The following is a 57,671-nucleotide window of genomic DNA, read 5'->3' as shown; positions in this document are numbered from 1 at the left end:
ATTCCGATTGTGACCATCGCCGGGATGCAGATTGGTTACTTGCTTGGCGGTTCGGTCATTGTGGAACAGTTGTTTTCCATTCCCGGGCTGGGTCAGTATATCCTCGATGGAATTTATCAGCGCGATTATCCCGTGGTGCAAGGCGGCGTTCTGTTCGTGGCACTGGTTTTCGTTCTGGTCAATTTGCTGGTGGACGTTATTTACACTTGGATCGATCCGCGGATCAAGTATTAAGGCAGGAGGCTTCAGATGAATCCATTTACAAAACGATTTATGCAAAACAAGACGATCGTCGTCTGTGGTATCATCCTGGCATTGATTGCATTGGCCGCCATGTTTGCGCCGCTGATTGCTCCGCACGATCCGACGGAGATGTTTCAGGAAAACCGGTTGGAGAGCAGTTCGAGCAACTTTTTGTTCGGTACAGACCAATTTGGCCGCGATTTGTTAAGCCGAATTATCTACGGCGCAAGGGTCTCGCTGATTGTCGGGATCAGCTCGGTTTTGATCAGCGTGGTGTTTGGCACCATCTTTGGCTTGGTTGCCGGTTATTTCGGCCGCTGGCTGGATAGTGTCATCATGCGGTGCATGGATATTTTGTTTGCGTTTCCGGAAATTTTGCTCGCCTTGGCAATTGTGGCAGCGCTCGGACCTGGTACGTGGAATACGATTTTGGCAATTGGCATTGTCAATATTCCGATTTTTACGCGAACCGTCCGCGGGGCGGTGCTCTCCGTAAAAAATCTTGAGTATGTGGAAAGTGCGCGGGCGATTGGCGCCAAGACTGGTCGCATTTTGTTTTTGGAAATTTTCCCGAATGTAACCGCGCCGTTGCTGGTGCAAGGTTCGCTGGCAATCTCCGGGGCAATCCTGACCGAATCCGCACTCAGTTTTCTCGGACTGGGCATTCAGCCGCCAGACCCGTCATGGGGAGGAATGATTTCCGAGGCAAGGCGTTATATGGAGTTGGCTCCCGGCATGATTGTCTGGCCGAGTGTTGCTATGACTATTACCATTTTGGCATTTAATCTGTTTGGCGATGCGATTCGCGATATTCTCGATCCGCGTCATCGCGGCAAATAGGACGGAGGGGTTGCATGTTTACGATGGGAGCCACACCGGAGACAGTCCGACAAAAAATGAAGGCCAGCTTCCAGGCTGGAATCGCACAGGAGATCTTCCCAGGCGGGATCAGCAGTTTGACGATTGGCGAGGGGGCCCCGATTGTGGTGGCTTGCGGGGTAACGGGCAGTGAAGCGGCGGACGGTCCGGTTGCGGAAGACGTCATCTATGATGTGGCATCATTGACCAAGGTGATGGTGACGCTGCCGCTGATTTTGTTGAGCATACAGGAAGGGCGGTTGTCGCTGAATGACCCCGCAGTCAGATACGTGCCGGAGCTGCGCTGCGCACCGGATGAGGGATGGAAAGAAAAGATCACCATATACCACCTGCTGACCCATACGTCGGGATTGCCGGCATGGCGTCCGTTCTTCCTGTCGGCGAACGGACGGGAAGCGTATCTTCGGAAAATCAGCGCGGAACAGCTGACCGGACCGCCAGGCAAACAGGTTGTTTACAGTGACTTAGGTTTTATGCTGCTCGGTTTTATCGTGGAACGGGTCTGGGAACAGCCGATCGACGAACTGGCTAAACAATTGATCTTTGCTCCGCTCGGCATGAACAGGACGGGGTACCGCCCGTTGGCGCAGCCTTTCGGATCGACAGCCCGGATTGCTCCGACAGAGCGGGCAAACGAGTTTGAACGGCAGATGGCCGAACAGTTTTTGCAAGAAAGGCGGCAAGCAGGGGGGGAGCGTGATACAGCAGAAGCGTTAGCGGCACTGGCTGCTTTCCCCTGGCGCCAAGGAATCATTCGGGGAACGGTGCACGATTGCAATGCCTGGTACGGACTGGACGGGGTCAGCGGCCATGCCGGACTTTTCTCCACGATAACGGATATGCAACGGTACATGACCTTCTGGAGCGATGCCGGGGGCCGTTTTCTCGATCCGGTAATGCGCATGTTTGCCGTTCGCTGCCAAACCGGTGCGCTGAGTCCGTGCCGGGCGATTGGCTGGGAAGCTTCGCCGACCGGGGGGACAAGTGAACAAATTTTAGCCGGCTCCTCCGGCGGTGATTTACTGTCACCGCTTGCTTTCGGCCACACCGGGTTTACGGGAACCTCGATTTGGGTCGATCCGCTGCGGCATACAACCTTGATCACGTTAACCAACCGGGTGTATCCGACTGTAAGTCAGGAGATGGGCCGATGGCGCAAAGCGCATCACAATCAAATACTCGCGCTCGTCTGGCCCACGCGTTGAGAGAAACTGGGGGATAGGGGGAACAAACAGTGGCGTCATTGCTGGAAATCAATCAGTTGAAAACTTCAATCAAGCACGCAAAAGGACAGTTGACGATCGTAGACGGCATCAGCCTTGTGCTCGACAAGGGCGAAACGCTGGGAGTTGTCGGCGAGTCCGGTTGCGGAAAGAGCGTGACCAGCTTGTCGATTATGCGGTTGCTGGGAAAGAACGCAGCGCTTGAAGGAGAGATTCGCTTTAACAATCGCAATCTGCTTTCCCTCTCGGAAAAAGAAATGCAAAAAGTGCGTGGAAACGAGATTGCCATGATCTTTCAGGAGCCGATGACCTCCTTAAACCCACTGCATTATATTGGCAAGCAAATTGCCGAACCGTTGATTCGCCATATGTCGCTCGGCAAGCGGGAGGCCAAGGAACGGGTTATAGCGCTCCTGAAGCTGGTGGGGATTCCGCGGGCGGAAGAGATTTACCATGAATATCCGCATCAATTGTCAGGCGGTATGCGGCAGCGGGTGATGATTGCCATGGCCATGGCCTGCAATCCCAAGCTGTTGATCGCCGATGAACCGACCACCGCATTGGATGTGACCATTCAGGCGCAAATTCTCGAATTGATGAAAAAAGTCAACAAGGAGTCCGGAACGGCTCTGTTATTGATTACCCATGATTTGGGGGTTGTGGCCGAGATGTGCGACCGGGTTGTCGTGATGTATGCCGGGCAGATCGTGGAGGAAGCCGATGTCCGCAGCTTGTTTCAACAGCCCCGGCATCCTTACACAGTTGGGCTGATGGCGTCGATTCCGGAAGTAACGTCCAGTCAGGAGCGACTTTCCTCGATTCCCGGAACGGTTCCGTTGTTGCACGAAATGCCATCGGGCTGCCGCTTTGCCCCGCGTTGTGCACAGGCGATGGAGATTTGTCGGCAGCAAAAACCGGAGCTCATCTCCGTAACCGAACGGCATAAATGTCGTTGCTGGCTGTACGCAGAGGGGGAATAGTCATGACAGAGCCATTGTTGGAAGTCAAAGGCTTGCGAAAACTGTTCCCGGGAACAGGCGGCCCTTTGGGCAAAAAAGGATTCGTCCGGGCAGTAGATGGTGTGGATCTGACGATTTATCCCGGGGAGACGGTCAGTATTGTCGGGGAATCGGGGTGTGGCAAATCGACAACGGGACGCTGCATCTTGCGGCTGATTGAACCGACGGAAGGGGAAATTTTGTTTCAAGGGAAAGACTTGACGAAGCTGAATCAAGCCGAATTGCGCGGTATGCGCCGCGATATGCAGCTTGTGTTTCAAGACCCGTTTGCCTCCCTCAACCCGCGCAAAACAATCCGGCAAATTTTACTGGACCCGCTGCAGATTCATGGAATCGGCACGGCTGCGGAGCGGCGGAAACAGGTAGAGGAGATGATTGAGATCGTCGGCTTGACGAAACAGCATCTCGATCGCTATCCGCACGAATTTTCCGGCGGACAGCGGCAGCGGATCGGCATTGCCCGCGCGCTCATCTTGCGACCCAAGCTGATCATTGCCGATGAACCCGTCTCGGCTCTCGATGTCTCGATCCAGGCACAAGTATTGAATTTGCTGCAAGATTTGCAGAAAGAATTTCAACTGACTTACCTGTTTATCTCCCACGATCTGAGTGTCGTTCGCCACATCTCGGATCGGGTTGCCGTCATGTATTTGGGGAAAGTGGTGGAGGTGGCAGAGAAAAACAAGCTGTATGAAGCTCCGCAACATCCGTACACCAAGGCTTTGCTGTCCGCCGTCCCCGTGCCCAACCCCGATTACCGCAAGCAGCGGATTATCCTGGAAGGAGACTTGCCGAGTCCGGCCAATCCGCCGACAGGCTGTACTTTCCATCCGCGTTGTCCGTCTTGCATGGACATTTGCCAGACGGCAGCACCGCGTCTGCAGGAGAAGGAAGCAGGGCATTTGGTTAGCTGTCATTTAGAATAGATCAGCGACAAGGAAAGAGGGCATGCTTGTGAACGGAGGACTCGTTCGTCTAAAAGAAGTTCTCTTCAAATTGAAGCCGGCTGAACGAAAAGTGGCTGATTACATTTTGGCGCATCCCCAGAAGGTCGTTCAGCTCTCCGTCCATAAACTGGCGGAAAACAGCGGTGTCTCGGAAGCAACGATTATAAGAATGACGCGGGCGTTGCAGATGAGCGGTTATCAGGAGCTGAAACTGAGAATTGCCGGTGACCTGACGAGAAACGAATCGGATCATTCGTACCAGGAGATTGCCATCGGCAGTTCGGTGGAATCGATCATTCAGGCCGTCAGCAACAATAACCAGCAGTCGATCAGCGATACGGTGTCTGTGCTGAGCGCGGCGGAAATCAAGCGGGCGGCCGCCGCGCTTTCCCGAGCCCGGAAAATCGATGTGTACGGAGTAGGCGCATCAGCGGTGATCGGTTATGATGTAAAGCAAAAATTTTCCCGCATAAACTGGTGGTGTGAAGCGCACAGCGACTTCCATGCCCAATTGACCTCGGCGGTAACGCTGACAGAGCAAGATGTGGCCTTTGGCATCTCCTATTCGGGAGAAACGGAGGATATTATCCAATCATTGACAGAGGCAAAGCGGCAGGGGGCGACGATTATGACGTTAACCAAATTTGGCCGCTCATCCGTGGCTGACTTGGCCGATATCGCCCTCTATACCAGTTCGGTGGAACAAAGCATTCGCAGCGGGGCGATGGCGTCGCGTATCGCGCAGTTAAACGTGATTGACATTTTGTTTGTGACAATCGCCAGCCAGCTGCATGATCAGGTAATCCCCCGGCTGGAAAAATCGCGGATTGCGGTCAGCAGGACAAAACGGAATCGTGAAAAATAAATCGGCGGCATTAGGAGCGGTCAGATAGGGATTTATAATTCCTGAAAAATTTGGCATAGTCGTTGAAATTCGGCTATGCCGTTTTTCGTTTATTTTGGTAAGTCGATAGCGCCAATGCAGTTATAGAAAATTTGAATCCGCTGGGTTCTGCGGCCATCTACCTTTTCAGCCTTGAATACTATAATTTTGTCAATGAACTCTCGTATAATCTCTGCATCCAATTCTGTAATTTCTGTGTACTTTTTAACTAGTGCCAAAAAGCGGTCGGTATTGATGGACTGTTCATTTGCTGTATCAATGGTATGTTTTAATTCAGTTATCTTTTCTTCCAGAGCCTTCTGCTCGGCTTCATATTCAGCTGACATCTTGTAAAAACGCTCTTCGGGAATTTTGCCCATCACATTATCCTCATATAGCTTTCGAATGATTTTGTCTATGTCAGCAATGCGAGTCTGTGCTTGTTCATACTCCTTTTGACTTTGGCGGAGTTCTTTGGCAAGTTCCTTTTCTGAATTATTCATAACTATACGGATGAATTCCTGTTCATGGTCTTTGGCAAAGGAGGTTACACGTCTTAAGTCTTCTAGCAAAAGCTGTTCCACTACAACATTACGTATCTGATGTGAACTGCACATACCCTTTTTCTTGCGGTAAGTCGCACAAACGAAGTATTCCTTATCGTGTGTCCATCCCTTGCCTCTAACCTGATACAGCTTTGCTCCACAGTCGGCACAAAACATCATGCCAGAAAGCATTCCCATTTCACCTAATCGTGATGGTCTTCGCTTGCCATCTCTAATTTTCTGCACTGTTTCCCAAGTACCCTCATCAATAATTGCTTCATGGGTATTTTTGAAAACCAGCCAATCTTCTGGATTGTTCAATATCTTGACTTTGCTCTTATATGACTTTTTAGAAGTCTTGACATTTACCGTGTGACCTAAATATTCCATTTTAGCCAGAATATCTGCTACGGTACGAGCCGACCAAGCATATGGGTTTTCAGGCGGTCTTGCTGGAGTGTTAATACCCATTTTGCGAAGATGAACCGTAGGTGTATCAATGCATCGCTTTTCAAGTTGCTTTGCTATCTGCGTAGGTCCAAAGCCAGCCATGCACAGTCGGAAAATATCTCTGACCACCTCGGCGGCTTTCTCATCTATAATCCAGTGCAACTTATCCTCAGGGTCTTTAATATAACCGTAAGGCGGATTGGTGCAGAGCGGCTTACCGGACTGTCCCTTGGATTTGAACACAGCACGGATTTTCTTGCTAGTATCCTTAGCATACCATTCATTAATAATGTTAAGAAACGGTGTAAAGTCACTGTCTGCTTGGTTTGCACTATCAATACCGTTGTTAATAGCAATGAATCGTACATCTGCTTCAGGAAACATAATCTCTGTGTAATAGCCTACTTTGAGGTAATCCCTGCCGAAGCGGGACATATCCTTGATAATAATCGTTCCGATTCTACCGGACTCTACATCTGCAATCATGCGGTTAAAGTCTGGTCTATCAAAAGTTGTACCGCTGACCCCATCATCCACATAAAATTCGATGTTGCGAAAACCGTTGTCCTCAGCATACTTTTTTAGAATTGCCTTCTGGTTTACTATACTATTACTGTCTCCTGCAAGCTCATCATCACGGGAAAGCCTGCAGTAAAGAGCAGTAATTTTCGCTTCTTCAAATGCTAATGTTGATTTACGTATAGTGCTAAATGTTGACTGTCTATTCATTTTTATCCTCCATTTCCGACAGTCTTCAAGCGGTTTAGCACTATGTATATTACCGTACTACCTTGAAGAAGTCGAGTTGATTTCCGTGGGTTTATATGAACTATCTGATAACTTTGAAAGGTTTTTTGCGTTGACCGTAATCAGCCGTTTCAACTTGGAATATGCACTTTCCTTTGCTGAATCACTTACTCGTGATTCCACCACATAGACCGTACCTCCGATATCGGATTTGGTTGTGCGGCTGTTACTTTGGTTTTCCATATCGTGACCTCCTGTCCGAAAGTTTTGAAGGAATGGCACTGAGCCGAATTGATGACCCAGTGCCTAATCCATTATTTAAGCTTTTATTTGTAATATTTTCAGAGCATCCGGTTGAATTAGCTTCCCATCCAATCTCTCGTAAGCAGAAAAGCCAATTTGCCCCTGCAATGCATATAACTCACTTAATTTCTTTATTGTTATTGGTTGACGCTCAATCAGCCAGTAGTATGATAAATCTCCAATTACAATGCTTTTTGCTCCTGCTGATACTGTAGGCATATATGGAGAGGTAACTACAGGCTTTCCGAAGATGGTGTTATCTGAAGAATTCCACAGATAACTGCCGCTTGTATCCTTAAGGGTTCTAAGAAGCATAGCTGTATTATCGTGCATGATAAACACAGCGTTATTTCGGTATTCAGCTTTTAATGAAAAATACAGAGAGATGATCTCATCAAACGAGATGGTAGCACTATCTGCTGTAGTTACATCTGCGTCTGCCGTAAGGATACCTGTTGGCTGAGTTGTGCCATTTCCATTAAACAATGCATTTTCCTCAGCCCTGCCAAAACGCTTCGCAAAATCACCCATCAGATATTTTTCAAGATTAAAGTTCATATCAGTGACGAATGAGCGGTTTAGCTTGACAAGAGATGCCAGCTTGTATGATTTCACCAGAAACTGTGTAAATGTATCGGCACTTTCAGGGATTGGATCTCCGTCTTCAATCCAATCTGCTGTACCCGTTGATGATACCGCTTGAATTTTACCTTCTGCAGAAGATAGATTGATAACAGTAGCAAATCTGCGGAATATATTCTCCTTTGCCAAAGCAGTGTTAAAGCCTTCTCTGAACTCATCTGGTGCGACATAGGCTCCTGCATTATCAAAGCCCTCGCTTAGATTTTGATTATTTTCTTCTTTTCCTTTCATAACATTCCAAAACGCTCTATTATAAGTTGTTGATGTTGCCATAATCGTTTACCTCCTAAATTTTATTAAATGTGGGGTATATACCCCGTTTGAAACCGCGTTTTTTTACGCGTTGCCCCACGCCCGTTGTCCAGATGAAAAGGTGTGGAGATTTGACCTCCCCTAGGGGTAGGTATTAACACATGGAGTTGTATCCAGTGGTTTAGTGGTTTTAAGCTTTGTAGCAAGATGTAGCAGGTAAAAACTAAACTCTCTATACAAGAGCGATTTTTTATATAACCTGTTTTTCTTGCTACAAGCTGCTACACTATGTTTAAATAAGAAGAAATTCTTCTTCAGTCAGCTTATATCCGATAAGCATTGTGGTCATTCCACCACCAGAACGTGGTCGTTTCCGTTCTACACGAGCGATAGCTGTTAAGGCTTGTTTGAAGTTTCTTGCATTCTCCGAATAACATCCATTGGCACTGCACCAACGCTGATACCGGGCATACACTTCAGATGTCCGCACCTCACTGTTAGGACTTTCCTCCAAGGCATCCTCGAAAAATAATGCTATTTTATCGCTGTCACGCTTATAAGCCTCTGTTGCTGTCTTAACGGAATCAGGTAAAATCAAGCCCTCCTTCTTTAACAACTGATAGCCTTCAATTAGCCAGTTGAGGATAGCACTCTGATTTTTCGCTTTGGCGAATTCACGTTTTAAGTTTTTATCCTGCTCGCTTTCATCAAAGTGTCGTTCAAAAGGGATAATCACCACTCTGCCACTGGAAAACAGCGTCATATCCGTAATAACGGGCAGATAATTGGTGTTGATATACAGCTTAAACTTTGGCGAAAAGTCAAAAGAATTCTCATGTAGAAACCTTGCGTTGATGGTGTCACCACCCGTCATGCTTTTTACCTGTGCAGCATTTAGGACAAGTCCTCTGCTAGGTTCGGAGATATTCACAAAGCGTACTCCTGCAAGCCGGGCAATATCTTCACTTGGACTTGAACTGTTATTGTTCTTTTTCAGACTGATAGTCTCTGGCCTTGCGGTACAGCCATAACTGCCTAATACCTTAAGAATGCTCTCACATAGCGTACCTTTACCATTTCGAGTTGTAGCACCGTAGAGAACAAACAGGCATTCATACCGAGTGTCTCCGCTGATACTGTAGCCAAAGGCTTTTTGGAGGAATTTTGCCTTTTCCTCATCTCCGCTCATAATCTCATGTATGAATCTATTCCATCGCTCGCTTTTTGCTTCTGGGTCATATTTAACGCCAGATATCTTTGTGAGTCTGTCCTCGCTGTTGTGGGGACGAAAATCCATAGACATTAAAAACAATGTTCCATTGGCACAATTGAGCATAAGCGGGTCTTGGTCAAATTCAGCCATTGATATGGGATATACGCTCTGTGCATCCTTAAGCACCGTTTCCCTGTATCTTCTTGACTGCCACTTTCGGCAATAGTCAATGTATGCCTTTCTTTGATGTTCATCCTGAATAGTCAAAGCATAGGTTAGCAGTTGGTTAGCCAATGATTTACACATTTCCATCACTTTGAGATTACCGACATCAGGAATCCAAATGCCATTCTCATAGCAAAACCACATTTTCCTTTCAGGAACATAGCGGGCAAAAGATTTATAATAATCAGCAAACAACCTGCTTGCCCCAATATCCGTCCAAGGGTAGCGATCGTTACTCTCAGGCTTAAAGTCAGCAAGGGAAAATTCTCCAAAATCTTCTGTAGCTGATGAACGCTTACCACCTGGTTTGTATATTTCAGTAGCATTTGCGATAGCTTTTTCTATGGTTATCATTCCATAAGTACTGCCAGACTGTGGTCTATTCCATTTATCCCGCATTAAGCCGCTTTTTCGGAAAAGTCTGTCCATCTGCCCAATATCCCTGCCACACCAAAATGCCAACATACCGCAAAGTGCCAAATCAGCTTCACTGGCAGAAGCATAACCAGATGTATCTCCCTGCCACAATGCTTTGAACCTTTCTCCGTTTGCCGATTTTAATGCCTTCTCAATAACAGACTTGTCAGACAGATAGGATTTACTTTCTGTATCCAGTAGTTGCTTCACAGGGGTAGGACGCAGCATATATTTGTCTAGTATCATCTGTAGTTCATTCGATTTCTCCGGTATATCACCATCTGCAAATACATTGCCCGTTACGGTAACAAAACGATTTGTTGCTCCAGCCACATAGACCTCAACTCCCAGCTTTCTGTTGTTGATATAGTATTTTATTTTGTCAAAGTTAAAGCCTGTGGCCTTAAAGAAAATATGCAACCCTTTCCCAGATGGACTGTGTTCCATATAGCAACCACTAAAAGCCTCTACAATACTTTGGGCAATAGGTTTAAGCTTACCGCTACTATCAAAGCAATCATCTAAGTCGATAACACAAATGTCATTACCTACCAAAAATCCCATACCGTCATAATCACTTATAGTAGCTATCGCCGAACTAAAATCTTTAAAGGTACTCCGCTTATCTGCTTTTGCCCTTTTTCCTGTTACCGGGTTATAGGGAACTTTGGTTTTTCTACCACTTCGTTCTTCATATTTCCAACAGCAAAACTGTGGCTTATCTTTAAGCACCTGTGGCAAGTTCATGTATTTTGTTTTCAGTTACTTCACCTCCTTGCCTTTTATTAATGACCCGAAACGCTACTGTTCCAGAGAGTTTGCCTTGTTTGACACAACATCGTTATCTTTCAAGGAATACGCTCGGAATTATCGTCATGGCATATTCTGCTTGAAATATCTCTTGCATTTCGGGGTATTCAGTTGTCAAGGAGCAGTGAGAGAAAAACTATGCTTTCATTGGGGGATTATTTTTCCTCTCACCTTATAGCCTTGGTAGAACACATTAGTTGAGGATTTTCTAAAAATATTTTCCATCCTCATTCATAAGCGAAGAATTCTATTGATTCGAACCACTAAAATAAAAAAACAGCCTGTCTATTTTCCAGAAAAGACGGCTGTAATGTTTATGCTTTTGCTCAAATTTGAGCGAAAGTGGTATTAAGTTTAAGAAGGCTTAATGTTATAACTTTTCCTTTGGTTTTACAAATAGACTTACAGACATTTTTGTCTAAAAGTATTTATTTGAGCACCATTAATTAAATGCGCAAATAGAAAAATATGATTGAAACAGATTAAAAATAATGTGAGATTAAAAAATTATGCTGTTTATAGCGTGTTTTTGTGATATAATTATTAATATTTGTGGGAGGTGCAAAAAATGGCAATACATTATAACAAGCTATGGAAGCTGCTAATTGATAAGAATATGAAAAAGAAAGATTTGCAACGCCTTTCCGGTGTTAGCTCGGCAACTATCACAAAGCTTGGCAGAAACGAAAATGTAAATACAGAAATACTTCAAAAAATATGCACAGCTTTAGAATGTGACATTTGTGATATTTTAGAGTTTGTACCTGATAAAATTGAGAAAGGCAAGGTGAATGATAACAATGATTAAGGATATTATGAATGCCAATGATAGTGCAACACCGAACAGTCGAGAAATGGCTGTATTAAAAGAAAATTTCCCCTCATGTTTTAAGGCAGATGGGTCCTTTGATATTGAGCGGTTTAAGGAATTTTTAAGTGATAAGATTGCTGTAACGGGAGAGGGTTATGAACTTAAGTTTTTGGGTAAAAACTATGCCCGATTGCTGGCTTCAATTGATACTACAACAGTTGTTGTGCCGGACGAGGAACATAACTCAAAATCAGAAAATATGAACAGTGAAAACATCTACATAAGTGGCGATAATCTTGATGGGTTAAAGCATCTCTTGAAGTCCTATTCACGTCAAGTTAAATGTATTTATATTGATCCTCCTTATAACACTGGAACAGATGGATTTGTGTATAATGACCAGTTCAATTTTACTGTGGAAGAGCTTTCGGAAAAACTAAGTATTAGCGAAGAACAGGCACAACGTATTTTAGACTTAACAAAGCGTGGTTCGGCTTCTCATTCTGCGTGGTTAATGTTTATGTACCCACGTCTTTTACTGGCTAGGGATTTACTTAAGGATGACGGTGTGATTTTTATCTCAATAGATGATAATGAACAAGCAAATCTAAGGCTTATTTGTGATGACGTGTTTGGGGAGGAGAATTTTGAAGGTCACATTCATTGGAGAAGACGACATAATCAACCGAATGATAAAACTAAATTAATAGGAATTGTTGCTGAACACATTCTTGTATACTCTAGAAATTGTCAATACCTTAAAGATGCAGGCGTTGGTAAAGTTGCACTTACAGGAGAATTTTCAAATCCTGATAATGACCCACGTGGTGACTGGGCTTCAAAACCTTGGAAAGCAGGTTCTGATCAATCTGGCACTAGATACACTATTATTACTCCAACTGGGATTGAACTTAATGAAGAATGGATGGGAGACTTTGATACATATACATCTCTTTTAAACGACAATAGAATATATTTTCCACGTGGTGGCGATGGAATGCCTCGAAAGAAATATTTCAAAACTGAAAGGCAGGCAGAGGGGCAATGTGCTACTAATTGGTGGATTCACGAAATTTATGGGAGCAATCAAAAAGCTAGCGATGAATTAACAGAGCTATTTGGATTTAAAAATGCTTTTAGTAATCCCAAACCAACGCAATTAATTGATGCAATAATAAGCTTAGCTAATGTTAAAGACGGTGATATTATTTTGGATTTCTTTAGCGGTTCTGCAACTACGGCACATTCTGCACTCAAATTTTCATTAGGATGTAAGTGTAAATTTATAATGATACAATTGCCTGAAAACCTTGATTATCTTTTTGCAAATGCTTCTAGTAGTGAAAAGGAAAAGTGGAAAAATGTTATAGAGATGTTAGATGAAAATGGGCGTCCTCATACACTTGATCAAATTGGTATAGAACGCATTATCAGGGCAGCAAAAAAGATAAAAGAAGAATTTCCAGACACTAAGGTAGATCTCGGTTTTAGGCACTTTATTCTTGCTGAGCCTGAGCAAAACACTCTAGACAAGCTTGAAAAGTTTGACCCAACTGAAAATAAATTATTTGCTGACAAAGACATTCTTAGTGATTTTGGAAAACCTACCGTCCTTTCAACGTGGCTTGTTAGAGATGGATATGGACTTACAGCAGATGCTGAGGAGTTAAATTTTGCTGGATACAATGGCTATTATATAGGAAAACATCTTTACCTAATTGACCCGGAATTGTCTAATAAGGCGATTGAAGCCATTGTAGTAAAATATGAAACTGACGGTAACTTTAATCCTGAGAACGTGGTGTTATTCGGTTATAGTTTTACATGGACGGAAATGGAAGCTTTAAAAATTAATTTGAAACGGTTGAAGGATACAGAGAAAAACTTGCGTATCAACTTCGATATCCGTTATTGATTGGAGGGTATGTTATGGAACTTATCCTACAACGAGGATTACCACACCAACAAAAAGCTGTAGATGCAATAAGTGCTGCTTTGAATGGGGTACAGATAACTTCTCCTGTACAATTTTATGAAAATCCAAGCATTTCTCTTTCTGATCCTAAACTAGCTGCAAATATTAGAGAAATTCAAAAAAATATACCTTCAGAATATCGAAGCAGTATGCCTATTGGTGACTGCTTGAATATTGATATTAAAATGGAAACTGGTACAGGAAAGACTTACGTTTATACTCATACTATATATGAGCTTCATAAACGTTACGGACTTAATAAGTTTATTATCGCTGTACCTTCACTTGCGATTAAAGCAGGAACCGCACAGTTTTTGCGTGATGAATATGTAAAGCGACATTTTTCCGATGTTTGTGGTTATGGTACAGAAATTGAGGTTGGAGTACTAGAAGCACCAAAAAACAAGAAAAAGGGGCGCTCCTATTTCCCGAGTGTTGTGAGCGACTTTGTAAAAGGTTCTTGCCAGAACACGAAGAAGATTTATGTATTATTAGTTAATATGCAACTACTTGTTGTCCGATCAAATGGTATGCTTAGCCGTGACGACTATGATTATGGAGTAGAAGGTTTTTATAGACCACTTGATGCTATTCGTGCAACAAACCCTGTTGTTATTATTGATGAGCCACATAGATTTTCTCGTGACCAGAAGGCATTTAAGGTTATCGTTGATGAAATAAAACCACAGTGTATTATACGCTTTGGTGCTACCTTCCCTGAAACTACAAGTGGACGTGGAAAAAACAAAATAACCGTAAAAGACTACCAAAACCTGCTCTATGATTTAAATGCCTGTGAATCTTTTAATCAAAATTTGATAAAGGGAGTAACGAAGGAGCATTTTGAACCCGTATCCAAGCGTGAAGAAAAGGTGAAAATCACTTCCATCACAAGCAAGGATTCTGTTACCTTTCAGTATAAAAAGCGTGATGAATCGACTAAAACATTTACTCTTAAAACTGGAGATTCACTATCTATCATTAATGAAGCTTTTGAGGGAATTACGGTTCATGCTATTGGCAAATCAACAGTTGAGTTTTCTAATGGTATTCAAAAGTCAACTGGTGAGGAATTGGATGTGGATATCTATATGACCTCTTATCAAGAGCAGATGATGCGTCTTGCCCTTGAGCGTCATTTTGAAACAGAAAAAACAAACTTCTGTGGTCGCAATTTCAAGATCAAGACATTGGCATTATTTTTTATCGATGATATATCATCATATCGACCAAACGAGGAAGGTAAAACCCCTTATCTATTACAAGCTTTTGAGAGATTGCTTAAGGAACGGATAGAATCGGTGCTATCTACCCTCAGTGAGCATGATACAGAATATCGGGCATATCTGGAAGCAAGTCTTGCAGATATTTCTGCTTGTCATGCAGGCTATTTTTCACAGGACAATAGCGATTCGGATGAAGATATAGCAAAAGAAGTAGAAACCATCCTTCATGGAAAAAAACATCTTCTCTCTTTCAAGAATAAAGACGGTAGCTATAACACTTTACGTTTTCTATTTTCAAAATGGACACTTAAAGAGGGCTGGGATAACCCTAATGTATTTACGATAGCTAAACTTCGTTCTAGCGGAAGTGAAAATAGTAAACTGCAAGAGGTTGGACGAGGTTTACGTCTACCTGTAGATGAGAATGGTAATAGAATCTCCAATGAAGAATTCCAGCTTAATTATATTGTTGACTTCACAGAGGCAGACTTTGCTAAACGATTAATAGACCAAATAAACGGGGAAATTCCACAAGCTTCTTCTATTAGCGAAGAAAGATTGGAACAAGTGGCCAAGAAGCTTGGCATGACTTCTGATGAGCTTTTTGATGCACTATATGATAAACATTACATAGACAGGCGATTAAATATAAAACCCGATACAAGGGACGCTTTCTTTGCAGAATACCCGGACTTTGCTACAGGATTGTCTTCAGGTAAGGTAAAAGACCGAAATGTAGCAAAACCAAAACCTGTAAAAATCCGCAAAGCTGTTTACAGTGAAATACGCAAATTATGGGAAGCAATCAATCAACGATACCTACTTTTCTATGATGATGATCTGGATGCTGATATGGCTAAAGTTGTTTTATCCTTGCTGGAAAAACCCGGTGTTTTTACAGACGTTGTCATGACTAGCTCCAGAGATATCGTTAAGAGCGATGGCTCACAGATGATGATTGTTTCAGATACAGGCGCTCAATATATAGTATCCAAACCTATTCCCTACAATGAATTTCTTAAGAGGATCACAAATGCTACAAACATTCCAATTAAAATATTGCATGAGGCATTGTGTGAGTATGTTAAGAGGAATGGAACTATAAATCCAGAACATATTAATGAAAATTCTGTCAGCATGTTTATCCAACAATTTCATGACTGGAGAAGCAATAATTTGCAAGGTCGATTCCATTATGCAAAAAGCAATACGCCTGTTGGTGCAACAGCACTTACCTATTCAGACGGTTCTCCACGTGAAGATATTGCACAGGGACGTATCGGCACAAAGATAGCTCCGGGAACACCAAGCGAGAAGTATTTATATGATGCTTTCGCTTATGACTCACCGTTGGAACAAAAGAATATTATGTCGGACATCGAAGAAGTCATTGTATATGGAAAAATTCCACGTAGCAGCATTGCCATACCGACTATTACCGGTGGAATGTACAGTCCAGACTTCATGTATGTTGTAAGAAAGGCTTCCGGTGAGAAAGAGCTTAACATTGTAGTCGAAACAAAAGACGTAGAAAATAAATCCGACTTACGTGGTACAGAAAAAGCAAAAATTGATTGTGCTCGTGTTTTCTTTGATATGCTCTCGAAAGATGGATACACTGTTTATTTCCGTGATCAGTTAAACAACAAACAGATGGCTCAGATTATTAAGGAAGTATTGGCAGAGTGATTTGTGTGAATTTCTAGCTGAAAGGAGGTAAATCAATGAAAGCTATGATATTCTTAAACACAGCTTGGATGGAAAGATATGAAGGTTTATTGGGAAATGATAAAGAAATACATGGCGGTGGCTCCTATGTTGAAGAATATGGTTATGGACACGAAATATTCAATTTCAAAAAAATTAGCGGTAAGGTATATGGTTATGCTCAGCCAAGCGGGTATAACAACCTACAAAGATTAGGAGCGAGTGAAGATGATGAATTCATAGATGATGTTTTAGTCATTTTCACTGCAACCCACAAGAATGGCGGAACGTATATAGTTGGATGGTATAAGAATGCCAGGTTTTTTAAAGATTACCAGAACACTAATCTTTCAGAAAGAAAATTTAGAAATGAATATATCGGATATTATGCTGTTGCTAATGCTGACAATGCTACTTTACTGAGTATAGATGAAAGGTTCTCATTCCCGATAATACCAAGAGGAGTAAAAGGCGGAATGGGTCAATCAAATGTTTGGTATGCTGATAGCCCTGAAATGGTGGATTTTAAGAAAGAAGTTCTAAGACATATAGAAAGATATGGAAAAAAGAAAAGTATTCGGCGTCGCCTTCCTATCTTCCACCAAACCGATGCAGAACTAAGAAAGAAAATAGAGAATATCGCTATTAGAGAAGTTACCAGAGAATACTCAGAAAGGGGTTTTACCGTGACTTCTGTAGAAAGCGAAAACTTAGGATGGGATTTGGAAGCAGTTTATAAGAAAATTAAATTAAAAATTGAAGTAAAGGGACTAGCAGGTCAAGAGGTTTCTGTTGAGTTAACTCCAAATGAATTTTCAAAAATGAACAACAATAAGGACTCTTTCAGATTATGTGTTGTTACAAAGTGCCTAGAAAATCCTGTACTTTATGTTTTTTCATATTCCTCTGAAAGGAATGAATGGATAAGCGAAGATGGTCATATACTTTCAATTGACCAGATTATATCCGCAAGGTGCTATACTTAATTCCATAAAATGTCCATATTTCGTATTACCAATAAATACAAAAAGACCAGCCGCTTCAAGCATTCATGCCTGATTGTGACTGGTCTCTTTTTGCTCCGCTTGAAGCTGTTCATTCAAGTTTTTCTTCAATCCCTAAGTGAACGCTTCTTTTGCCGCCGTTTTTCTATGGGAACATGAAGGGCAGGTCAATGTTTAGGAGCGGGACGTCCCAAAAATTTGAGAACGCGCACCGTATTCAGGGGATGTTTCTTTTGCCGGACCGGTTGTTGTTTTGGCAACATTCTCACCTCTTATATTTTAGTTATTATTAATTTATAATTATTATAAAATAATGCAAGCAAGAAGACAAGCGGAATTTCCATTGGGAAAACCAGACATAATGAACCGCAATCGGGGTCATCCTACTGCCAGGAGGGATGACTGATGGATAAAGATTTGACATTGATGAAAGAGTTGACGGAAGAAGCGGGACCGTCGGGATTTGAAGTTCGCATGCACGCGTTGATGCGCAGCAAAATCGAGCAGATTACACCCGACATCGTAACCGATCATTTGGGCAGCATCGTCGGAAAGGTCGGTGAACATGGACCGAAAATATTGCTGGCAGGTCATCTCGACGAAGTATCCTTCATGGTCAGCCAAATCACGAAAGACGGTTTTCTCAGGCTGCAGCCGCTGGGAGGCTGGTGGGGGCATGTCATGCTGGCCCAACGCGTCAAAGTCTTGAGCCGCAATGGCGATTTGACCGGGGTGATTGGTTCCAAAGCGCCGCATGTGCTGAAAGCTGAGGAAAGAAAAAAAGTGGTGGACATCTCGCAAATGTTTGTCGATATTGGTGCTTCCAGCCGAGAAGAGGCGGAGAAGTTTGGCGTGCAAGTGGGCGATCCAATCGTACCGATTTGTCCGTTTGAAATCTTGCCCAATCCGCGCCTGTTGATGGCCAAAGCGTGGGATAACCGGGCCGGATGCTATGTGGCCTTGAAAACTCTCGAAGCCGTGCGCAACGAAGCACACCCCAATATCGTGTATGCGGGAGCAACGGTTCAGGAGGAGGTCGGATTGCGCGGAGCGGGTACGCTGGCCAACACTGTTCAGCCTGATATTGCCTTTGCGCTTGATGTCGGCGTGGCTACTGATACGCCGGGGATGAACCAAAAAGATGAGAGTCAGAGGCTGGGAGCCGGACCGTTATTAGGCTTTTACGATCATAGCATGATCCCGCACTTGCCATTGCGTGATTTCGTGATCGAGACGGCGAAAGAAAACCGGATTCCATACCAGATTGATATCATGCCGGGCGGAGGAACCGACGCCGGCAAGTTTCACCTTGCCTCAAAAGGAGTTCCTTCGATGGTCATCAGCGTGCCGGCGAGATATATTCACAGCCATGTGTCCATTGTGCATCGCGATGATTTGGAGCAATCAGTCAGATTGTTGACAGAACTGATCAAACGGCTGGATGAGAAAACCGTTGAGAAGATCAAAGGAATGCACTACGGAAAAAGCGCTTATGATCGAACGTGAACGGAGTCAAACGGACCTGCGTCAAACCGGGTCCGTTTGGCATTTGGGCAACTGCAAATCACGCAAAAAATGCAATTTACAACTGCTCATAAAAGGAATAAAATGAAGGTGGATTTTCCTTGAGGCAATATTTGTGGCTTTGGACAAAATAAACAACCTATATTTTTTTGCGATAAAGTTGCACCGATGCAAAATTATTAGTTTGAACCATCATTTCAAAGTGGAAGGAGTGAAGGAAATGTCAAATGAACAAGGCAGCTTGCTGACCAAGCAACATGACGGCTGGCGGCAGACAAATGAACAACCTAGCTTGCAGGAAGCCCACCGTTCGTTGCGCGTTCCCAAGGCTGGTTCGTGGTTTCGCAAGTTCCTCGCCTTTGCCGGCCCCGGCTATCTCGTAGCAGTCGGTTACATGGACCCCGGCAACTGGGCGACTGATCTGGCGGGAGGCTCGATGTTCGGCTATTCGTTGTTATTTGTGATCATGCTGTCCAATCTTATGGCGATCTTACTGCAAGCTTTGGCGGGAAAATTAGGGATTGCCACAGGCCGCGATCTGGCTCAGGCCTGTCGAGACCATTACAGCAAGCCGGTCGCGATTGGTCTGTGGTTTTTATGCGAGCTTGCCATAGCCGCCTGTGATCTGGCAGAGGTGATCGGTTCGGCGATTGCGCTCAATTTGCTGTTTGGCATGCCGCTGTTGTATGGCGTAATATTGACCGCTTTTGATGTTTTGCTGCTGTTGCTTCTGCAGCATAAGGGATTCCGTTTTATCGAAGCGATCGTCATCGTTTTGATCGCAACGATCGGAATATGCTTTGGGCTGGAACTGTTCATGGCGAACCCGAGTCTCAACGGAATTGCGCAAGGTTTTTTACCCAGTGCGGAAATTTTGAACAACCCGCAAATGTTGTATATTGCTATCGGGATTTTAGGTGCCACGGTGATGCCGCACAATTTGTATCTGCACTCTTCCATCGTGCAGACGAGGCAGTATGAACAAAGCGCAGCCGGCAAGCGGGAGGCAATTCGTTTCGCTACGGTCGACTCCACGGTGGCGCTCCTGTTTGCTCTATTGATCAATGGGGCCATCCTGATCCTCGCTGCGGCAGCGTTTCATCAGTCGGGAATGGTTCACGTGGCCGAGATCGGCGACGCTTACCACTTGCTAGCGCCAACACTGGGGACGACAGCAGCCAGCATTCTGTTCGGCGTTGCGCTGCTGGCTGCCGGACAAAACTCCACCTTGACGGGGACGTTGGCCGGACAAATCGTTATGGAAGGTTTTTTAAACATTCGCATCACGCCATGGCTTCGCCGGCTGATCACCCGCATGATTGCCGTGATTCCCGCGGTGATTGTAACGGCGCTTTACGGGGAAAAAGGCACCACGGACTTGTTGATTCTCAGCCAGGTTATTCTTTCCTTGCAGCTTTCCTTTGCGGTCGTGCCGCTGGTGAAGTTTACGAGTGACCGCAAGAAGATGGGGCAGTTTGTCAATCCGCTTTGGCTCAAACTGTTGGCTTGGGCGGTCGCAGCCGTCATCATTGTGTTAAATGTCTATCTTTTGTATCAAACTTTGTTTGCCTCTGCGCCGGCCAATTGAATCCTGGATCGACCAAATGCTTCGTTACTTGTCTGACGAAGCATTTTCGTTTTTCTTTGTGCTGTCCGGTGCCGTGCTAAATTTGTTTTTAAGGGAGAGCAGTTCACTGACTGTGACAAACTTATAGCCACGACTTTTCAGAACAGGTAAAATGAGTGTAAGGGCTTCCAACGTTTGCGTTCGATCTCCCCCGTGATCGTGGAACAGCACAATGTCGCCGTTATGTACGTTGCCCAGTACTTTTTTGACAATGGCATTGACACCGGGATTGCTCCAATCGCGCGTATCCTGATGCCAGGACCACATAATCATTAAAAAACCGCATTTTTTTACGAGATTAACAATCCGTTCGTCATAATAGCCGCCCGGGGAACGAAACAGGCTCGGAAATTGACCGGTTGCCGCATGAATTTCTTCTTGTGCCTGCTCGAGTTCCTCAACGATTTTTGCATTGGATAAATGATTGAGATATTTATGGTTGTAGGTATGGTTTGCCACCTCGTTGCCCTCGGCAACAATTTGCCGGGTGAGCGTCGGAAATTGCCGAACGTGGGACCCTACCAGAAAGAAGGTTGCTTTTGCCTCATACTGACGGAGCAAACGCAAAACTTGTGGGGTGTAGAGCGGATTTGGGCCATCGTCAAAGGTGATGGCGATTACTTTTTGTTCGGTGGGCACTTCCCAGACGATTTCGCCGCGTTGTTCAAAATAGGGGCGTCCTTTTCTGCCGGAAGGTTCATTGCTTGACCGCGCCTGATCAGAAAGCAAGGAAAAGACCATGAGAAAGCAGAGGCCAATTCTCAGGACTTTCACGCGTTCTTTGTTTGACATGAACATACTCCTTTCGACAAATAGTAAGACCGATTCAACTGCACTCGCAACGAAAGCCGTACAGCTATTGTTTCAGAGTGGAGTTTCCTCTATGACTGGGAAAACCCCCCTTTTTGGCGGAACCGCCGTTATCTGGACAATTTGGCAAATAAGAAAAGGTTCGCCGCAATCAACAGGAGGAAAACAAAGATCATGGAAAAACAGCGTGCACTTCCCAACGAACTGAAGAGGAAATTGACGGAGCGGCAGATCGGCATCATGGGAGAGGAACAGTATCGGAAAACGGCTGTCCTGATTCCGCTGCTGCATACCGATGAAGGCTTGTCTGTATTGTTTACCAAACGGGCGAGTACATTGAGAAGGCAGGCGGGCGACATCAGTTTTCCCGGCGGCCATCGCGAACCGGCGGATGAGAGCAACTGGATGACTGCAAGGAGAGAGACCGCCGAGGAATTGCAAATCCCAGCTCATTCGATTGAGTATGCGGCAGACTTGGATTGGGTAGTTCATCATGCCCGGATGATCGTCTACCCGTTTGTCGGCTATTTGACCGCACCATCGGAAATCCGGCCCAATCCCCAGGAAGTGGCCGAGGTATTTACGGTCGGGCTGGATCGTCTGTTGAACAGTCAACCATTGATCCATGAGGTGGGGATGCGGATCGAGCCCGGTCCTGATTTTCCGTATGATTTGATTGAGAACGGCAAACAATATGACTGGCGGATGAGCAAAATACCGCAGCTGTTTTATCAGATTGACGGCAGAGTGATCTGGGGGCTGACCGCTCGGATTTTGTCGCACTTTTTACGACTTGTACGGGATTGAACAGGATTGATCAGTTGCAATACATATCAATCTGTGCTAATATATAGATAATTGAAAATGAGTTTTGTAATTGGAGGAGTCTGTCATTGACAGGCTCCTTTTTGCCTTTTTTCGAAAAAAGGGGGGATTGAACAGCGACTGGATATACTAACAAAATCAGTGATTAGAAAGGCGAGGTGCTAATGACAACTCAAGCAATCTTAGCAATCGGTTTGTTCCTGATAACCTATGCGTTTATTATTTCGGAAAAAATTCATCGGACGATCGTGGCGATGATCGGGGGCATCTTGATGATCATCACGGGTCTCGTCCCCCAGGAAATCGCCATCGAGCATATTGACTTTAATACGATCGGCTTACTGATCGGCATGATGATTCTCGTATCGATTACCTCTCAGACCGGTATTTTCAAATACTTGGCGATCAAAGCGGCCAAGGCGGTTAAAGGCCGGCCGATTTCTCTCCTGATTGCTCTAAGTACGATCACGGCCTTGGCTTCTGCGTTGCTGGACAACGTAACGACCGTGCTGCTGATGGTACCGATTACCTTTAGTATTACGCGCCAGTTGCAAGTCAATCCGATCCCGTATTTGATCAGTGAAGTGATTGCTTCCAACATCGGCGGAACGGCTACCCTGATTGGCGATCCGCCCAATATCATGATCGGCAGCGCGGTGCCGGAATTAACTTTCATGGCCTTTCTCAGCAATCTTGCGCCGATCGCTTTGATCATTTTTGTCGTTACGGTTTTGTTGCTGGTGCTCATCTATCGCAAAGGATTGATCTCATCTCCCGAGCTGCAGGCAAAATTGCTGGAAATGAACGAAAGCGAAGAGATTACCGACCGGCGTTTGCTGAAAAAGTCGTTGACAGTACTGGCTCTGACTATCCTGGGCTTTGTGCTGCACGGATGGCTGCATCTGGAATCAGCGACGGTTGCCTTGAGCGGTGCTTTTCTGCTGCTGCTGCTCACCGGGGAACATTATCTGGAAGAGGCTTTGACCAAAGTGGAATGGACGACCATTTTCTTCTTTATGGGACTGTTTGTGCTTGTCTCCGGACTGGTGGAAACGGGTGTGATCGCACAAATTGCCCAGGCGGCGATCAATCTGACCGGAGGGGATGTGCTGAAAACGTCGACGATCATCCTGTGGTTAAGTGCGATCGCTTCAGCGTTTGTCGATAACATCCCGTTTGTGGCAACGATGATTCCCATGATTCAGGAAATGGGTGATCTGGGAATTCAAAATTTGGAGCCGTTGTGGTGGAGTCTGGCCTTGGGGGCGTGCCTGGGCGGCAACGGTACGGTCATTGGAGCCAGCGCCAATGTAATCGTCGTCGGTATGGCGGCCAAAGAGAAACATCCGATCAGTTTCTTCCGGTTTTTTGCCGTCGCGTTCCCGCTGATGATCTTAAGCATTATCATCTCTCATCTGTACATTTATTTGCGGTATTTTGTGCTGGCATAAACGAAAAAAAGAACGGACAGGCGAATCACAGCCTGTCCGTTTTTCTGTGCCCAAAGGTCAGCTTCTGTTTTTGGAACCATAAACGAGGGCAAGCAAAAACAGCAGTAAGCCTAGCACATATCCAATATTATGAGTAGTCAGCGACATCGCTTTGGCGACTGTCTCAAACCCGATAAACAGTGCACAAAGAACAATCAAAACAAACACAATTACCTTGTTGTTCATGGGAAACTCTCCTTACAGACGATAATAAGCTTCAACAGTAACAAATGAGTATGTTCTAACATTAACATAACAACCGCAACAGGTCGAATTGGGAACGAATTGACAAAGAAAGAGTCAAGGCTTCGGACAGTATCTTATTGGCCGCCGGAAGACTTTGACATTCTGCTGACACATTTACCCGTTATTCTAAGCTTGTAATCATCCAAAACCATCTGACAGCAAAGGTAAGTAGGGGGAAAAAACGTGTCCAGTTTACGCGCAAAAATCAGGTTGAGCTTTTTTTCAGTGGTGGCTTTGTTTGTCGCCCTCATTGTCTTCTCCAATTTGAGTACATACTTTGTCAATCAAGAAGTGGTGCAACAAAATGAGCGCAGCAGCAAGCTGTTTTCCTATAACCAGTATTTGAGCAATTTGGCCGGAGAACTGCTGGTATTGAACGATGTCACGAAAGGGAATGACGATCGTACCAGTTTCGAGCAATTGGTCGAACAAAATGCCGAGCTGAAAGCGGCACTTGTTGATGAGAATACGCCGGAGGCCTTGCTGAACGCAATCGAACAGGGAGAACAAATGGAAAAGGTGGCGACGGAAAAATTTTTCCCTGCCTATGAAGCGGGGCAGACAGGGGAAGCTGTCCAAACGTTGCTTGATGAAATTACTCCGCTCGCCGGTACCGCTTTGGATAGCATGCGGGAATTTGTCAAAGAAGCGGAAACGGCCACGAGTCAGGAGAGCGAGACGATGCTCCAACATGGAAAATCTTCTTTGACGATCAACTTGTTGGCGGCGGGTATCGTTGTCTTGATCGCGGTCGCCGTTTCCTGGTACTTGTCGAAACAATTGACCAATCCGATCCTGGCGGTCATTCGCCATGTAGAGCGGGTGGCAAGCGGCGATTTGCAAGTGGAGGAACTGCAAGTCCGATCCAAGGATGAGGTAGGCAAACTGGTGCAAACGGTTAACCAAATGGCGGCCAATCTTCGCCTCCTGATGGCGGGTATCGTCAACTCCGCCGATTATGTCGCAGGTTCCTCGCAAGAGCTGACGGCAAGCGCCGAGGAGACGGCACGGGCTGCCGAGGTGGCCACGCAAGCCATTCAGGAAGTGTCGAGCGGCGCTGAGCGAACGGTCATGCGAGCACAGGAAAGCGCCAGAGCGGTTGACGAAGTGGCTTTGGGGATACAGCGGATTGCGGAAACGTCCGCGCTTGTGGCAACACTCTCCGAGTCATCGCTGAAAGAGGCCGAGGAGGGAAACCAATCGATCCAAAATATTACGAAGCAAATGTACTCGATCCATCATCAGGTTACTGAATCGGCTGCGCTTGTCAAAGCATTGGAGGAACACTCGCAATCAATTGAACAAATCGTTTCGGTTATTACGGGGATTGCCTCGCAAACAAACTTGCTTGCCTTGAATGCCGCGATTGAAGCTGCCCGGGCGGGAGAACACGGGAAAGGATTTGCCGTCGTGGCTGAGGAGGTGCGTAAACTGGCCGAGCAGTCTGAGGAATCTGCCCGTCAGATCAAGGATATTATTCACGAAATTCAGGTGCAAACGGAACAAGCGGTGGGGTCAATGGAGAAGGGGACGTCTGAAGTACAATCCGGATTAAGACTGGTCGATGGAACCGGCGAGAAGTTCCAAAAAATCGTCACCTCGGCGCACGCAGTGGCTCTGCAAGTCAATGAGATTTCTTTTGCCGCCGAGCAAATGTCTGCTTCTTCCCAGCAAATTGCCGCCAGTATGGAAGAAATGATCGCCATCGCTGCCGAGTCAACCGACGATATCAAGAGTGTGTCTGCGACCGCTGATGAACAGCTGGCCATTATGGAGGAGATCACCTCTTCCGCTGAAAGTTTGAGCCGGATTGCGCAGCAAATGCGGGAATCGGTCGGTGTCTTTAAAGTGTAACGTTTCCTAATCCGGCAAAAGGATCGCTTAGCCAGCGATCCTTTTCGGATTGCAGCGCTATTCCAACAAACCGGCCGCCGATATTTCTTCTTTGAGCAGCTGAATAAACAGTTGTTTATAAGTAGACAAAAATTCGTTATTACGCAGTTGAAGAAGACCAACGGAAATCGAAGGATCGTCCATTTCTGCCGCGATTCTGATCGTACCGGGCAATACCGGGGTCGAATGCAGAACCACTCCGATCGCGTCCGATTGTTTCACAAAATGAGGGATGGCGGAAATTTGGCTAACCGTGTGAATAAAGGGAGTTTGGCTGTATCTTGCTAATTGTTTGGCGAATCTTAAGTGATATAAACAAGTATGGCCACCGACGATTAGCGGATAAGCGAACAGTTCCTCGAAACGAATGACCGTTTTGTCCCGCAATGGATGGTCTTGGTCGATGACAAAAAAAATCCGTTCCTCGTACAACCGTTCAAAGTAAAAGGGAGAGGGATCGGCAGGTTCTCCGCAAAACGCGAAGTCCAGTTGATTGTCCAAGAGAGAACGCGCCAGAACATCAGTGTTTGCGATAACGAAATGACAGCTGATTTTCGGTTTTTGTGCCTGAAACCGGCGCATCGAGTTAGGGAGGACATCGATCATCAGCGGTTCCGCTGCCCCGACCCGGACGCTGCCGATGTCGTCTCTTTGCAATGCCTGTGCTCGTTCGACGACATACTGCCAATGCTTCAGCAAATGGTCGATTTCCTCAGCCAACACTTGCCCGGATTCGGTCAGTTCCGCATCCCAGCCTCGTTTGAACAGCGGTACGCCCAATTCTCGTTCCAGACGTTTGATTTGATTGGTAACTGTTGACTGCGCATAGTTCAGTTTTTCTGCGGCTCGTGTGAATGTGCCTTCTTGCAGGATGGTTTTAAATGCAGTCAGTTCTTTCAGGTCCATGCCATCATCTCCATCGAAAAAATGAAACAAGTTGATTATTTTAATCAATTATACAAATAGGACGGCAGAGAGTACAATGAAGCCATTCCCAGGAAGGAGTGGATGACAGTGCCATTCATCAGAGTCAGTTATTTGCAAGAACGGTATCAGCCACAGCAGCTGGAGCAGGTCAGCCAAGCGATTATGCGGTCGCTTGTTCAGCATTTCAAAGTTCCGGCAGACGATTATTTTCAAGTGTTCCATGCGCACCAAGCCAGCGAATTTTTTTACAGCAAGAACTATTTGGACATTGAGCGCAGCGACAGCCTTCTCTACATTCAGATTACCCTAAAATCAGGAAGAACAGCCGAACAGAAAACAGGCTTTTATGCGATGTTGGCAGAGGAGTTGTCAACCACAGTCAAGATCAGGAAAGAAGACGTATTCGTGGTGCTTGTTGACAATGAATATGCCGACTGGTCGTTTGGCAATGGCATGGCGCAAATGCTGCAGCGAGCGATCGGGGAGGAGAGCTAAAATGGCGCATCGAAAAATTGCTTCCAAAGCCCAGGCCGCATTTGGCGAGTTTGCGCCAACATTTGCAGAGTATACCGACAATGTGCTGTTCGGTGATGTATGGAGAAGGGAGCAATTGTCTCTTCGCGAGCGAAGCATGCTGACGATCGCCGCGCTGGTCTCAGGCGGTCATTACGAGCAGCTCCCTTATCATCTCCGCCTGGGCCGGGAAAATGGCATAACGGAACCCGAGTTGATCGAAGCGATCACCCACCTTGCTTTTTATACAGGCTGGCCGTCCGCGGCAACTGCTCTGCAAGTTGCCAAAGATGTGTTCAGCGAGAATCGCTGTTAACCAGCGACTCATTTACCACTGTCTGATTTGTCCGGTCCATACCGGCAGTCCGGCGGTGGTTTTTTCTGTTTATCAGACGAAAGCAAGGCAAATAAATTTTTCTTGAACAAAATAGTTTCATTTGTAAAAAGGATGGGAAAAGAAATAATAACCAGCCAAGAGATCAGCAGGACGGTTTTCATAAATTGCCGGATGATTGGGGGAATGGACTATGAAAATCAGTACAAAACTATTTGCGACAATCGGAATTATGCTGCTTATCAGTATATTGGCACAAGCTTTTTCCATCTTTAACACTATGCATATGAGACAATCGTATCAGGGAATGTTTGGCACCGTCCAGATTGGCCAATTGGTGCAATCGATTCAATATAATCTGGTTGGCGCCAATAACGATGAACGCGGTTATTTGCTGACAGGGCAAGCGGAATACATAAATGAATTGGACAACAAACGGAAAACGATCGAGACGCTGTGGAAACAGCTGGAGGCGCTGCCGCTGGTGCCTGAGCAACAGGAATTGATCAGGCAAATCAGCGAAAAGACAAGCAGTTTCCTCGAAATGAGCAGACAGGTCCAACAAGCTTATCAGCAGGGGGACCATGCGCAAGCGAACGAGCTTCACTTTGAAGAAGAGAGAGAACTGCGCAAGGAAGTGAACGAACTTGTTGCCGATCTCTCCGATGACATGACGAAACAAATTCTCGGTCAAATGGACGAAAGCAATGTTGAACTGGAATTGTATGTTACTACGCTGGTCATTATTTCGATCGCCGCGGCGGTATTCGGCATTGCCATCGGATTCTGGTCGCACCGTTCGATCGTCAAGCCTTTGCGCCAGGTCAATGTGCAATTGGCCGAAATTGCCGATGGCGAAGGAGATTTGACGGCCGAGTTGCCGGTTAAAGGGAATGACGAAATTGCCCAGCTTGGCCGTTCTTTTAACCGCTTGTTGGGCAGTTTGCGGTCGCTGGTTCGTCAGGTAAGCATCCATGCTGAGCATGTGGCGGGATCTGCCGAAGAACTGACGGCAAGTGCGGAGGAATCGAGCAAAGCGGCGGAAACCATCACCGAGACCGTCCTGGACGCAGCGGCCGGAAGCGAAAAGCAACTACAAAGCGTGGCTGCAAGCGCACAAACGATTCGCTCATTGTCAGCGGAGACTGCGCATGTCGCGATCATCACGGAACGGGCGGTGGCCGATGCAGGGCATACCTCCGGTTTGGCTAAGGAAGGAAATACAGAAATTCAGGCGATTGTTCAGCAAATGAACGCGATCGAACAGACGATTCGCAGTCTTGGCGGAACTATTACGTCGCTGCGCGATCGTTCGCGCGATATTGGACAGATCGTTGAGGTCATTTCGTCGATTACGAGCCAAACCAATTTGCTGGCGTTGAATGCAGCGATTGAAGCGGCGCGGGCTGGGCAACACGGACACGGTTTTGCCGTGGTCGCCAATGAGGTGCGCAAGCTGGCCGAGGAATCCGCAGCGTCTGCAACAGAAATCACAAACTTGATCGCATCCATCCAGGAAGAAACCGCGCAAGCTGTCAGTTCGATGGAGGAAGGAAAAGCGGAAGTAGCCGAAGGACTGAAAGTGGTATACAAAGCGGGAGACACATTTGCGCAGATTCATGAATCCGTGCAGAAAGTCTGCCGGCAAATCGAGGAAGTCTCCACGGCAACCGGCAAGATAAATAGCGAAGCGGCGAAAGTGGTCGATACGATGCAAGTGGTTCGGGATGTGGCCGAACAAGCTACGGCGGGTACGCAGGAAGTTTCTGCCGCTTCCGAGCAACAACTGGCTTCGATGGAAGAAATCGCAGCCTCGGCTGATTCACTGGCCAAGCGGGCGGAAGAATTGCGAGGCTTAATAAACAAATTTAAGGTGTAGCGCCCAACGGTGCCCAACTGTCTTTGGTGAGACTGCTGAATGATCGTTCAGTAGTCTATTTTATTTTACGGCGGTTCACCCAGTCTTGCGGCAAAAAAACAACCCTGCCGGAAGCACCGGCAGGGTTGCACTTTACTTCTATTAATAAGTGCCCATAAACTGTTGGAACAGTTCCGCATGTTTGGTCATGAATTGTTGGGCTGCCAGACCGACTTCTTCTTGCAGTGCATACATTTGTTCGTCGGTCATCGTTGCCAGGTTAATCGAGTTATCCTCTGTCAGAGTTGGCAGCTTGATCTCGGAAACAGCCTCGTCTGTCTCTTTTAATTTCAGGCTGAAGGCATGGGGCAACTCCAAATCCTGCTGATCGAGATTTACTTTAATGCTGGCTTCTGTTTCGCGTTTTTTGTCACCTTTTGTGACACTGCCGCTGATATTGCCGGACAGGGCAAGATCGTCGCCGCTATTGTCGTTGATCTTTAACTTGTAATCGTAAGAGCCGGTTTCTTTGTTGGATTCGGTTTTGACCGTAAAGTCAGTGGAGAAATCAACCAAATCCCCGTTTTCTTTCATCAGGAACGCAAAAGTTCCTTTCTTGTCCGTCCCTTCCTCTTTCGCTTTGTAGCTGACGGTCACCTCGCCCTGATTGCTTTCGGTTGGAAGCATGGAGAAACGATAGTTTTGTTCTCCGTTTTGCTGCCAGCTGGCCATTTCCAGGAGCGGATTCTCTTTACCGTCTTCGACACGAATCAGTTTGCGTGACAAGATGTGGTTATCGTCGTCAATGTGCAGAACCATTTTAAGGCCGCCATTGGCATCCGTACCTTGCAAGTCTTGTTTAAATTGCTCCAGGTTCTCTTTGAAAGCTGCTTTTGCATCCTCTTTGGAGATTTCTGCGACCTCCGTATAGCCGGAGTCGATCATCAATTTTGTCAACTTTTCATAGCGGGTGTAAAGAGTGTCGAACAGTTTTTCGTCATTGGTCGCTTTGTCGGCAAATTTCGTCAACAGCTGCTGCAACTGAGCATCCGTAAACGAAACGGTAATTTCCCGCGCCGGTGTTTGGAAGCCGTCCTGTTCGAACGTGCTGTTTTTGTTGAGAGTGACTTGCTCATCGGTCAAACTGTCGGCATACAACAACCCGTAATCCTTGAAAATGGAAGAAAGCTCGCTCTTGTCGATTTTTACGGCTGAGACAAGATCGTTATAAGTGACAAAGCGTTTGGGCAAGTTTTCGATGCCAAACTTCTCTTTGAGTGCATCCGAATCATTCAGATCGATATATCCATATTTTTTGGACAATTCTGGAATAGCAAAGCCCATTTTGTTCTGATCCATCAAATATTCGAAGCCGATAAACGGCTCACTGTTTAACAACAGATTGACTTTCGCATACTGCTGTTGTTTCGTTTGATCCAGACTGGAATCAATCTGCAGTTTGCTGGTTGCCAGCAAATCGAAAATTTGGGCCACATACGGGTCAGGAATATCACCATCAATCGCCAGATCGGAAATTTCCATTGTGGAATGAACCGGCTGATCCAAATAAGGCTGCATCTCTTTTTCGTAGTCAGCATAGCTTTCCGAGAGGCTGTCGCCCAAGTCGGTCAACGTTTTCAATTCGGACTCCAGATAAATGATCTTGGCGCTTTTGAACAAATCGGTTTTTGCCAGGACGGTACCCAGCGCTGCTAAAATGACGACAACGATGATTCCGGCAACAATCCAAAGTTTTTTCTTATTTTTCTGCGGTGTCTCTGGCTGCAAGGTGACATTATTCTCCATTATTCTCCTCCTTAAATACACTACTAAAGCTTACAAGTCAGTTTCCCGTCACGCAATGTACAAAATCCGCCAACCTTCGTTCATTCGTGACTTCACGTATTGTAACACAGGTAGCAATGTTTTCCAGCAACGCATTAGAAAAACCAAAAAAAGGGGAAAAAAGCCCCGCGATCAAGCTGTGGCAAACAGTATAAATGAACCGGAAGCGGCAATTGTCGTCCGTTTTTTATAGGAAACTGGAGGGAATTTTGCGAAGAAACAGAATCCATTAGCATAGAAGATAAAAATATCCCTGGCGAAAGGAGACATTCTGGATGACACGCTTTTCCACTCGTTTCACAGAGAAATTTGGCATTGAGGTGCCGATTGTTTTGGCGGGAATGGCCGGAAATATCACCTCACCGCAATTGGTGGCCGCTGTTTCGGAGGCTGGGGGCTTGGGAACACTGGGCGCTGCCTATATGAAACCGGAAGCTTTGCGCCAGGCGATCCGTCAGATCAAACAGCTGACCAACAAACCGTTTGCGGTCAACTTGCTGATTGCCGGCCCGGGAGGAGAAGCAACAGTTTCTTTGGAATTGATCGAGTGGATCAATCAACTGCGCGAGTCTGTCGGATTGACTGCCTGGTCGGGAGAACTGCCGCATTTTGCCGACGATGTTCCGCAATGTTTTGAAATTATTGTCGAAGAAAAAGTTCCAGTATTCAGCTTTGCCTTTTCCGCTTCCGAGCAATATGCGCAAGCGGCGCGCGATGCCGGGATGAAAGTAATCGGAATGGCCACCACGCTGGAGGAGGCGCGTACGCTGCGGCAGATTGGAGTGGATGCGATTGTTGCGCAAGGCGGCGAGGCGGGCGGACATCGGGGGACGTTTGGCATCGAAGCGGCGGGAGAAGGACAGTGCATCGGAACACTGCCGCTGGTATCGTTGCTCACCGAGCAGTTGCCCGATCTGCCTATTGTGGCTGCCGGCGGAATGATGAACGGACAGGCGCTGGTCGCTGCTCTGGCGCTCGGTGCTGACGCGATTCAACTGGGAACCCGTTTTTTGGCTTGCCGGGAAAGTACTGCCCATCCTGCTTACAAGCAGCGTCTGCTGGACGCCGGCGAAACCGACACGGTGCTGACGCGCGCTTTTTCGGGAAGACCGGCGCGAGGACTGCGCAATCAGTTGATCAACTCGGCGATCCAACAACAGCTGCAAACGCTTCCCTATCCGTTGCAAAATCAGCTGACGCGGGAAATTCGCAGCGCAGCTGCCGAACAAGGAAACAGCGAATTGATGTCATTATGGGCCGGACAGGGAGTGGCCATGTTGAAAAAAGAAGAAACTGCCGCGGCGATTATGGCAAAATTGCTGGAAGAAGCCGGACAGGCGGCAGCGCGAATCAAGGCGATTTGGTAAAGCGGATGTGGAGGAAAGGAGAGTTGCCTTATTGATCTCCGGTTATTGCAAACATTTGTCACCGCGGCGCATACAGAAAATTTTCATCAAACCGCGGAACTGCTGTTTATTGCCCAGCCGACGGTGAGCCAGCATATCCGCAATTTGGAAAAAGAGCTGGGCTTCACGCTGTTTGTCCGTTACGGCAAGCGAGTCAAACTGACGGCGGAAGGAGAACGGTTTTTGCCGCTGGCGAAAAGCATGCTGGAGCAGTGGCATAGCGGAATGGAAGAGTTGGTGGCCTGGCGGCAGGGATATATCGAAAAATTGCAGCTTGCTGTTTCGCCAACGATCGCCCGGACTTCGCTGCTCAGCCTCATTCACCGTTACACGAAAGCTTATCCGGATGTCGACATTTCCATCAAGATCGCCGAGTCTGTGGAGATCGGCGCTTTGGTGCAAAGCGGGCAAGCCGATTTGGGGTTATCGCGGATGATTCCCGGTGAATTTCAGGTGACGACATACTTGCTGAACTACGACCCCATCGTCTATGTAGTGCCGCATAGCGGCGGGGATATGGAAGCGCCATTGCCGGATTGGGAACAGGAGTTGGCGACGAGACGATTGCTTACCCATAATCATCCGGGCTATTGGGATGACTTGTTGATGAGGCTGCGCCAGAAAGGACTGACCTTTCGCACGATGGTCGTCTCGCAGGTCGATATCGCCAAACGGTTTATTGAAGAAGGGTTGGGGGTATCGTTTTTGCCCCGCTCAGCCATCAGCCGCGATCTGTTTGAAAACCGTTTTCTTGAGTTGGAAACGCCGGGTTTGGAATTGCCCAAGGTGGGATCGTACCTGGTGTTGCCGAAGGTTGTCTCGTCTTCAGCGGTAAAACAGTTTATCGATATTTTGGCGGCACTCTATGCGCCGTTTACCGAGGTTGATCCCCACCAGATTAGATAGAAATTTGATTATAAATCGTAATCAATAAACCTTATTTCTTTTATTTCCGCTGTTAGAAGCCGATTGCTATACTAAAAACAGGAAATGGAAATAAGGAGTGAACGAGATGGCAGAAAATATCATCGCAATCGGTTTGGATAACGTTGTCGTCGCGGAAACCGACCTGAGCCTGGTTGACGGACAGAATGGACTGCTTGTCTATCGCAATCACTGGGCGAGAGATTTGGCGATTCACCATACGTTTGAAGAAGTGGCGCACCTGCTCTGGTACGGGGAGTTGCCAACCGAGCAGCAGCTGAATGCGCTGAAAGAGAAGTTGAAAGCGAACCGGACTTTGCCGGCACATGTAAAAGCCGCGCTGGACCAGATTCCCGCGGATGTTGATATGATGAGCGTGTTGCGCACGGGAGTTTCGTTGCTGGCCGAGCCAACCCACGCATGGCCGCCTACTTTGGAGCAGGTGATTTCCTTGACGGCCAAGATGCCGACGATCGTTGCTTATCGGCAGGCGTGCTTGCAAGGAACCGAGCCGCTGGAACCGAATTCGGCGCTCGACCATACCGCCAATTATTTGTATATGCTTAAAGGAGAGATACCCCATCCGGCTCATGTGCGTGCGCTTGATGCCTATCTGATTCTTACCCAGGAACACGGTATGAACGCCTCCACCTTTGCGGCTCGAGTCGTGGCATCTACGCGGTCTGATTTGATCTCGTCCATCACCGCGGCGATCGGTGCGTTGAAAGGACCGCTGCATGGCGGAGCTCCGTCGGAAGTGACGGAAATGATTGAACAAATCGGGACAAAGGAAAATGCCGAACCTTGGCTGCGGGCCAAACTGGAAAAGGGTGAGCGCTTGATGGGGTTTGGCCACCGCGTTTATAAAACGATTGATCCGCGGGCAACGGCCTTGCGTGTGGTCGCTTCCGAACTGTCGGCCGATGATCCGTGGTTTGATTTGGCCACTCATGTGGAACAAGTTGGTTTAAAACTGCTCGCTGAGTACAAACCGAATCGGAAACTGAATACCAATGTTGAATTTTTTGCTGCGGCCGTAATGCGCGCTGTCGGTCTTGACGACGCGATCTTTACGCCGACGTTTGCGGTCAGCAGGGTAGTCGGCTGGTCCGCTCACGTGCTGGAACAGGCGGCAAACAACCGGATTATCCGTCCGCAGTCCAACTATACGGGTGTAATGCCGGAATAGCAGCAGGATGGCAGCCAACCTGCCAAAGCCGATAGTAAAAAACAGGATGAATTGCCGCGGAAGAGGGATGTTCCCTTTTCCCCGTAATTCATCCTTTTTCCGTTGGTTGCCCTCCCTGCAAACGATGGAGAGAGCCATCTGCTTAATCCGCTTAATCCGCTTCGTTGCGCGGCTGGGTCGGGTCGCAATCGGGCTGTTCCAGTTCGGATACTTGCGAGAGCTTCGTCAAATAATAGCATTCTTCCCGCGCCATATGATCGGGGAACAAGGGAGAAAGCGTCCCCAACAATTGGTCATTGATTTCCAATTCCTCAATTTCCTCCAAAAACCGCTGAAACAATTTAATCTCCAACTCGACATCGAGATTAAACCGGGTCAAGGCCGGAAATTGCTCGAGATTGGCGCGCAAATAGCCAGCCATTTCGTAAGCCTTGATAAACAGCTGATCAAAACGTCTCCGGTATTCATCCGATTTTGCCCTTGTCTCGGTTTCGACAGGATCAACGGTGCTGGAGATCGTCGCCGCATGTCCGGAGGCGTCCGGCAGCCAGATCAGATGGTAGTGAAGCGGATGGCAAGCGGGCGGCGTTTGACCAGCGATCAAGTATGGCAATATCCGCAAATATTCGTCCACTTCATTGACCATGTGATTGATAAAAGTCGGGGGCAGATGGATCGTCACTTCTTTTGTCAGCAATCTTTTTAAAAGGTTCAGTTTGAAGTTGCGCAGCTCCATCGCGTAATAAAGCGCCTGTTGATTTAGCGTCTGGATGTCGGTAACCGAAAGTTCCGTTCGGGAACGTTGCAACAATTGATCGAACACGAGGATAAAATGATTGGCCGTCTGCGCCAGCTCTACTTCACCGGGCGCCAAACTGTCAAAAATAAAGCGAGAATGGTCGCCCAATACTTGCAACCAGAAACGATGTTCAAACAGAGCGGTCTGTTGAAAGTCACTCACGGCAGATTCCCTCCTTACATTCGCAACAACAGAATATGAGCGGGAAACTGGGTAGGTGCCTAAACAGACCGCCCTTTTGCCCAAAAACTTTACTGAGCCGCTTTTTTCAACGCTTGCTCAAGGTCTTCGAGGATATCCTCAATCGCTTCTGTGCCGACAGAGAGACGAATCAACTCCGGCGTGACCCCGGCCAAGCGTTGCTCCTCCTCCGACAACTGTTGGTGAGTGGTGCTGGCGGGATGGATGATCAACGACTTGGAATCGCCCACATTGGCCAAATGGGAGAACAACTGGGTCGACTCCAGCAATTTTCGCCCTTCCTTCACCCCGCCTTTAATCCCAAAGGTAAGGATGGCGCCTTGCCCTTTCGGTAAATATTTTTGCGCAAGGGCATATTGCGAGTCTCCCTCCAGACCGGGATAGTTCACCCATTCGACTTGCGGGTGGGCAGCGAGGAAGCGGGCCACGGCCAAAGCGTTTTGACTGTGCCGCTCCATGCGCAGATGCAGCGTTTCCAGACCTTGCAGGAACAGAAAGGCATTGATCGGAGCGACTGCTGCGCCAATGTCGCGCTGCAGTTGAACACGCGCCTTGATGATATAGGCGAGGTTGCCTACCGCTTCCGTGTATACCACGCCATGGTAGCTCGGATCAGGTGTGGTCAAACCGGGAAATTTTCCGTTTTTCCAGTCGAACTTTCCGGAGTCGACAATAATCCCGCCGATCGATGTGCCATGTCCGCCGATAAATTTGGTCGCAGAATGCACCACAATATCGGCGCCGTGGTCAAACGGCCGGTTCAAGATCGGCGTGGCAAACGTATTGTCGACGATCAACGGAATGCCGTGCTCATGGGCGATAGCGGCAATCGCCTGCAAATCGGCAATATCGATCCGCGGATTTCCGATTGTTTCGGTATAGATCGCCTTGGTTCGCTCATTTATTTTTTCGCGGAAGTTTTCCGGATTGGATTGGTCGACGAAGTGAACAGTAATGCCAAGCCGTTTCAGCGTGTGGGCAAACAGATTGTAAGTCCCGCCGTACAAGCTGCTTGATGAGACAATCTCATCGCCTGCCTGGGCAATATTGAGGATGGCAAACGTAATCGCCGCTTGCCCCGAAGCGGTCGCCAAAGCGCCGACGCCGCCTTCGAGCAGGGCAACCCGTTTTTCGAACACATCTTGGGTCGGGTTCATGATGCGGGTGTAGATGTTGCCGAATTCCTTAAGGGCAAACAGATTGGCGGCATGGTCGGCATCACGGAACACATAGGAACTCGTTTGATAGATGGGAACAGCGCGGGACCCGGTAACCGGATCGGGTTCTTGACCTCCGTGAAGAGCAATCGTTTCGGCTTTCCATTGCGGATGAGTGGACATGCAGATCTCTCCTTTTCGTTTTGCAAATTGGATAAGAAAACAGCCTTCTTCTGAGAGAAGAAGGCTGTGGAACACGCAGCGTGTATCGCCAGTTCATCTCTCAGAATCGTTTCGCAGATTCTGCAGGAATTAGCACCAAGCACATCTGTGCCGGTTGCCGGGCTTCATCGGGCCAGTCCCTCCACCACTCTTGATGAAACATATCCAGTTTTTGTTAGCTGATAGCAATTATAAGAAAATTCAGCCAGGCAGTCAATTGCTTTTTTCCAAGTAATCTGCAGGGAATGGTTTGGAATGAAAATGCCACAAATGGCTGTCCTCTTTCCGCGGCAAGCCCCATAAGCTTTTATCAGGAGGGGAGTAGAATGGAATTGGATCAGACCATGCTGGCTCGCATCCTTACGTCGGTCACACTTGGGTTTCATATTATTTTTGCTGCGCTTGGCGTCGGAATTCCGGTGCTGATCTCGATCGCGGAATGGCTGGGCATCCGGCGAAACGATCAGCATTATCTCCTGATGGCCAAACGCTGGGTGAGAGGTTTTACGGTACCGGTCGCGGTCGGGGTGGTGACCGGCACCTGCATCGCTTTGCAGCTCAGTTTGCTTTGGCCCAGCTTTATGCGCGTCGCCGGTGAAGCGATTGCCTTGCCGCTGTTTTTGGAAACGTTCGCCTTTTTCTTCGAAGCGATTTTTCTTGGCATCTATTTGTATACATGGAATCGTTTCAGACAGCCATATCTGCACTGGCTGTTCTCTCTTCCGGTCATTCTTGGCTCTACCGCTTCCGCCTTTTTTATCATGTCGGTCAATGCCTTTATGAACGCTCCCCAAGGTTTTTCGCTCGTCGATGGCCGCATCGTCGACATTCAGCCGTTGCTCGCGATGTTTAATCCGGCGACTCCATCAAAAGCGGGCCATATGATCTTCTCTTCTTATGCCGCTTCTGCCTACGTCTTGGCTGCGATCGCCGCTCTCCGCCTGCTTAGAGGCAGCAGCCATCCCTATCATCTAAAAGCTTTGCGCCTTACCTTGACTGCTGCCTTTTTCTTCTCGCTTGCCACTGCGCTTTGGGGGGATATCGCCGGCAAATATTTGGCCCAATACCAGCCGGAAAAACTGGCGGCAGCAGAGTGGCACTTCCATACGGATCGGCGTGCTCCGTTGGTGTTGGGCGGCGTGTTGGATCAAAACAGCTGGGAAGTGAATTACGGGCTGAAAATCCCGTATGCCCTCAGTATTTTGGCGACGGGCTCGGCAGACGGTCTGGTCAAGGGCCTCGACCAGGTGCCGATGGCGTATTGGCCGCCGTTGGTTATTCATTATTTGTTTGACGGGATGGTCGCTATTGGAATTTATATGCTGGTGCTTCCTGCGGGATATGTTCTCGGCCTGCGTTGGCAGAAAAAAAGGGGGCCGGCAAAAGGCTGGCTGCGGGCAATCGTCCTCGCCGCACCGCTTTCCTTGCTGGCGATCGAACTGGGCTGGATTTTCTCGGAACTGGGACGGCAGCCGTGGATTTTGGTGGGGTATATGAAAACGGAGCATGCGGCGACAACAGCGGAACATGTCGACAAGATGCTGCTTTTGTTTGTCGGATTGTACCTTTTTATCGCGGCAGTCTGTACCGTGGTCTTGCGCAAAATGTTTCATGAGCGGCCGTTCGACTCAGAGTTGCGATGAGCGAGCGGCTGGAGGAGGCAGTGATTTATGGATTTGCCACTGATGGGCATTACGATCTTGTGGGTCTTTTTGTATGGCTATATCATTACGGCTTCCATTGATTTTGGCGCCGGCTTTTTTTCCTTTTACTGCAAGACGACAGGACGGGAACATATCGTCAATCAAGTGATTGAGCGATATTTGTCGCCTGTCTGGGAGGTTACCAATGTATTTTTGATCTTCTTTGTCGTTGGTTTGATCGGATTTTTCCCCGACACCGCCTATTACTTCGGCACAGCCGCGCTGGTGCCTGGCAGTCTGTTTCTTGTGCTGCTCTCGCTGCGGGGCTCCTTCTATGCGTTTGCCCATTACGGTGTCCGCGATCATTGGCTGTTCCACATGGTTTACGGTGTAACGGGACTCTTGATACCGGCGTCGCTGTCGATGTTTTTGACCATCTCGGAGGGGGGGTTTATCGGGCAAAGCGGGAGTTCACCACAGCTGCTGGCCGACGAGCTGCTGACCAGTCCGTATGCCTGGTCGGTTGTCTTCCTGGCCTTGGTGAGCGTGTTATTTATCAGCGCCTATTTTCTGGCCTATTATGCCAAAAAAGCTGAAGACCTCAAGGCTGCCAAATTGTTGCGTTCGTTTGCCCTGTTTTGGAGTTTGCCGACGATTTTTGCCAGCTTTCTCGTTTTTTTATCCATTTATGAGCACAACCCGCTGCATTTTGCCAACATGCTGGAGCACAGCTGGCTGTTTCTCTGTTCATTTGCCTGCTTTTTAGGCGCGCTGGCCTTGCTGTTGGGACGAGACGGGTACGGCTGGGGCTTCATCCTGGTGATGCTGCAGTTTGCGTTTGCCTTTTTTGGCTACGGGTTATCGCATCTTCCTTATATCCTTTATCCGTCCATCACCATTCACACCAGCATCACCGACTCAGCGATGGGCCGTTCGCTGGTCATCGGGTTTATCGCCGGGCTTTGCCTGCTGCTCCCGTCGCTGTTGCTGCTGCTTCGCCTGTTTTTATTTGACGCTCGGTATGTGCAGGGAAAGTGGCGATAGGGTTGGGGCTTGTGCTATCATAGACAATAAGACAAGACTGCAGTTCGGAGGTAGAAAACATGGAGGATCAAGTAAAAGAGATTACACCGGAACAATTAATGGCCAAACTGGAACAGGGTGAAGATATTCAAGTCATTGATGTGCGGGAACCGGAGGAATGGAACGAGGGGCATATTCCGCAAGCGAAGCTGATACCGCTGATGTCGCTCCCGGCGCGAATCGATGAATTGGATGTTGAAAAGCCGGTTTATATGGTTTGCCGAAGCGGGGCGCGCAGCCACCGGGCGACGCAATACCTGACTGATTTAGGATATGATGCAACCAATATGGTAGGCGGCATGCTGGCCTGGCCAGGTAAAGTGGAACAGTGAGATGCCAAGCAGGTGTCAGAGATCCGGTCTGACACCTGTTTCATGTAATAGCCAGGTTAACAGATGCAGACAAACAAGACTGGAGTGTGCTGGAGGGACGAATGAAATGAAACGCTGGCTTGTGATACTCGGCCTGTCGATCGCGGTGTTGGCCGGTTGTGGACAAGGAAATGCAAATCAGCCCCAGGTGATTGAACAGCAAGCGGAACAACAAGGGAAAAAGGCAGAGTTAATCGTCAATCCTGGCATTGTCGGACCGAATACCTTTCAAGTGCAAATTACCGATGAACAGGGACAGCGAGTGACAACTGGCAAAAGTACGCTGCATTTTTCCATGGCGGGGATGGATCACGGCAAAAGCGAGCTTCCGTTGGCTGTTGACACAGACGGACACTGGACGGCTGAGGGACCCAACCTGATGATGGATGGAGACTGGACAATCGAATTGGTCTGGGAGGACGGTTCCGGCAACCAGACGTCGTTTGCTTACGAATTGACGATCAATCCATAGCGATAGAGGGGGAGAGACCGATGAATGATCAAGCGGATATACAGGAAAGACAAGAGGAGGCCGGTTTTTGGCAACGGTACTGGTTTGCCGTGTTGGCGGCTGTTATGATCGTCGCGATCGCCGGGGTCGTTGGCTATCAGTATTGGCAAAGCAAGCAAATACCGGTAATGAAACCGATCAATGATTTTACGCTGGAACATCTCGATGGCAGCCCGTTTCATTTTCAGGATACAGCAGGGAAAGTTCGCCTCGTGACGTTCATTTATACGCAATGTCCGGACGTTTGCCCGCAAACTTCCAAAAATATGGAGTATCTCCAGGAAAAACTGAAGCAGGAGAACCTGTTTGGCGACAAAGTGGTCTTCTTGTCGGTTACGTTTGATCCTGAGCACGATACGCCGGAGGTCCTGCGCAATTATGCCGAGAAGTTTTCATATGATCCGACGGGCTGGATCTTCCTGCGGGGAGAGGAACAGACCGTATTTGATGTGGCCAAACAGTTTGGCGTCGGGATCATGAAACAGCCGGACGGCTTGTATGTGCATACGATGCGCACGTTTTTGATCGATGGAGAAGGAAATATGCGCCGCGCTTACGGAATGGCGGATGAAATGGATATTGACAAGATTATGGCTGATATGGAGCAGCTCGCAGATTAAGTGGAAGTTTGCTTTCGAAAGCAGAGGGGGCCTCGGCCGAAACCTGATTTTGGCAGGCGGCACCCCTTTTTTGTTTTCGCCATAACATAAGACATAAGAGCGTTCACCGAATGAGTCCGCCAGATATTAGGAATACATAAGGAAGGACAAGCAAAACCGGTACGAACTGTTCCAGCTTTCAACAAGAAAATGAAACGAAACTGGCACAATGTGGTACAATATAGAAAGTATGCTGTGAGCGGGTCAACTATGTTTCTTTCTTTTTCATGTGGGTGAAAAGAAGCGAAAGGAACGAATTTGTCAGCTTCTTTGCTGGTGCGTTATCAACAACGCCATCAAGTCGTTGGAGCGGACGGGCTTTTTGCTAACGGAACAAACGTTTGATCAAAGATAGATTAGGAGGAATTTATTTGAGCCATGTAAGAATCTTTGCCATGGGCGGACTTGGAGAAATCGGCAAAAATATGTATTGTGTGGAATACGAGGACGAAATCCTGATTATCGATTCCGGGGTAAAGTTTCCGGAAAATGAGATGTTCGGGATTGATTTGGTCATTCCCGATATTTCCTACCTGGTGGAAAATCAGCACAAAATCAAGGCGATGCTGTTGACGCATGGTCACGAGGACCATATCGGGGCGATACCTTACGTGCTCCGACAGATCAAGATGCCGATTTATGGAGGAAGACTGACTTTGGGGCTGGTCAAGTCCAAATTGGAAGAGCATCGCCTTCAGCATGAAGCGCAGCTGTTGCCGATCAACGAAGATACGGTGCTCAACTTTGATCGCTTGCAAGTTACCTTTTTCCGCACGAATCACAGTATTCCCGATTCTTACGGAATTGTCGTGCATACCCCGGAGGGCATGGTCGTGCATACGGGCGACTTCAAGCTGGATATGACGCCAGTCGGCAGTCCTACGGAATTTGGCAAAATTGCCAAGATCGGCATGGGGGACGTGTTGGCTTTGCTATCGGACAGCACCAACAGCGAACGGCCCGGGTTTACCATGTCGGAGCGGGCGGTCGGCGAAGGCATTATGGATATTGTCGCCAAAGCGAGGGGCAGAATCATTCTCGCAACTTTCGCCTCCAATGTTCACCGGCTGCAACAAGTCGTCGATGCGGCGAAAGAGCATAATCGAAAAGTGGCCGTCATTGGGCGCAGCATGGAAAAAGTGTTTATGATCGGACAGGAATTGGGATATATTCAGATGCCTGAAGGAATGTTGATCGACATTAAACAGATCGACAATTACGCGGATAATCAAATCCTGATCATCTGTACCGGAAGCCAGGGTGAACCAATGGCAGCGCTGACGCGCATCGCCTCGGGCTCTCATCGGACCGTCCAAATTTATCCGGAAGATACCGTGATTATTTCCGCTTCGCCGATTCCGGGGAATACCGTCAACGTCAGCCGCACGATCGACAAATTGTATCGGGCGGGCGCCAATGTCGTGCACGGTTCTTTGTTCGAGATCCATGCTTCCGGTCACGGCAGCAGCGAAGAATTGAAATTGATGTTGAGCATGATTCGGCCGCGTTATTTTATTCCGATTCACGGGGAGTACCGCATGCTGAAGATGCACGCCAAAATGGCGGAACAGGTCGGCATTAAAAGCGAAAACATTTTTGTGATGGATAACGGCGATGTGCTGTGCTGCAATCGGGAAAGCGCCTGGCTGGAAAAAGTCAATGCCGGTCTGGTGCTGATCGATGGCAGCGGAATCGGCGACGTCGGCAACATCGTGTTGCGCGACCGGAAACATCTGGCCGAAGACGGGCTGATGGTCGTGGTGGTCAGCATTGACATGAAAAACTTTAAAATTCTCACCGGACCGGATATTGTCAGCCGGGGCTTCGTCTATGTCCGCGGCTCGGAATCGTTGATCCAGGAAGCGACTGTGCTGGTACGGCAGAAGCTGGCCTCCGCCTTGGACAAAAAAATCAAGGAATGGACTGAGTTAAAGTCACAGATCAATGAAGTGCTGAAGCCGTTCATCTACGAGCGAACCGGACGAAATCCGATGATCTTGACCATTTTGATGGAAGTGTAAGGCGGGGGCGGGACAGCGGTGCCAGTTGTGGCAAACGAATCCTGCACTTGCGAGATTCTCCTCGGCGGCAAGTAGGAGTATAATAGGAATTGAGCTTTACTGCTTGTAATCATCAAGGAAATGTTGATAAAGGAGTGAATCGCCATGATGTCATATGAAGCTTATATGAGCCAAGTAATTCAACCGATGCGCGATGAATTGACGCGTGTAGGATTTACTGAACTGCGGACACCGGAGGAAGTGGAAAAAACGTTGCCGGAATTGAAAGGCACAACGTTGGTTGTGGTCAATTCCGTGTGCGGTTGCGCCGCAGGTCTGGCCCGCCCGGCTGTCGCTCATTCGCTGAATCACGAGAAAAAGCCGGATCACCTGTACACCGTGTTCGCTGGCCAAGACAAAGAAGCGACGGCAAAAGCCCGCGAATACTTTGAACCGTATCCGCCGTCTTCCCCTTCGTTTGCTTTGTTGAAAGATGGCAAGCTGGTGACGATGATTGAACGGCACCAAATTGAAAACAATGATTTGGAAACGATCGCTTCGCTGCTTACCGAAGCATATGACAAATATTGCGACTAAGGTTTTGACGAGAAACGCCTCCGTAATTAAAACGGAGGCGTTTTTTGTGTCTATGTGTGCGGCCTGCAGCCGGCGGACAGGTTGGGAAAAGATCATGCTCTCACCTTTTTTCATTCAGAGATTTTTCCAAATTATACAAAATAAAATATACATAGAAAACAATAAAGTTTAAAAAATATGCGTACATAGCGCAAGGCTCGTCTGCATACACATGAAGGTAGAGTTGAAGCAATGGAGGAGATGACCGTGTCTGCGCAATCATCAAAACCGTGGTATTTGGTATCACCTGCTGAACTGACTTCCCTACTGGACTGTAACATGGAGAGTGGGCTGACCAGCAAGGAAGCGCGAGCAAGGCTGAACCGCTATGGTCCTAACCAGTTGAACGATGCGAAACGGGATTCGCTGCTGGCCGTATTTTTCAACCAGTTCAAGGACTTTATGGTGGTGATTTTGCTGATCGCCACGATCATTTCGTTTTTTTTAGGCGAGTATCTTGATGCCATCACGATTGTGGCCATTATTTTGATTAATGGCATTCTCGGCTTTATTCAGGAGGCCCGTGCGGAAAAATCATTGCAAGCTTTAAAACAGATGGCTTCCCCGATGGCCCGGGTTGTGAGGGAAGGAAAGCCGATGATGATTCCTGCTTCCGAGCTCGTACCGGGCGATCTGGTGTTGCTGGAAGCGGGCGACCGGGTTCCCGCCGATTTGCGCCTGCTCGCTGCCAGCCGCTTGGAAATTGAGGAATCTGCCTTAACGGGCGAATCCGTGCCGGTAGCCAAATCGGAAAAGGAGCTTTCTGCCAAAAAAACGGCGATTCCGCTTGGCGATCAAAAAAATCTCGCATTTATGGGGACGATGGTTACCGGCGGTACGGGAAAAGGGATCGTTGTAACAACCGGGATGACGACAGAGTTGGGCAAAATCGCTCATTTGATCAGTCAGGCTGAAACGGCAGAAACGCCGTTGCAACAACGGCTGGAGCAAATGGGGAAAATTCTCGTGGCGGTCGCGATTGTGCTGACGATCGTCGTCATTATAGCCGGTGTCTGGCATGGACAGCCTTTGTTCACGATGTTTTTGGCCGGGGTCAGCCTGGCGGTGGCAGCCATTCCCGAGGGACTGCCGGCCATCGTGACGATTGCGTTGGCGCTTGGCGTGCAGCGTATGATCAAGCGAAACGCGATTGTACGCAAGCTGCCTTCCGTGGAAACACTGGGCTGCGCATCGGTGATTTGTTCGGACAAAACCGGTACGCTGACGCAAAATAAAATGACTGTCACTCACCTGTGGCAAAGCGATCAGCTGTATGAAGTAACCGGCAGCGGCTATGAACCAAAAGGCGAAATCAGAAGCAACGGCAAAAAGATAACTACGCCGGACCTTGCTCTGCAGCAATTGGTGCGGATTGCTGAACGATGCAACAACGCCAGTTTGCTGGAAGAGGAACAAACGGAGCGGAAACGGTTAAATTTGGGTCAGCCCGGCAAGATTTGGCGCGTCGTCGGCGACCCGACGGAAGGAGCGCTGCTCGTGCTGGCGAGGAAGGCGGCTCCTCTTGGCAAAGCGGCTGCCGAAGCGCAGCGAATTGATGAATTGCCGTTTGATTCCGAACGAAAAATGATGTCGGTGATTGATCAGGAAGCGGATGGTTCTGTTACCTTGCTTTGCAAGGGAGCGGTTGAAGCCCTTCTGCAACGCTGCAGTCACGTCCTCTGGCAAGGCGAGGTCGTGCTGTTGACGCACAGGCTGCGCCGGCAAATACTGCAGAAGACCGAAGATATGGCTGAGCAAGCTTTGCGTGTGTTGGGTTTCGCTTATAAACCATTAAAGCAATACAAGGAAAGCGAGCCGGCACACTCTCTGGAAAATCAGTTGATTTTCGTTGGGATGGCTGGCATGATCGATCCGCCGCGGGAGGAAGTGAAGCAGGCGATCGCTCTATGTCGCCAGGCGGGGATCAGAACCGTGATGATTACGGGCGACCATCGGGTAACGGCTGAGGCGATCGCCCGCGAGATCGGGATATTGCGAAGCGGCCTCGAAGCGATTGAAGGACATGAGTTGAATCAGCTGAGCGATGAGGAATTGTTGCAAATCATTGACCGGATTGCCGTATTTTCCCGGGTATCTCCGGAACATAAACTGCGCATCGTCCGGACGCTGCAAAGCAAGGGACATGTGGTTGCCATGACCGGCGACGGGGTAAACGATGCTCCGGCGATCAAGTCGGCCGACATCGGCATCGCCATGGGAATTACCGGAACGGATGTAACCAAGGAAGCAGCCGATTTGATTTTGCGCGATGACAATTTTGCCACGATCGTCGCGTCCGTTGAAGAGGGGCGCAACATTTACGATAATGTGCGGAAATTTATTCGCTACCTGTTGGCATCCAATGTCGGCGAAATTTTGGTCATGTTTTTCGCCATGTTGCTGGGCATGCCGCTTCCGTTGATCCCGATCCAGATTTTGTGGGTCAATCTGGTGACCGATGGACTGCCGGCGATGGCTTTGGGAGTAGACCAGGCTGAGGCGGATACGATGTATCATAAACCGCGGAGACGCGATGAAAATATTTTTGCCAGAGGATTGGGCTGGAAAATTATCAGCAGGGGCTTTTTGATCGGAGCGATGACCTTGCTTGCTTTCTGGCTGACGCTGCATGAAGACTACAGCAACCTGAACCATGCCCAAACCGTCGCTTTTGCCACGTTGGTAATGGCGCAGCTCATCCACGTGTTTGATTGCCGCAGCGAATATTCCGTTTTTCACCGCAATCCTTTCGAGAACAAATATTTGGTGATGTCAGTCATTTCCTCTCTGTTGCTCGTTATCGCCGTGATTTACCTTGATCCGTTGCAGCCGATTTTTAAAACAGTCGATCTGACGCTCCGAGACTGGGCATTGATTTTCGTGGCAGGCGGGGTACCGACGTTTGTCGCTGGAATCGGCGGCGCATTAAAAGTCGCTCCTTCGATGAAGTTTCAGGGACTGGGACGCGTCTCCAACCAAAAGTAGAACGACAAAATTCGCCACAATTTCATGAATCCACCTCGCCACCTTTTGAAAAAATCGAGTATACTAAACGAATGGGCAGAAGTCGATTGATGTAAAAAGGTGGCGTTTGGTTTGAGAAAAAAACGAAAAATAAAAAAGGTCAGAGTCCTGTTACTACTCTGTCTGCTTATCTTGTGTGGAGTGGGCGGATATTATGCATATGCAATTCATTCTTTTATGAATGACGTACAAAGCCCAAGCATTGTCAATAATGGCACCGATTCGGCAGCAGAAGCCGCGGCGGAGATTCCGGTCTGGGGCGGTACGGAACGTGTCAATATTTTGCTGATGGGCGTGGACCGACGCGGGCAGCAAGAAGGAGTTTTGCCGCGTTCCGATTCGATGATGGTGGTCAGCATCGATCCGGTCAGCAAGAAATACGATCTATTTTCCGTACTCCGCGACACGTATGTGGAGATTCCGGGACATGGAAAAGCGAAGATCAACTCTGCGCTGGTCGATGGCGGACCGGAATTGGCGATGGAGACGGTCAGCGAATTTACGGGACTGCAGGTTGACCGCTATGTCATCACCGATTTTGAAGGGTTTAAAGGATTGATCGATACGCTGGGCGGCGTGCAGGTTGATGTGGAAAAAGCGATGCATTATCACGATCCGACCGATAAAGGCTTGTACGATATCGATTTGGAAAAAGGCTTGCAGCTGCTTAATGGCGATCAGGCCCTGCAATATGTCCGGTTCCGCCACGATGCGATGTCTGACTTTACCCGGACGGAGCGGCAACGCAAATTGTTGGGAGCATTGGCCGAGAAACTGAAAAGCGGGACGGCGTTGCTTCAGTTGCCAGACATCCTGAAAAGCATCAGTCCATATATTCAAACCAACATCAGCTCCATGGATATGCTGAAACTGGGGGCGCTTGGCTTGACCTTGGAACAATCCGGCCAATACCAGCTCCCGCCAATGGGTGAGTTTCGCGAGGCCAGCAGGGGAGGTTCCGTGTTGATTCCTGACGAAGACCAGGTGCAGGAATTTGTGCAGGAGAAGATCAACCATCTGTCGGACAATGAACAGACAAATTCTCAAGAGGACACCAAACAGGCCTCATAAAAAGCAAGAGAGCGCTGGCGAAATTTCCCGTTGACTTGTGGCTCCTCTCTCGCTTATAATCCATCTCATGGATAGATCATTTTTGAAAATGAATGAATAAAATATCGACTTCTTATCAAGAGTGGCGGAGGGACAGGCCCGATGAAGCCCGGCAACCGGCTCACCTGAAACGTGAGTGTCGCGGTGCCAATTCCTACAAGATTGCAAAAAATCTTGAAAGATGAGAAGGGAAGAGCGTGTTAGTCTGCCCTTTTCGTCATGCGAAAAGGGCTTTTTGCTTGAATGGAGGAAGGAGTGGAGGTGAGCAGAATGATTCAACTGGAAAACTTGCATAAAGGATACCAGGTGGATGGACATATTGTCCCTGCCTTGCAGGGTATAGATCTTTCAATTGAAAAAGGGGAAATTTTCGGCGTTATCGGTCACTCCGGTGCGGGAAAAAGTACCTTGATCCGCTGCATCAACCTGTTGGAGCGTCCGACATCGGGCAGGGTCGTGGTCGACGGCACCGATCTGATGAATCTGGACGATCGGCAGTTGCAGGAGCAGCGTCGGCAGATCGGCATGATCTTTCAACATTTTAATCTGCTCTCATCGGCGACTGTCGCTGAAAACGTGGCGTTTCCGCTTAAACTGGCGAAACGGCCAAAGGCGGAGATTGAGCAGAAAGTGACGGAATTGCTGACATTGGTCGGCTTGGAAGCGCATCGGAACAAATATCCGGCGCAGCTGTCAGGAGGGCAAAAGCAGCGGGTCGGGATTGCGCGGGCATTGGCCAGCGATCCGAAGGTGCTGCTGTGCGATGAAGCGACATCGGCGCTCGACCCGCAAACGACCAATTCGATTCTGGCCTTGCTGAGAGACATCAATCGCAAATTAGGCTTGACGATTGTCCTGATTACCCATGAGATGCATGTGATCCGGGCGGTTTGCGATCGGGTGGCAGTCATCGACGGAGGGAAAATTGTCGAGATGGGAAATGTGGTTGATGTGTTCCTCAAACCGCAGCATCCCACTACCCAGGAGTTTGTGGAGCAGGTAGCGGATTCTGTCGAGTTGAAGGAAATCGTCTCCCACGAAAAGGCCGACAAAGATCGGACGATGATCCGCATCACTTTCCTTGGCAGTCAGACGTATCAGCCGGTATTGTTTCAGACGATGCTAGAGACGGGAACGCCGTTCAATATTTTGCAGGGAACAATTTCACGGATGAAAGATACCCCATATGGCCAGCTGATTGTGGAATTGGAAGCAGACCAGGAGCAAGTCAACAAGACGATCGGCTCGTTGCGTCAGCGCGGGTTGGAAGTGGAGGTGATTTGATTGTCCATAACATTTGAAAATGTCGACTGGGCGGAAATTTGGCAAGGCTCCCTTGACACGTTGACCATGCTTGCGTTTTCAACCTTGTTTACGGCGATTATCGGGTTGCCGTTGGGGATCTTGCTGTTCCTTACTTCGCGGGGGCAACTGCTGCAAAACAAGGCGTTATATGCGGTACTCTCCTTTATTGTCAATATATTACGGTCTGTTCCATTTATTATCCTGATGATTATGTTGATTCCGCTCACTCGGTTAATTGTCGGGACCTCGCTCGGGGTTCAAGGGTCGATTCCGCCATTGGTGATCGGAGCGGCGCCGTTTTTTGCCCGTTTGGTCGAGACTTCGCTGCGCGAGGTTGACCGCGGCGTGATCGAAGCAGCCCAATCCATGGGTGCTTCCAAGTGGCAGATCATTTGGAAAGTGTTGCTGCCGGAATCCCGTCCCGGGCTGATTGCCGGCATTACGATTACGACCGTCGCGCTGGTCTCCTACACGGCCATGTCCGGTGCGATCGGCGGCGGCGGGCTGGGTGACTTGGCGATTCGCTACGGTTACCAGCGGTTCCAAACCGATGTAATGATTGTGACAGTAGTCATCTTGCTTGTATTGGTACAGATCCTGCAAACGATTGGCGACCGCCTGGTTGCGTACTTTACTCGCAGATAGGATCTATCATCATATTTCTTAACATACTTTTTTAGGAGGAATGGTTTGTGAAAAAATTTGTTGTTTCCCTTCTCTCATTAGCATTGGCAGCTTCTCTGGCAGGCTGCGGTAAGAGCGAATCGCAACCGGCGCCTGAATCGAATGGCGCTGCTGGCGGCGCAGCAAGCGGCGGTGAACAGGCTCAGGAAGTGACGCTGACAGTTGGCGCATCTCCAGTACCACATGCGGAAATTTTGAAGTTTATCCAACCGAAATTGAAAGAAGAAGGCATCAATCTGGAAATCAAAGAATTTACCGATTATGTCCAACCAAACGTACAATTGTTCGAAAAACAACTGGATGCGAACTTCTTCCAACACATCCCTTACTTGAAACAGTTTAACAAAGATCAAAACATGGACCTCGTGGAAGTTGTTCCGGTTCATATCGAACCATTTGGCGCTTACTCCAAAAAGATCAAATCAATCGAGGAATTGGCTGATGGCGCAACCGTTGCCGTGCCAAATGACCCGACCAATAACGGCCGCGCCTTGGCGTTGCTGGCGAAAAACGGTGTGATCAAATTGAAAGACGGAGTTGGCGTTGAAGGTACTGTAAAAGATATCGTGGAAAACAAGAAAAACCTGCAATTTAAAGAAGTAGAAGCAGCAATGTTGCCGCGCGTGCTTGATGAAGTGGACTTGGCGCTGATCAATACCAACTATGCGCTGGAAGCACAACTGGTTCCGACCAAAGATGCCTTGTTGTTGGAGGATTCCGATTCTCCTTATGCGAACTACCTGGTGGCGCGTCCTGACAACAAAGATTCCGATGCGATCCAAAAATTGGCGAAAGCTTTGAATACACCTGAAGTAAAAAAATTCATTGAAGATCAGTACAAAGGTTCGATTGTACCGGCATTCTAATGAATGAGAGAAAAGGTTGTCGAGAATATATCTCGGCAACCTTTTTTTATGCCAAGCAGCAGTCTACTCGATCAAAAATTTTATAATCATTTAAATCTCTTTATAAATAAATAAAAAATGATTAAATATAAGTCGCTTTAGTTTAAAACAATAGAAAAAAGCAGTATAGTGAATAATGATTTGAAAAGGGGGATAAAGAGAATGAAAAAGCATTTTTTATCAATTGTCAGCTCCGTTCTCGTTCTCAGTGTTGCATTGGCCGGCTGCGGAAGCCCGGGTAGCACTGATTCTGCTGCCTCGACTGACAGTTCTTCCTCGTCGCAGGGAGAAAAGGTGATCCGTCTCAATCTTCATTCCGAGCCGCCGACAGCAGATCCGGGGTTGGCTGAAGATACGACCTCCGGTGCGGTAGTGCGCGCTACGTTTGACGGGTTGACCCGTTTTGACAAGGATAACAAGATTGTCCCATCTGCAGCGGAGAGCTACGAAGTTTCCGACGATAAATTAACGTATACGTTTAAGCTGCGCGATGCCAAATGGAGCAATGGCGATCCTGTGACCGCGAAAGACTTTGAATTTGCCTGGAAACGCGCGTTGGACCCAAAAACTGCTTCCAATTATGCATATCAATTGTATTACATTAAAAACGGGGAAAAATTCAACAAAGGGGAAGCGAAAGCCGACGATGTCGGGGTAAAAGCGCTTGACGATAAAACGCTGCAAGTGACTTTGGAACATCCAACCCCGTACTTCCTGGAGCTGACCTCCTTTTATACTTACTATCCAGTGAACCAAAAAGTGGTGGAAGTTGATCCAAAATGGGCGAATGAGGCGAAAACCCATGTTGGAAACGGTCCTTTCAAGCTGGAGAGCTGGGAACATAAAAACAAGATGGTACTCGTGAAGAACGACAACTATTGGGATAAGGATACCGTGAAGCTGGACCGGATTGAATTCTCCATGGTTGAAGACGAAAACACGGAACTGTCCATGTTTGAAAACGGCGAACTGGATTGGGCAGGGTCGCCATTGAGTTCTTTGCCGGTTGATGCGATTCCGGCCTTGCAGGATCAAGGCAGAATCATTTCTCAACCGATTGCCGGCACGTATTTCTACAATTTCAATACCGAACAAGTTCCGTTTAATAATGCCAAGATCCGCAAAGCGTTTGCGTATGCGATTGATCGCCAGGCGATTATCGATAATGTGACGCAGTTGAATCAGGAACCGGCGATGGGTTTTGTGCCGCCATCCATGTCGCTGGCTTCTGCGCCTTATTTCAAGGATAATGATGTGGAAACAGCGAAAAAGCTGTTGGCGGAAGGGATGAAAGAACTCGGTATCAGCAAGCTGCCGCCAATCACGATTTCTTTCAATACGCAAGACGCTCACAAAAAAATTGCCGAATCGATCCAGGACCAATGGAAAAAAGCGTTCAATATTGATGTGAAACTGTCCAATACGGAATGGAAAGTGTATATCGAAGACTTGCATCAAGGGAAATACCAAGTGGGACGCAATGCTTGGTTAGGCGATTTCAACGATCCAAGCAACTTCCTTGACTTGTTTAAGGAAAAAACAACCGGTAACAACGATACTGGTTGGGAAAATGAACAGTATAAAAAATTGCTGGAGCAAGCGATGACGGACCCGGAAGACAAACGGAAAGAAGATCTGGCCCAGGCGGAAAAAATCTTGATGGATGAAATGCCGATTGCGCCGATCTACTTCTACACCGATTCCTGGGTGAAGAGCGACAAAGTCAAAGACGTTGTCATTGACGGCTTGGGAAATGTCGACTACAAATGGGCATCGGTTGAATAATCAACGGCTTGGCTTTTGAAGTTATTGAGCCAGGCATACAGCAAGGCTGTCGAATCTATTTCGGCAGCCTTTTTTCGTGCCGGCCATCCCCTGGTGTAAAGCGCCCAATCATCAGCAAAAAAGCGGTTGTTTCAAGAAATAGGTGAGCGGCTTACGGACAACAGACCAATCCTCTACTACTTGTTTGACATAAAGTAAAGAGAACAAGTAGTTGCCAAGGAGGAGTTTGTTGTGGATATCAGCAAGATTATGTCAATTCTCAGTTCTGTGCCCAAGGAAAAGCTGCGTTCCGACTCAGGCCTGAAAGAAGTTTTCCGCGATTTGGGCCGAAAATCGGGCAAGCATTTTAGCGAACAGGAGTTAAATGAGTTTGTGGCGCGTTTTCGCAGTATGTCCAGGACGGAAAGTGTCGGTAGCTTGATGAATAAATTGGCGAAAAAAGGAGTAAAAGCTGACGATATCAATCAGTTGCGACGCCGTTCGAGATAAGGAGGTGATTGGCCATTAAACCGAAGCCGAAACGAAAAAAAGCTCCTTCGCAACCCAAGGTGAATGAGTGGGTCAATCAACTGGCGAAATCGAATCAGCAATCGTATGAACAACTGCTGCGGGAAGTCAGCGCTGTCCGTCAGGAGATCAGTGAGGTCAAGGAAATGTTGGATGGACTGAAAGAACGTCCGCGACGGCGAACCCGTCTGTTTTCTCGTCGGCCAAGTAAACGAGTCTCGTCTGTGCCGGAAACACAACGGCAAACTGCGGCGAACCTGCCTGTGGAACAACTCGCGCCGCTCATGCCGCAATTGCGTGCATTGTTGCCACAGGTAAATCAGTCGAATTTGGCTGAGGTACTGAAGAATCCGGCATTGAGCGGACTGCTGAAGCAATTTATGCAACAACATAAGCAGTGAGCGTCTTTCAAGAGAGCACTCGACAAGTGCTCTTTTCTTTTTTCAGGACGGATACAGCAACCTGCTTCAGAAATGAGCGTTACGGTTTCCGTCAATGCCAGCGCAGCGCGTTCCCTTTCTGTCTGTTCAATCACTTAGACAATTGAGGACCTTGATTTGTGACATGTCCCAGTGACGTTTTCGCCAGAAAAAAAACAAAGGCCAACCGAAACAAGGTTGACCTGATCTGAAAAGGAAAAAAGCATTATTCCCCAAACGTTCCGTTTTGGTAATCGGCAATGGCCTGGCGAATTTCTTCCTCGGTATTCATCACAAAAGGACCGTAGGCGGCGATCGGTTCGTGCAGCGGTTCGCCCGCATAAAGCAACAGACGCAGTTTTTCCTTTGCAGTAATTTTAAGTTCGCTGCTCTCATCGGGATTGGCTTCGGCGAGGAACAAAGCTTGACCGGCGCTTCCTGACGTCTCCTCTGCTCCGAACGTTCCGCTGCCTTGCAAAATGTAGAGAAAGCCTGTATAGCTCCCGGGCAAATCTTGCGTAATCGTGGCCCCGGGTTCCGCGATGATTTCCACCATCGTTACGGGTACATAGGTAAGCGTATCGGCACGCACATCCTTCGAGGAGCCGGCAAACACACGGACCAGCGCTCCTTCTTCCTGGCGCACAGGCATCTCGGCGCTTTTCAAGTTTTGATAACGAGGTTCGGTCATTTTGTAAGCTCGCGGCAAATTGACCCAAAGCTGCAGACTGCGAACGGTGGTCCCAGGTGCCGGATCTTCTTTATGAATAACGCCTCTGCCCGCCGTCATCCATTGCACATCGCCGGGTTCCAGCTTTCCGTATCCGATATGGCTGTCGAAATGCTCCAGCGTTCCTTCAATTACATATGTGACGGTTTCAATGCCCCGATGCGGGTGTCGGGCAAAAGTCCCCTTTTGAAAAATGTCTTCAGCAAGAAACAGAAAAGGATCATGTTCGGCAAAACGACCGGGCTCGAGAATAAAGCCATTGCGATGAAGCGGGCTGTTTTGTTGAAAAGCTACGGTTTTCACATAGCGTATTGTGCGCTGCTGCATAACGACCTCCCGAAATGTTAGTCACTAACTTTAATGAAGTAATCATACACGTTTTTTTCGGCAAAGTCAAAAAACAGCGCCTGCCTCGGCGGATGCCAGACCGAGGCCAGAACCATCCATTCAAACGGGGCAAGAGTCCGCCAGCGTTGATTAGGAGCGGGAACGAATTTCCTGGCGCATAAACAGATAGTAGGAAAGCGCAAAGCAGAGCAATGTGGCAGCCAGCAAGCCGGTCACTTGCGGCCAGACGAGCAAAAGGCTCTGTCCGAGCGGCAAAGGACTCGGAATCGCCCCGTAAATCTGCTCCATTGTCAACGGGCCCAAACTGCGCACAGACGGTGTGAGCATCGTTGTAGTCGCATCGCTAAACAGCTGACTGGGCGACAAACGCGACAGATTTTGAATGAACTGCTGATAGGCGACCGCAGTCTCCTCCGTAGCCACCTCGGTCGGCGCGGCAATATTGGCGACTAGGCGTATGATCAGCGAAAAAAAGACACTGAAAAAAATCCAGACAGCGATACTGGACAAGGCTGACGTAGCAGCCTGCTTAAAGCGTACCGAGCAGAGGATCGATAAATTGAGCCAAAAGGCGATATAGACGATGCTCAGCAGCAAGAAGAAGATCATTCGCCAAAATTCTTCCGGACTTGGCGGAATACCGATTGCCAGCAACCCCAGCCCCATTACCAGCAGCCCGAGTCCAAACAGCAGCACACTGATAACAAGCAGCGCAGCAGTGAATTTTGCATTCAGGACATAATCGCGATAAATCGGCTGCGAGATCAGTCGGCTCAAAGTCCCTTTGTTGCGCTCGGCGTTGATCGCATCAAAGCCCATCCCGATGCCGAGCAGCGGTCCCAAAAAGCCGATAAAGGTAATAAACGGCGGCAACGTGCCATCAGATACGGTAAACAGTTTTAAAAAAAGGAAGGAGTTGAGCGAATCATCCTGCGGTACCGCCGTGCGAATCGTGGTCATCGCCGTATAAAGCGAGCCGATGCAGGTCAGCATCAGCAAGCCGACGAGAATCAAAAACCGCCAGCTGTGCACATGATCGGCGACTTCCTTTTGCACGATCACCCAAAACGGATGAAACACTTTGGCGTCATTACGGTTACGCCATTTTTCGAACATCGGAATCCCTCCCTGCAAAATAGCGATGATAAATCTCATCGAGGCCATATTGTTTTTCGGTCAGGGAATGCAGCTGTTCGCCGCTGGAGACAATCAGCTGCGTCAAAGCGGGAGCGATATTGGCTGTGCAGGACAGGCGCCAGCGATTGGCGTCCACCCGTTCGATCCGCGACACTTCCGGAAGCTCCAGCAGTTTTTTGTAGAGAGCGGTGCTGCCCGGCTGGACATGCAGCTCAATCAAAAACGGTTCTTCCGCAAAGAGTTGTTGGGACAGCTGCGAGACCGTCCCGACCGCCAACAGGCGCCCGCCGACAAACAGACCGACGCGGTCGCAAATTTGCTGAACCTGATGCAAATGATGCGATGACAACAGCACGGTGATCTGTTCATCCCGGCTAAGTTCCTGGATCAGCTGCAAAAACTCCCGTACACCCTCAGGATCGATACCCAATGTAGGCTCATCGAGTATAATCACCTCGGGCTGCTTGATCAGCACATCGGCCAGACCCAATCTTTGCCGCATCCCGCGGGAGTAGGTGCCCGCCTTTTTGCCGGACGCTTCCTCCAGCCCGACCCGTCGCAGCAAAGCGGTGGCCCGCTCCACAGCCATTTCGCGCGACATTTTGTTCAAGCGGGCGGTATACAGCAAGTTTTCCAGTCCGCTTAATTCTTCGTAAAAGCCGACATCGTCCGGCAGGTAACCGACTCTTTGCTTGACGGACAGCGGATTGCGGGTGGAATCATATCCACACACCCGAACCGTGCCGGACGTCGGCTCCGTCAAGCCCATCATCATGAGGATGGTGGTTGATTTTCCGGCTCCGTTCGGCCCCAGCAAGCCGAAAATTTCCCCGCGGCGAATCATTAGCGAGAGCTGATCAACCGCTGTGTAATCGCCGTAAACTTTGGTCAGCTTTTCCAATTCGATAACGTGCTGGTCCATCGTCTATCTCCTCCCGTAAGTGCGGAACAAATAATAGACACCGGCGATCACGGCGACAATGATCAGCACGCCCAGCCAGCCCCAAAGTACCGATGTTTGGACCGCGATGCGGAACTGGGCTTCCGAGGAAGCTTCCGGCGCAGAAGCAGATACGTTGACTACATAATCACCGGCGATCGCTTTGTTATCCGCTTTGAGCGTAGCGGTTACTTCCGCCGATTTTCCGGCCTCCAGTTTGGTGATTTTGCTTGGTTCAAAGGTAACCTCCCAGTTTGCGGGAGCGCTGGAACTCAAGGAGATGTCATGCAAATCCGCTGTTCCCGTATTGTTGATCGACAGCTGGAGTTTTTTCTCGTCGCCGGCGGTTACGTCAGTGCTTAACAAACCGGATGGCGTCGTCACTTCCAGGTCGTACGAGCCAGTGATGACCGCTTCCAATTCTGTCGAAGCTGTCGTCGAGTTGGTGGCTGCTTTGATCGGGATTTTGTAGCTGCCCGACTTTACTTTTTCCGGTGGCGTAATATCAATCGAAATGTCGCGTGTGCCGTTGGCGTCGACATTGGCCGAGGAGACGGCTTTTC

The 57,671-nt window shown here is 48.1% G+C and carries 50 protein-coding genes and 2 riboswitches (2 of these 52 only partly in view); of the genes, 36 read left to right on the top strand and 14 right to left on the bottom strand.

From position 1 onward, the window contains the following. The 6 genes in view from JOD01_RS16195 to JOD01_RS16170 are tightly spaced (at most 29 nt apart) and all read left to right on the top strand, a layout consistent with a single transcriptional unit that may run on beyond the window. Nucleotides 1–234, top strand: partial view of an ABC transporter permease subunit gene (locus tag JOD01_RS16195; RefSeq protein ID WP_204519345.1) — the final stretch only. It extends 708 nt beyond the left edge of the window; 234 of the gene's 942 nt are visible here — the last part of the coding sequence; the start codon falls outside the window, past its left edge; it ends in the stop codon at nucleotides 232–234. A gap of 15 nt (nucleotides 235–249) precedes the next feature. Then, the gene (locus JOD01_RS16190; protein WP_204519344.1) at nucleotides 250–1,083 is read left to right on the top strand and encodes an ABC transporter permease; all 834 of its coding nucleotides are present in this window, start codon (nucleotides 250–252) and stop codon (nucleotides 1,081–1,083) included. Nucleotides 1,084–1,097: 14 nt separating this feature from the next. Continuing rightward, a complete protein-coding gene (locus JOD01_RS16185) occupies nucleotides 1,098–2,327 on the top strand; it encodes a serine hydrolase domain-containing protein (RefSeq protein WP_239565508.1) in 1,230 nt (409 codons plus the stop codon). A 29-nt stretch (nucleotides 2,328–2,356) separates the two neighbouring features. Further along, entirely contained in the window at nucleotides 2,357–3,325 is a 969-nt protein-coding gene (locus tag JOD01_RS16180) for an oligopeptide/dipeptide ABC transporter ATP-binding protein (RefSeq protein ID WP_204519343.1), read from the top strand. 2 nt (nucleotides 3,326–3,327) lie between these two features. Then, nucleotides 3,328–4,290: an ABC transporter ATP-binding protein gene (locus JOD01_RS16175; protein ID WP_204519342.1), complete on the top strand. Its 963-nt coding sequence runs from the start codon at nucleotides 3,328–3,330 to the stop codon at nucleotides 4,288–4,290. 22 nt (nucleotides 4,291–4,312) lie between these two features. After that, on the top strand, nucleotides 4,313–5,176 hold the full coding sequence (locus tag JOD01_RS16170; RefSeq protein WP_204519341.1) for a MurR/RpiR family transcriptional regulator: 864 nt from the start codon (nucleotides 4,313–4,315) through the stop codon (nucleotides 5,174–5,176). A gap of 89 nt (nucleotides 5,177–5,265) precedes the next feature. Here JOD01_RS16170 and JOD01_RS16165 read toward each other — a convergent pair whose 3' ends face one another. The 4 genes from JOD01_RS16165 to JOD01_RS16150 form a co-directional block, all read right to left on the bottom strand. Beyond that, nucleotides 5,266–6,918, bottom strand: coding sequence for a recombinase family protein (locus JOD01_RS16165; protein ID WP_204519340.1), 1,653 nt, complete (start codon nucleotides 6,916–6,918; stop codon nucleotides 5,266–5,268). 57 nt (nucleotides 6,919–6,975) lie between these two features. Continuing rightward, nucleotides 6,976–7,179 carry a transposon-encoded TnpW family protein gene (locus JOD01_RS16160; RefSeq protein WP_071441617.1) on the bottom strand — a complete coding sequence of 68 codons (204 nt, stop codon included), beginning with the start codon at nucleotides 7,177–7,179 and terminating at the stop codon, nucleotides 6,976–6,978. A 75-nt stretch (nucleotides 7,180–7,254) separates the two neighbouring features. Beyond that, complete coding sequence (locus tag JOD01_RS16155) at nucleotides 7,255–8,154, bottom strand: phage major capsid protein (protein WP_204519339.1); 900 nt, start codon at nucleotides 8,152–8,154, stop codon at nucleotides 7,255–7,257. A 271-nt stretch (nucleotides 8,155–8,425) separates the two neighbouring features. Then, nucleotides 8,426–10,735, bottom strand: coding sequence for a phage/plasmid primase, P4 family (locus JOD01_RS16150; RefSeq protein ID WP_239565507.1), 2,310 nt, complete (start codon nucleotides 10,733–10,735; stop codon nucleotides 8,426–8,428). Between the two features lie 631 nt (nucleotides 10,736–11,366). Here JOD01_RS16150 and JOD01_RS16145 point away from each other — a divergent pair. The 6 genes from JOD01_RS16145 (at nucleotide 11,367) to JOD01_RS16120 (ending at nucleotide 20,633) form a co-directional block, all read left to right on the top strand. Beyond that, a complete protein-coding gene (locus JOD01_RS16145) occupies nucleotides 11,367–11,606 on the top strand; it encodes a helix-turn-helix domain-containing protein (protein WP_012103576.1) in 240 nt (79 codons plus the stop codon). Beyond that, nucleotides 11,599–13,524, top strand: coding sequence for a site-specific DNA-methyltransferase (locus JOD01_RS16140; RefSeq protein WP_204519338.1), 1,926 nt, complete (start codon nucleotides 11,599–11,601; stop codon nucleotides 13,522–13,524). The genes JOD01_RS16145 and JOD01_RS16140 overlap by 8 nt, the downstream gene beginning before the upstream one ends. 14 nt (nucleotides 13,525–13,538) lie before the next feature. Beyond that, nucleotides 13,539–16,499 carry a type III restriction-modification system endonuclease gene (locus JOD01_RS16135; RefSeq protein WP_204519337.1) on the top strand — a complete coding sequence of 987 codons (2,961 nt, stop codon included), beginning with the start codon at nucleotides 13,539–13,541 and terminating at the stop codon, nucleotides 16,497–16,499. A 35-nt stretch (nucleotides 16,500–16,534) separates the two neighbouring features. Then, complete coding sequence (locus JOD01_RS16130; RefSeq protein ID WP_204519336.1) at nucleotides 16,535–17,503, top strand: protein NO VEIN domain-containing protein; 969 nt, start codon at nucleotides 16,535–16,537, stop codon at nucleotides 17,501–17,503. Between the two features lie 423 nt (nucleotides 17,504–17,926). Further along, nucleotides 17,927–19,027, top strand: coding sequence for a M42 family metallopeptidase (locus JOD01_RS16125; protein ID WP_204519335.1), 1,101 nt, complete (start codon nucleotides 17,927–17,929; stop codon nucleotides 19,025–19,027). Nucleotides 19,028–19,265: 238 nt separating this feature from the next. Then, entirely contained in the window at nucleotides 19,266–20,633 is a 1,368-nt protein-coding gene (locus JOD01_RS16120; RefSeq protein ID WP_204519334.1) for an Nramp family divalent metal transporter, read from the top strand. Nucleotides 20,634–20,657: 24 nt separating this feature from the next. On the opposite strand, the gene JOD01_RS16115 is transcribed toward JOD01_RS16120, so the two are convergent. Then, the gene (locus tag JOD01_RS16115) at nucleotides 20,658–21,413 is read right to left on the bottom strand and encodes a polysaccharide deacetylase family protein (RefSeq protein WP_204519360.1); all 756 of its coding nucleotides are present in this window, start codon (nucleotides 21,411–21,413) and stop codon (nucleotides 20,658–20,660) included. Nucleotides 21,414–21,656: 243 nt separating this feature from the next. On the opposite strand from JOD01_RS16115, the gene JOD01_RS16110 reads away from it, so the two are divergent. Then, nucleotides 21,657–22,289, top strand: a complete 633-nt coding sequence (locus tag JOD01_RS16110) for an NUDIX hydrolase (protein WP_204519333.1) — start codon at nucleotides 21,657–21,659, stop codon at nucleotides 22,287–22,289. A 182-nt stretch (nucleotides 22,290–22,471) separates the two neighbouring features. Next, nucleotides 22,472–23,758 (top strand): ArsB/NhaD family transporter, encoded by a 1,287-nt coding sequence (locus tag JOD01_RS16105; protein ID WP_204519332.1) that lies wholly within the window; start codon nucleotides 22,472–22,474, stop codon nucleotides 23,756–23,758. Between the two features lie 57 nt (nucleotides 23,759–23,815). On the opposite strand, the gene JOD01_RS16100 is transcribed toward JOD01_RS16105, so the two are convergent. Beyond that, a complete protein-coding gene (locus JOD01_RS16100) occupies nucleotides 23,816–23,983 on the bottom strand; it encodes a hypothetical protein (RefSeq protein WP_204519331.1) in 168 nt (55 codons plus the stop codon). Between the two features lie 243 nt (nucleotides 23,984–24,226). On the opposite strand from JOD01_RS16100, the gene JOD01_RS16095 reads away from it, so the two are divergent. Then, a complete protein-coding gene (locus tag JOD01_RS16095) occupies nucleotides 24,227–25,897 on the top strand; it encodes a methyl-accepting chemotaxis protein (RefSeq protein WP_204519330.1) in 1,671 nt (556 codons plus the stop codon). Nucleotides 25,898–25,954: 57 nt separating this feature from the next. On the opposite strand, the gene JOD01_RS16090 is transcribed toward JOD01_RS16095, so the two are convergent. Beyond that, entirely contained in the window at nucleotides 25,955–26,842 is an 888-nt protein-coding gene (locus JOD01_RS16090; protein WP_204519329.1) for a LysR family transcriptional regulator, read from the bottom strand. A 108-nt stretch (nucleotides 26,843–26,950) separates the two neighbouring features. On the opposite strand from JOD01_RS16090, the gene JOD01_RS16085 reads away from it, so the two are divergent. The 3 genes from JOD01_RS16085 (at nucleotide 26,951) to JOD01_RS16075 (ending at nucleotide 29,589) form a co-directional block, all read left to right on the top strand. Next, the gene (locus tag JOD01_RS16085) at nucleotides 26,951–27,358 is read left to right on the top strand and encodes a tautomerase family protein (protein ID WP_204519328.1); all 408 of its coding nucleotides are present in this window, start codon (nucleotides 26,951–26,953) and stop codon (nucleotides 27,356–27,358) included. A gap of 1 nt (nucleotide 27,359) precedes the next feature. Next, entirely contained in the window at nucleotides 27,360–27,692 is a 333-nt protein-coding gene (locus JOD01_RS16080; RefSeq protein ID WP_204519327.1) for a carboxymuconolactone decarboxylase family protein, read from the top strand. 211 nt (nucleotides 27,693–27,903) lie between these two features. Next, nucleotides 27,904–29,589 (top strand): methyl-accepting chemotaxis protein, encoded by a 1,686-nt coding sequence (locus JOD01_RS16075; RefSeq protein ID WP_204519326.1) that lies wholly within the window; start codon nucleotides 27,904–27,906, stop codon nucleotides 29,587–29,589. 141 nt (nucleotides 29,590–29,730) lie between these two features. Here the strand turns inward: JOD01_RS16075 and JOD01_RS16070 are convergent, their stop codons facing one another. After that, nucleotides 29,731–31,374 (bottom strand): DUF6583 family protein, encoded by a 1,644-nt coding sequence (locus tag JOD01_RS16070; protein ID WP_204519325.1) that lies wholly within the window; start codon nucleotides 31,372–31,374, stop codon nucleotides 29,731–29,733. Nucleotides 31,375–31,688: 314 nt separating this feature from the next. On the opposite strand from JOD01_RS16070, the gene JOD01_RS16065 reads away from it, so the two are divergent. From JOD01_RS16065 to JOD01_RS16055, 3 genes are all read left to right on the top strand, one after another. Beyond that, a complete protein-coding gene (locus JOD01_RS16065) occupies nucleotides 31,689–32,780 on the top strand; it encodes an NAD(P)H-dependent flavin oxidoreductase (protein ID WP_204519324.1) in 1,092 nt (363 codons plus the stop codon). A gap of 30 nt (nucleotides 32,781–32,810) precedes the next feature. After that, nucleotides 32,811–33,725, top strand: coding sequence for a LysR substrate-binding domain-containing protein (locus JOD01_RS16060; protein WP_204519359.1), 915 nt, complete (start codon nucleotides 32,811–32,813; stop codon nucleotides 33,723–33,725). A 106-nt stretch (nucleotides 33,726–33,831) separates the two neighbouring features. After that, entirely contained in the window at nucleotides 33,832–34,932 is a 1,101-nt protein-coding gene (locus tag JOD01_RS16055) for a citrate synthase/methylcitrate synthase (protein ID WP_204519323.1), read from the top strand. A 151-nt stretch (nucleotides 34,933–35,083) separates the two neighbouring features. Here JOD01_RS16055 and JOD01_RS16050 read toward each other — a convergent pair whose 3' ends face one another. Both JOD01_RS16050 and JOD01_RS16045 read right to left on the bottom strand, forming a co-directional pair. Beyond that, complete coding sequence (locus JOD01_RS16050; protein ID WP_204519322.1) at nucleotides 35,084–35,893, bottom strand: DUF2935 domain-containing protein; 810 nt, start codon at nucleotides 35,891–35,893, stop codon at nucleotides 35,084–35,086. Nucleotides 35,894–35,982: 89 nt separating this feature from the next. Continuing rightward, a complete protein-coding gene (locus JOD01_RS16045; RefSeq protein WP_204519321.1) occupies nucleotides 35,983–37,272 on the bottom strand; it encodes a homocysteine synthase in 1,290 nt (429 codons plus the stop codon). Between the two features lie 90 nt (nucleotides 37,273–37,362). After that, a riboswitch (SAM riboswitch) is annotated at nucleotides 37,363–37,472 on the bottom strand. A 165-nt stretch (nucleotides 37,473–37,637) separates the two neighbouring features. Between JOD01_RS16045 and JOD01_RS16040 the strand changes: the two genes are divergently transcribed. The 15 genes from JOD01_RS16040 (at nucleotide 37,638) to JOD01_RS15970 (ending at nucleotide 53,935) form a co-directional block, all read left to right on the top strand. Beyond that, the gene (locus tag JOD01_RS16040; RefSeq protein WP_204519320.1) at nucleotides 37,638–38,954 is read left to right on the top strand and encodes a cytochrome ubiquinol oxidase subunit I; all 1,317 of its coding nucleotides are present in this window, start codon (nucleotides 37,638–37,640) and stop codon (nucleotides 38,952–38,954) included. Nucleotides 38,955–38,981: 27 nt separating this feature from the next. Next, nucleotides 38,982–39,998: a cytochrome d ubiquinol oxidase subunit II gene (locus JOD01_RS16035; RefSeq protein WP_204519319.1), complete on the top strand. Its 1,017-nt coding sequence runs from the start codon at nucleotides 38,982–38,984 to the stop codon at nucleotides 39,996–39,998. Between the two features lie 59 nt (nucleotides 39,999–40,057). Beyond that, the gene (locus JOD01_RS16030) at nucleotides 40,058–40,369 is read left to right on the top strand and encodes a rhodanese-like domain-containing protein (RefSeq protein WP_204519318.1); all 312 of its coding nucleotides are present in this window, start codon (nucleotides 40,058–40,060) and stop codon (nucleotides 40,367–40,369) included. Nucleotides 40,370–40,475: 106 nt separating this feature from the next. Further along, nucleotides 40,476–40,880: a FixH family protein gene (locus JOD01_RS16025; protein ID WP_204519317.1), complete on the top strand. Its 405-nt coding sequence runs from the start codon at nucleotides 40,476–40,478 to the stop codon at nucleotides 40,878–40,880. A gap of 20 nt (nucleotides 40,881–40,900) precedes the next feature. Beyond that, entirely contained in the window at nucleotides 40,901–41,539 is a 639-nt protein-coding gene (locus JOD01_RS16020) for an SCO family protein (protein ID WP_239565503.1), read from the top strand. A gap of 410 nt (nucleotides 41,540–41,949) precedes the next feature. Beyond that, complete coding sequence (gene rnjA / locus JOD01_RS16015; RefSeq protein ID WP_275581967.1) at nucleotides 41,950–43,599, top strand: ribonuclease J1; 1,650 nt, start codon at nucleotides 41,950–41,952, stop codon at nucleotides 43,597–43,599. Between the two features lie 144 nt (nucleotides 43,600–43,743). Further along, nucleotides 43,744–44,175, top strand: coding sequence for a BrxA/BrxB family bacilliredoxin (locus JOD01_RS16010; protein WP_204519316.1), 432 nt, complete (start codon nucleotides 43,744–43,746; stop codon nucleotides 44,173–44,175). 246 nt (nucleotides 44,176–44,421) lie between these two features. Then, entirely contained in the window at nucleotides 44,422–47,199 is a 2,778-nt protein-coding gene (locus JOD01_RS16005; RefSeq protein ID WP_420829097.1) for a calcium-translocating P-type ATPase, SERCA-type, read from the top strand. A 129-nt stretch (nucleotides 47,200–47,328) separates the two neighbouring features. Beyond that, nucleotides 47,329–48,309 carry an LCP family protein gene (locus tag JOD01_RS16000; RefSeq protein WP_420829099.1) on the top strand — a complete coding sequence of 327 codons (981 nt, stop codon included), beginning with the start codon at nucleotides 47,329–47,331 and terminating at the stop codon, nucleotides 48,307–48,309. Nucleotides 48,310–48,418: 109 nt separating this feature from the next. Further along, nucleotides 48,419–48,536: riboswitch (SAM riboswitch) on the top strand. 82 nt (nucleotides 48,537–48,618) lie between these two features. Continuing rightward, nucleotides 48,619–49,632: a methionine ABC transporter ATP-binding protein gene (locus JOD01_RS15995; protein WP_204519355.1), complete on the top strand. Its 1,014-nt coding sequence runs from the start codon at nucleotides 48,619–48,621 to the stop codon at nucleotides 49,630–49,632. Next, nucleotides 49,633–50,298 carry a methionine ABC transporter permease gene (locus JOD01_RS15990; RefSeq protein WP_204519314.1) on the top strand — a complete coding sequence of 222 codons (666 nt, stop codon included), beginning with the start codon at nucleotides 49,633–49,635 and terminating at the stop codon, nucleotides 50,296–50,298. It abuts the gene before it with no gap. A 47-nt stretch (nucleotides 50,299–50,345) separates the two neighbouring features. Next, on the top strand, nucleotides 50,346–51,203 hold the full coding sequence (locus JOD01_RS15985) for a MetQ/NlpA family ABC transporter substrate-binding protein (protein ID WP_204519313.1): 858 nt from the start codon (nucleotides 50,346–50,348) through the stop codon (nucleotides 51,201–51,203). A gap of 201 nt (nucleotides 51,204–51,404) precedes the next feature. Continuing rightward, nucleotides 51,405–53,027: a peptide ABC transporter substrate-binding protein gene (locus JOD01_RS15980; RefSeq protein WP_204519312.1), complete on the top strand. Its 1,623-nt coding sequence runs from the start codon at nucleotides 51,405–51,407 to the stop codon at nucleotides 53,025–53,027. A 231-nt stretch (nucleotides 53,028–53,258) separates the two neighbouring features. Next, complete coding sequence (locus JOD01_RS15975) at nucleotides 53,259–53,516, top strand: hypothetical protein (RefSeq protein ID WP_204519311.1); 258 nt, start codon at nucleotides 53,259–53,261, stop codon at nucleotides 53,514–53,516. Between the two features lie 8 nt (nucleotides 53,517–53,524). Continuing rightward, entirely contained in the window at nucleotides 53,525–53,935 is a 411-nt protein-coding gene (locus JOD01_RS15970; RefSeq protein WP_204519310.1) for a hypothetical protein, read from the top strand. A 244-nt stretch (nucleotides 53,936–54,179) separates the two neighbouring features. Here the strand turns inward: JOD01_RS15970 and JOD01_RS15965 are convergent, their stop codons facing one another. The 4 genes from JOD01_RS15965 to JOD01_RS15950 all read right to left on the bottom strand — a co-directional run. Beyond that, nucleotides 54,180–55,010: a pirin family protein gene (locus tag JOD01_RS15965; RefSeq protein WP_204519309.1), complete on the bottom strand. Its 831-nt coding sequence runs from the start codon at nucleotides 55,008–55,010 to the stop codon at nucleotides 54,180–54,182. Nucleotides 55,011–55,160: 150 nt separating this feature from the next. Then, complete coding sequence (locus tag JOD01_RS15960) at nucleotides 55,161–56,147, bottom strand: ABC transporter permease (protein WP_239565501.1); 987 nt, start codon at nucleotides 56,145–56,147, stop codon at nucleotides 55,161–55,163. Next, on the bottom strand, nucleotides 56,128–57,090 hold the full coding sequence (locus JOD01_RS15955) for an ABC transporter ATP-binding protein (protein ID WP_204519307.1): 963 nt from the start codon (nucleotides 57,088–57,090) through the stop codon (nucleotides 56,128–56,130). The genes JOD01_RS15960 and JOD01_RS15955 overlap by 20 nt, the downstream gene beginning before the upstream one ends. 3 nt (nucleotides 57,091–57,093) lie before the next feature. Further along, nucleotides 57,094–57,671: the 3' portion of a COG1470 family protein gene (locus JOD01_RS15950; protein ID WP_204519306.1), read on the bottom strand. Its footprint extends 574 nt past the window's final position; only the last 578 of its 1,152 coding nucleotides appear in the window; its start codon lies off the right edge, out of view — the gene reads right to left on this strand; its stop codon occupies nucleotides 57,094–57,096.

The organism is Brevibacillus fulvus (assembly GCF_016908525.1).
Lineage (GTDB): Bacteria > Bacillota > Bacilli > Brevibacillales > Brevibacillaceae > Brevibacillus_G > Brevibacillus_G fulvus.
The sequence above is the reverse complement of the archived record's forward strand: the minus strand, read 5'-3'. Positions and strand labels throughout refer to the sequence as shown.

Bases quoted from the DNA above. Each gene is read 5' to 3' on its own strand.
- JOD01_RS16190 (WP_204519344.1), top strand. From the start codon at position 250: ATGAATCCATTTACAAAACGATTTATGCAAAACAAGACGATCGTCGTC.
- JOD01_RS16185 (WP_239565508.1), top strand. From the start codon at position 1,098: ATGTTTACGATGGGAGCCACACCGGAGACAGTCCGACAAAAAATGAAG.
- JOD01_RS16175 (WP_204519342.1), top strand. From the start codon at position 3,328: ATGACAGAGCCATTGTTGGAAGTCAAAGGCTTGCGAAAACTGTTCCCG.
- JOD01_RS16170 (WP_204519341.1), top strand. From the start codon at position 4,313: ATGCTTGTGAACGGAGGACTCGTTCGTCTAAAAGAAGTTCTCTTCAAA.
- JOD01_RS16165 (WP_204519340.1), bottom strand. From the start codon at position 6,918: ATGAATAGACAGTCAACATTTAGCACTATACGTAAATCAACATTAGCA.
- JOD01_RS16160 (WP_071441617.1), bottom strand. From the start codon at position 7,179: ATGGAAAACCAAAGTAACAGCCGCACAACCAAATCCGATATCGGAGGT.
- JOD01_RS16155 (WP_204519339.1), bottom strand. From the start codon at position 8,154: ATGGCAACATCAACAACTTATAATAGAGCGTTTTGGAATGTTATGAAA.
- JOD01_RS16150 (WP_239565507.1), bottom strand. From the start codon at position 10,735: ATGAACTTGCCACAGGTGCTTAAAGATAAGCCACAGTTTTGCTGTTGG.
- JOD01_RS16145 (WP_012103576.1), top strand. From the start codon at position 11,367: ATGGCAATACATTATAACAAGCTATGGAAGCTGCTAATTGATAAGAAT.
- JOD01_RS16140 (WP_204519338.1), top strand. From the start codon at position 11,599: ATGATTAAGGATATTATGAATGCCAATGATAGTGCAACACCGAACAGT.
- JOD01_RS16135 (WP_204519337.1), top strand. From the start codon at position 13,539: ATGGAACTTATCCTACAACGAGGATTACCACACCAACAAAAAGCTGTA.
- JOD01_RS16130 (WP_204519336.1), top strand. From the start codon at position 16,535: ATGAAAGCTATGATATTCTTAAACACAGCTTGGATGGAAAGATATGAA.
- JOD01_RS16125 (WP_204519335.1), top strand. From the start codon at position 17,927: ATGGATAAAGATTTGACATTGATGAAAGAGTTGACGGAAGAAGCGGGA.
- JOD01_RS16120 (WP_204519334.1), top strand. From the start codon at position 19,266: ATGTCAAATGAACAAGGCAGCTTGCTGACCAAGCAACATGACGGCTGG.
- JOD01_RS16115 (WP_204519360.1), bottom strand. From the start codon at position 21,413: ATGGTCTTTTCCTTGCTTTCTGATCAGGCGCGGTCAAGCAATGAACCT.
- JOD01_RS16110 (WP_204519333.1), top strand. From the start codon at position 21,657: ATGGAAAAACAGCGTGCACTTCCCAACGAACTGAAGAGGAAATTGACG.
- JOD01_RS16105 (WP_204519332.1), top strand. From the start codon at position 22,472: ATGACAACTCAAGCAATCTTAGCAATCGGTTTGTTCCTGATAACCTAT.
- JOD01_RS16100 (WP_204519331.1), bottom strand. From the start codon at position 23,983: ATGAACAACAAGGTAATTGTGTTTGTTTTGATTGTTCTTTGTGCACTG.
- JOD01_RS16090 (WP_204519329.1), bottom strand. From the start codon at position 26,842: ATGGACCTGAAAGAACTGACTGCATTTAAAACCATCCTGCAAGAAGGC.
- JOD01_RS16080 (WP_204519327.1), top strand. From the start codon at position 27,360: ATGGCGCATCGAAAAATTGCTTCCAAAGCCCAGGCCGCATTTGGCGAG.
- JOD01_RS16075 (WP_204519326.1), top strand. From the start codon at position 27,904: ATGAAAATCAGTACAAAACTATTTGCGACAATCGGAATTATGCTGCTT.
- JOD01_RS16070 (WP_204519325.1), bottom strand. From the start codon at position 31,374: ATGGAGAATAATGTCACCTTGCAGCCAGAGACACCGCAGAAAAATAAG.
- JOD01_RS16065 (WP_204519324.1), top strand. From the start codon at position 31,689: ATGACACGCTTTTCCACTCGTTTCACAGAGAAATTTGGCATTGAGGTG.
- JOD01_RS16055 (WP_204519323.1), top strand. From the start codon at position 33,832: ATGGCAGAAAATATCATCGCAATCGGTTTGGATAACGTTGTCGTCGCG.
- JOD01_RS16045 (WP_204519321.1), bottom strand. From the start codon at position 37,272: ATGTCCACTCATCCGCAATGGAAAGCCGAAACGATTGCTCTTCACGGA.
- JOD01_RS16040 (WP_204519320.1), top strand. From the start codon at position 37,638: ATGGAATTGGATCAGACCATGCTGGCTCGCATCCTTACGTCGGTCACA.
- JOD01_RS16035 (WP_204519319.1), top strand. From the start codon at position 38,982: ATGGATTTGCCACTGATGGGCATTACGATCTTGTGGGTCTTTTTGTAT.
- JOD01_RS16030 (WP_204519318.1), top strand. From the start codon at position 40,058: ATGGAGGATCAAGTAAAAGAGATTACACCGGAACAATTAATGGCCAAA.
- JOD01_RS16025 (WP_204519317.1), top strand. From the start codon at position 40,476: ATGAAACGCTGGCTTGTGATACTCGGCCTGTCGATCGCGGTGTTGGCC.
- JOD01_RS16020 (WP_239565503.1), top strand. From the start codon at position 40,901: ATGAATGATCAAGCGGATATACAGGAAAGACAAGAGGAGGCCGGTTTT.
- JOD01_RS16010 (WP_204519316.1), top strand. From the start codon at position 43,744: ATGATGTCATATGAAGCTTATATGAGCCAAGTAATTCAACCGATGCGC.
- JOD01_RS15995 (WP_204519355.1), top strand. From the start codon at position 48,619: ATGATTCAACTGGAAAACTTGCATAAAGGATACCAGGTGGATGGACAT.
- JOD01_RS15980 (WP_204519312.1), top strand. From the start codon at position 51,405: ATGAAAAAGCATTTTTTATCAATTGTCAGCTCCGTTCTCGTTCTCAGT.
- JOD01_RS15965 (WP_204519309.1), bottom strand. From the start codon at position 55,010: ATGCAGCAGCGCACAATACGCTATGTGAAAACCGTAGCTTTTCAACAA.
- JOD01_RS15960 (WP_239565501.1), bottom strand. From the start codon at position 56,147: ATGTTCGAAAAATGGCGTAACCGTAATGACGCCAAAGTGTTTCATCCG.
- JOD01_RS15955 (WP_204519307.1), bottom strand. From the start codon at position 57,090: ATGGACCAGCACGTTATCGAATTGGAAAAGCTGACCAAAGTTTACGGC.